The organism is Bacteroides sp. B1-V-101, assembly GCF_023656585.1.
In the GTDB taxonomy this organism is placed as follows: domain Bacteria; phylum Bacteroidota; class Bacteroidia; order Bacteroidales; family Bacteroidaceae; genus Bacteroides; species Bacteroides thetaiotaomicron.
The window spans coordinates 1-57,671 of the sequence record NZ_JAMOKH010000019.1 but is presented as its reverse complement, the minus strand read 5'-3'; the positions used below and the strand labels follow the sequence as shown (position 1 = coordinate 57,671).

Sequence of the window (57,671 nt, the reverse complement as noted above, 5' to 3'; positions counted from 1 at the left end):
CCCCCTTCACAAAGTGCGATCGTGTAGAAGACTACCGTCGCGCCTGGGCTCATTTTGAAAAACAATTCAATCCTCAACCGTTATGATATTACAGCAAGAAATACCTTACGGCTACGCCCACTGTTTTGCGGGCAAAGACAACTGCCCAAAAGCAGACAGTTGCCTGAGAGCCATAGCGGCCAAATTACTCACAGAGAGCACGGAACCGCAATCAGAAACTGTCAACACAGTGAATGCTATGTATATAGAGCAACTGACCGACCAAGCCTCCTGCCCTCTCTACCGTTCGAGTAAACCCTTGCGTTATGCCAAAGGCATGACCCATCTCTTCGACGAATTGCCTATGAAGCAAGCTCACGCTGTGCGTTCCAGAGTCATCGGCTGTTTCTCATGCGAACGATATTTCTATCACAGTCGCAAGGGTGACCGGCTGATTTCGCCCGAAGAACAACGAAGGATAGTTAATGTATTTCGGGGCACAAACCTCAACATCACTCCAAAGTTTGATAGCTATGAATATGTAATAGTATGGTAAACACAATGGCCATCCTTACACGTTATGTAGGGAGACCTTATGCAGCCATTCCGTATATATGATGCAGTTGCGCAACACACCTTATACAGCAATACTGCAAAAGTCATGCAGCAACTTTGCAAAGGTTATACAGCATCGCTGCAAAAGCTATACACCACCACTGCAAAGGCTATGCAGTAACAGCGTAAATAACGAATAGCAACCAAAGATATAACAAATAAGATAAAAGAGCCCAATGTATATACCTCCATTCACTATTTCCGTTAATGCCATCAACCTGATTGCGGAGATTTCCGCACAGATTGAACGGTACGCCATTCGCTTAGAACAGAGCGATGGACTCAAGCTTCGCAAAGCCAATCGCATCAAAACGATTCACAGTTCACTGGCCATAGAAGGCAACACGCTATCGGAAGATGAAGTCAAAGAAATTATTGAAGGCAAAACAATAGTGGCTCCACTCCGTCAAATCCAAGAAGTAAAAAATGCCATCAGGACGTATGAACTCTATCCAAGCCTCCATCCATTCGAAGTAAAAGATTTATTGAGAGCACACGAAACCATGATGATGGCATTAATAGATGATGCCGGCAAGTTCCGCCGTGGAGATGTCGGAGTGTATTCCGAAAGAGGTCTGATTCACATGGCACCTCCTGCAGAGCGGGTACCCGAACTGATAGACAGTTTGTTTGAATGGATAAAGACAGCAAAAGACCATTTACTCATTCGTAGCTGCGTATTCCATTACGAGTTTGAATTTATCCATCCTTTCAGTGATGGAAACGGACGTACAGGACGATTGTGGCAATCGCTCATTTTAGGGCAGTTGCATCCACTCTTCGAACATCTGCCTGTAGAAAATATGGTTTATGCCAACCAAGAGGCTTATTACAATGCCATACAAACAAGCACAAAAGCTGCAGACTCCGGACCTTTCATCGATTTCATGCTACAGGAAATTCTTAATACGCTGAAAGAACATCAAGGGAAACCTATTACGAATATAGAAACTGAAAGCAGTTCGGTTCGGGATAAAGTTCGGGATAAGTTCGGGATAAGTTCGGGACAAATCATCGACTTGATCTATCAGAATCCAAGCATCACGTTGGACGAAATAGCCGCCCATCTCTCAGTAACACGTCGTTCGATAGAGAAGAAAATCAAAGAACTTCGGGATGCCGGCATTATAAAGAGAGTAGGCAGCAATAAATCAGGCCTTTGGTCCATCATTGAATAAGAGTATTACCATTATTTAAACTCATAATATGTTACCGTTACAACAAGCACGCGAAGTACGAGACTCAGTTATTGAGTATATCAAAGCTACATTCCGCTTCAAGGAAAAGGATGTAAGCGATGCCTTCTATCGTCTTATAGAAAGCAGAGAGAACGGTCTTTTCAAGGGTCCATTCATCTCATTGAAAACTCCTTTTATCTCTGCCACAGAAGAAGAAGTCAGGAATGTGCCACTCGACATTGCACCCAACTTTCCTCCATATAAACACCAGTTGCATGCCTTTCAGCAACTGACAATGAAAGACGGACACCAACCCGTACCTACACTACTGACCACCGGAACCGGTTCGGGCAAGACGGAATGCTTTCTTTACCCTATACTCGATTACTGCTATCATCAAAACCGCTTCGAACATCGCACAGGTGTAAAAGTCATCATCATGTATCCGATGAACGCACTGGCAAGCGATCAAGCCAAACGTCTTGCCGAAACCATCTGGAATGATGAACGCCTAAAAGGAAAAGTAACGGCAGGTCTCTTCGTGGGTGAAGGAGTGGATGCAAAGGAATATCCACGGGATATGGGCCCCGAGCATATCATTGAAAATCGAGATGCGATACTGGATACCGTGCCCGACATCCTGCTCACCAACTTTAAAATGTTGGATTACGGATTGATGCGGCAACATTTCATGTCGTTATGGAAAGGAAATATCGACAGCGAAGATAAAGCTCTTCGCTTTATCGTGCTCGATGAGCTACATACATACGACGGAGCGCAGGGAACTGATGTTGCCAATCTTATCCGTCGTCTAAAATTAAAACTGGGCCTACCCAAAGGATGGCTTTGCCCCATCGGCACATCCGCCACTATCGGCAATGGAGAAGATAGCAAACAACGCTTATGTAAGTATGCTACTGATGTTTTTGGAGAAACATTCGCAGAAAACAATATCATAGTAGAACACCGCATACCTGTTGCAGAATATGTAACAGCCTCTCACTCGGCAATTCCCGAAGCAAAACTAATAAAAGACTGTGACTTCAAAAGCACAGACAAAGTAGATAGCTACATAAAGCGTTTGTGCAAAATATGGCTAAAGAAGTCGGAATGCTCCCCAGTGGAAGCCGGCGAATATCTAAGAACAATGACTGTAGTGCGCGATCTGCTAACTGTGCTGGAACATCATGTCAAAACAATAGATCAGCTACAAAAAGAATTGGCTGAATTAAACACCGACATACGCCGACTGTTATTGCAAAATGGAGAAAAGACATGCCAAACAGCCATTGAAAGTTTGCTGGCACTGATAGCTTATGCAAAACGCCCACTTGGCGAAAAGAAAACAATACCAATGCTCTACTTGCAGGTACAACTATGGCAACGGGAACTCAGCGGCATTCTGCGTTATGTACAAAAAGAACCTGGATTCACGTGGCGCTATAGCCTGAAAGAAGAGGAAGACCGCATCGCACTACCGATGTATTTCTGCCGTGAATGTGGTGCCAGCGGATGGATTTCACGCCGATTGGCTACTGATGACCACTACTGTTCGGATATATCAACCATCAATAAAGCCTTCATGGGAAAAGAGAAAGAGGTAGTGCTGCTGAATACGGAGTCGAATAAGCATAAGGCCATTGATGAGTACGTGAATGAAAATACTCTCGACGTGACCCACTACGTCTACATGAAAGATTTGAAAGAAGCCAGCCAAAGTGACAATGATACCATTCGTCTGCGTGTATGTGGCAAGACAACATCCAACAGGAACGGTAACCAACGTTTTGCCCGCTTCTGCCCAGAATGCAACAGTGACTCTATTTGTGAGATTGGCGGTAGGACATCTACACTGTCTAGTGTAGCTATCAGCCAAGTACTCTCAAGCGACTTTGACTCTGCCAATGCCAAAGACCGCAAAATATTGACCTTCACCAATAGCGTTCAGGATGCCGCTTATCAAGCAGGATTCTATGAAGCTCGCACTTTCCGTTTCCTATTCCGTCAAAGTATGCAGAAATACCTGAAGACATTGGATAGCCCCATCAACCTCGTGCAACTACAACAAGGATTTAAGGAATACTGGAAAACGAAATTGAGTGAAGAAGATTATTATAACCGTTTCCTGCCTTCCGATTTGGCATCTCATATCGATCTACGCCATAACTATCGCGAAGGGCAAGGATTCATGCAACGTTTCAAAGATGAGTTCGACTTGCGTGTAGATTGGGAAATCACAAGTGAGTTCGGCCTCACAGCCCAACTGGGACGAACGCTAGAGAAAACTGGTTCTTCCGCCTCTTTCTTCCAAACTAAAGACATATATCAAACATTTCAACGGATGAAAGATTGGCTGATTGAGAACCATCTGGAATACGTAGCCAATGATGACAATAAATTCTGCCATTACGTGGAAGGCATCCTGCAACGGATGAGAATGCATGGAGCGGTGGATCATCCTTATCTGAATATGTATCGAAATGAAAAGTTGAACAGCTATGCCCTTAACTGGGTCTACGACCAACGACACTTTCTGAACAAACGTTTTGGAGGTGGTGTACAGTTTCCGAAACTGGTGGGAACTTACTACCTCGAACGAAACGGAGAACTACTTGATATGGCCGTCATCCGCAGAGAAGGAAAGCAGAACTGGTATAGCAATTATTTTCAGAACGTGTATAATGTGGCACTGTTCATGAATACTTCCCTGTTCAACGACCTGATGCGTAAATTGTTCGATACAATGGAAGATATCGGCATCGTGAATAAAGGTTCGCAAGGTGGTGGAAACTATGCCATTAATCCCGAACACATCTGGATAAGCAACCGTGTGAAGCACATCCGTTGTGATTCCTGCCAGTCACAGTTATGCGTAGCCGAAATGGACGAATTGGCAGAAGGGACCAGTTGCCTTGACTATAAATGCCATGGTACATATTCTGACGAGGTGCGTCCGGAATTGAACTATTATCAACAGGTTTACAACCGGGAGATCTCCCCCCGCGTACATGCTCGTGAGCATACCGGACTATTGGAACGAACAGAACGTGAAAAGCTGGAATATGACTTCAAGGAGCATCCGCATGCCAACTCTATTAATGCGCTGTCGGCCACTTCTACCCTTGAGATGGGTATTGATATAGGCGATTTAAATGTGACGGGCAATACTAACATCCCTCCCAAGCCAAGCAACTTCCTCCAACGTGTAGGACGTGCCGGGCGAAAAGAAGGTGCGGCACTTGTTCTGAATTATGCACATGCAGGCGAGCCACACGATATGTATTACTTTACTTATCCAACAGAAATGATGGAAGGTGAAGTAACAACTCCCGGCTGTTTCCTTGAGGCAAAAGACATTCTACGCCGCCATTTCTTAGCTTTCTGTATCGACACATGGACCAGTGAGAATACCGGCAATACACTACCAACTCATTTAAGGGATTTAAGACTAACGGAAAATACACTTTCGACTGATGGATTTGTTATTAACCAAATCATCTCTTTCATAAAAGCTCATAAACAAACTCTCCAAGTACAGTTTACTGAACAATATGAGGTGCAAGTGCAACCCACCCTTGACAAACTATTTGCCTCACTTGATGATGACTCTTTCTATCAGTTGATTCTGAAGGAGTTTCATTCTTTGACCGAACGCCTCTATCAGTTGAATGAAGAACTCCAACTATTTAAAGAACAACAAAACCAATTGCAGCCCAACGACCCTGCACACGAGAATCTGAAAGAACTCATCAAGGCATCCAAGATGCAATATGCGCAATTGATGCAAGAAAGCATGATAGAGTATATGACTAATGTGGGATTATTACCAAACTATGCTTTCCCCGAAACGGGAGTAAAACTTCAAGCCAATGTCTATTCATCTCGTGAAAAGGAAGACCATACGACCAATATAGCCGCACCTCGTTCCTTCGAACTGATTCGTTCCGCATCGCAAGGTATCAAAGAACTTGCTCCGGGTAATAAGTTTTACACGCAAAAGTTTAAGCTGGAGGTAAGTGGTATTTCAACATTCGATTGGAATGACACTCTTTCCACAATGCGTTTCTGTTCCAAATGCGATTGCCTAGCTATGAAAGGGACACCAAATTATAACACAGCTGCCTGTCCGAAATGCGGCGATCCGTCGTGGAGTGTAAATACACACCCTGTTGTGAAGTTTACTAACGCACGAAGTATTATGAAAAAGACAGAGGCGGCACTTGACGATTCGGCAGAAGAACGTGACAAGGAGAACTATATTGTCAAAAAGCATTTTCTGTTTCATCATAATGGAATCATCTCATCATACGTCATGCGAGGAGTAGGATTTGGTATTGAATTCTGCAACAATATGGATTTATATGAGATAAACTATGGCATGCAGATGCAGTCGGGAGGAAAAACGGAAGTTAACGGTGATCCAACAGTACCTCAATACGGTTTTGTCACTTGTCGCTATTGTGGTAAAGCCACTCCCCTGCTCGCACGGAATGAAGAAGAACAGCATTACAGGTTCTGTAACCATGCTAATATCTCCTTTGGTGAGGATATAGAGGGAGAAGTATTCAAGCCACTCTACCTTTATCGCCACATTCAGACAGAAGCTATCAAGATATTGCTCCCCATCCAAATAATGGATGCTAAAGCTTCGATTGAGATGTTCAAGGCAGGTATCGTACTTGGAATGAAAGCCTACTATCGCTCCTCACCCGAACATATCCGTATCGACACATACAGCGAAATGAACCAGGCTACGCAGAGAAAGGATTATTATTTGGTAATGTACGATACAATCCCCGGTGGCACAGGGTATCTGTCAAAGCTCTACAATACAGAACAATTTACCGACTTACTGATAAAAGCTCATAAACTGATTGACAATTGCGAATGCCAGTACGAAGGGAAAGATGGGTGTTATCACTGCATCCTGACGTATGGTAATCAATATAGCCGAGAGGAATTTAGTCGTGAGCGAGCTGAAGCATTGTTCAAAAATCTAATTGAGCATAAAAATTCATGGGAGACTTTAGCCGGCTCTGTCGGTACAATTGTACAAAGTGGCGTTATCGAAGACAGTGAATTGGAACTTAAATTCATTCGGGCCCTGAAGACAATAGCGAAAACCAAGAAGTGGAACTTTGAGAAAGTGCCGGATATAGATAGCTATAAATATGTATTGAATATAAAAGACGTAGAGCAAAACACAGATGTTATTTACCACATACACCCACAGTTCGCACTGGGAAATCCTTACGGAGTTCGGCACTACACTGTGCCCGACTTTCAATTCATTTGTGTATCAGCATGCATAGAAGGAAAAATAATTCCGAACGTATCCATCTTACCTCAATGGTCTATCTATCTTGATGGTTATGCTTACCATGCCAAAGAGCCCAACATACGTTTTTACAAAGACTTGGAAAAACGAGAAGGTATCAAAGACTCGAAAACCCACCTAATGTATTCATGGACATTAACCTGGGAAGATATCATGCTTTTTGAAAGCGAAAAAGAAGATTCTTTAGGGCTAGATTCGGTCAGCCGCCTGATACAAATGATTGAAAAGCCACTGAAAGGAAGCCTAAAAGAAAAAGCATTTCTAAGTATTATAGATGTGGAAGGATTCATGGCACACGGAGGTTCTCTCTATGAGGGGGAAATAACCTTCGATAATGAATGTGATGCCGAACTTACAGACGACTCCACAGATGAAGAAGTCGAAGCTGCTTTTGACAAAGGTATTCATTATGATTGGCACATTCAACAAAGTCTTTCATCTATAGAACAGGAAGAATGGATAGGTTTCTGGCGCCGTTATAACTTGCTGCAATTCTTTAGTAATGTTAGTACCAAAACGATCATTAAAGATACACCTTCACCTATTAACAGAAAAGAGGTGAAAATCTATTATCCGGGATTAGAAGATATCATTGATATACTGATTGACAACAATATTTCCTTCAATACAGAAGGAGAAGGTGATCTGACTAATGAAGATGACGAAGTTATCGCTTCAGCCCGTATGATACTAAAAGAACTGAAAATTGCTATAGACCCTGACTCTAATACATATGCAGAAGTCTTTGCAATGAACGGTTATAAAGTAATAAGTTCAAATGAATTTACTGTAGAATTAATAAAACAAAAATAAAGATATGAGACTATTTCTTTCAGATACATTCTTTGATGCAATGTTTGATTTGCCAAAGAAGATACAAGATAAGGTGATTGCCTTTCAAAAAAAGTTTCGTGAAAACACGACAACATTAGGAATACATCTGGAACCCATCTCGCAATTTAAGAACTCTGCTTTACGTACTGCACGTGTGGATGACAATTACCGTGTAATTGTAGGAGTACTCGATGGTAACAATTACTCCTTACTCTATGTTGGTGACCATGAAGAAGCGTATCGATGGGGAATGAACAAACATTTTGTTTGGAATGAGCATACACAAGCTTGCCAATTAATCACTATTCAGGAAACAGAAGAGACAATGACCATTCCAGCCCATATCCCTACGGAGTCAGCGTTTTTTGCAGGAGTTCCGGAAGATAAGTTGCTTAAAGTGGGGATTCCTTTAGAAATAATTCCACAGGTTATGACTATTCGTAGTCTTGATGATTTAGATGAGCTGGAATCTATCCTACCATCGGATGCCTATGAGAATTTGTTCAATCTAATGGATGGTGAGAATATAGATGAATTGGTAGCAATCACAGAAGAAGGGCAAGCAAAAGCTGATGAAGACCAGTTACTAAGTAGTAATAACCGTCGTCGCTTTATTGAACTGACTGATGACGATGCCTTGCAACATATCATTGAACAAGGTATGGATAAGTGGCAAATTTTCCTTCACCCATCTCAACGAAAACTTGTGGATGCAGATTACAAAGGAACGATGAAAGTTAGTGGTGGTGCGGGAACAGGAAAGACAGTAGCCGCATTACATAGATTGAAATATCTGTGTAAAGAACCTGATTCAAAAATATTGTTCACCACTTATACACGTACCCTACGTGAGAATTTGGAAGATTCTATCCAAAAACTGGACATACCTCGTCAACGATATACGCTGAGCAATATTGACCAAGTTTTACTAGATACAGCCCATCAATACAAAATCAAAGATAGTTTTAAAGTTCTTGATTACAGCGGCGATGAAGAATCATTAAAATTATGGCGTGAAGTATTAGAAACTGAGGTCACTGAATTTGATGAGCAGTTCTTGTATGATGAATATATCGATGTCATCGTTTATTATGGAAACACTGATGCACATCAGTATATGATGCAACAACGTGTAGGACGCACAAAAGCATTAAGCCGGAAACAACGCATGGACATTTGGAAGCTTGTAGAAAAATACGTGGCTTTAAAACAGGAACGTAAAGTTGTTGACCGCCTTGAACTCTTCAATGAAACTACCCATTATTTAAAAGAGAATAATATACATCCTTTTACGCACGTAATAGCAGATGAATTTCAAGACTTCTCAAATCCTGAACTGAAGTTTCTACGTGCCCTTGTGCAAGAAGGTCGCAATGATTTGTTCCTCACCGGTGACCCTATTCAACGTATTTATAGTGGACGAAAGATTAACTTCGGAGCAGCCGGCATCAATGTGAGAGGAGTAAGAAGTCGCAGACTTAAAATCAATTACAGAACAACAGAACCCATTAAACGCGTAGCTGTAAGTGTAGTCAAAGGACAAACCTTTGACGATATGGATGGTGGAACGGAATCAATAAAAGGATATGTCTCACTAATTCACGGTGGCGAGAATCCTCAATATAAGGTAGTTAGTGGAGTCTCAGAAGAGGTGGAACAAGTGATAAATTGGATTACAGAATGCACCCGGAACAATATAGCCCTGAAAGACATATGTATAGCAGCTCCCAATATGAATCTAATGCGCGAATTACAAAATCGATTGCATACTGATGGAACTCACTATCGAATTCTCAAAGGCGCAAGTAAACAAGGAACCACTGACGGACTGTCACTTTGCACATTCCATTCACTGAAAGGATTAGAATTTAAAGTAATTATCCTAATAGGAGTCAATGAACGCTATGTGCCATCACAAGTAACCAAAACTCATCCATTTACCGGAATGGACAAATTATCGCAGAAGGAATATCTATCTTCCAAACGTTCATTGTTATATGTAGCTATTACCCGTGCACGTCAACTCGTTTTCATGGTAGGCTACGGAGAACCTTGTGGTTTATTAGCTTCCATGGTTGAAAAATAGACATATTATACTCAAAGAAGTATCAAAAGAAAATGAGGATAAGTCACCTGGACCTATCCTCATTTTCTTTTGATGTATTATTCGTTTATTTATCGAGATTACTTCACTTCCTCAAAATCAACAGTATCTCTGTATGAGCAACTTGCGTACACGTGTTGCAATTATATCGCAAATCCGAAAATAAGCATCCATAAGCAACCACAGCTCTTGACTGCAAAAATATAAAATTTTCCAATAAATATCGTGATATAAACGCATAATAATCAAAAGTATGGCACGAATTTAACAGAATCTCCACTTTTATCCTTACCTTTGTACATGATATTGGGGAACTATACCCTAACAATTATAAGGAAACGATGCAAATTCAAAACAATACATTGATAGCGGAATGCTCAGCTTACGATTTCAAGGAAATGTTGGAACGTAAGAAAGTGAAGTCATGGCTCAAATCCGTGTCGGCTTTTGCCAATACAGAAGGTGGCAGTCTGTTCTATGGAGTGAACGATGATGGAGTGATTGTAGGTTTGGAGAATCCACAATCCGATGCTGATTTTATCAGTGAAATGATGAAGGCACGACTTGACCCTGTGCCGGAAGTTCAGCTTATTCCGATAGAACACGAAGGGCATACCCTGCTTGAAGTGAAAGTAAAGGCAGGAACGCTTACACCTTATTACTATTATCAGGATGGGACACGTACCGCATATGTACGAGTTGGCAATGAAAGTGTAGAATGCAACTCCCAACAATTACTTTCGTTGGTATTAAAAGGCACGCACATGACATGGGATTCTCTTCCTACCCAAGTGGATGCCGGCAAACATTCTTTCATCATCCTTGCCAATACTTTCCGTGAGCAAACCCATCAAGAATGGAACGACAAGTATCTGGAATCATTCGGACTAGTAACTCCTGACGGCAAACTGACCAATGCAGGATTGCTGTTTGTGGATAATTGCACGGTATTTCAATCGCGTATTTTCTGCACCCGTTGGACTGGACTCTATAAGGATGATGCCATCAGTTCCGTAGAACATCGGGCTAACCTTGTGCTGCTCTTAAAATATGGTATGGATTTCATCAAAAACTATACCATGAGCGGCTGGGTGAAGATGCCAAACTATCGCCTTAACCTCCCCGACTATTCCGACCGTGCCATCTTTGAAGGACTGGTAAACCACCTTATCCATAGAGATTATACTATAATGGGCGGTGAAGTACATATCGACATTTATGATGACCGCGTAGAACTGGTATCACCTGGTGCTATGCTTGACGGTACACAAATTCAAGACCGTGACATATACAAAGTGCCGTCCATGCGTCGTAATCCTGTCATTGCAGATGTGTTCACACAGTTGGATTATATGGAGAAACGTGGTTCCGGTTTACGCAAAATGCGAGAGCTTACAGAGAAATTACCTAATTTCTTGCAAGGCAAAGAACCGCAATATCAAACGGAAGCGACCTCTTTCTACACCACGTTCTATAATTTGAACTGGAACGAAAGCGGAAGAATACCTGTAGAGGAAGTAGCCAACAGGGTAAATAGTACCCTCGAAAAGTACCCTGTAAACGAAGAAAGTTCGGTCGAAAAGTTCGGTGTAAACACAAAAGAGTTCGGTGTAAATGAAGAAAGTTCGGTCGAAAAGTTCGGTGTAAATGCGGATAAGTTCGGAGATACATCGGAAACACAGAAGAAAGTCAGTAAAACTGCACAAAAGATAATCGACCTCGTTATTTCAGATCCTTCAATCACAGCTGATAATATGGCCAACAAGATTGGTGTAACTAAACGCGCTATAGAGAAAAATATCAAGAGCCTTAGGGGTATGGGAATTTTGGTTCACGAAGGTTCAGACAAGGCTGGTTATTGGCGCATTATTGTTAAACCATAAACAGAACAACAAACCTATGGAGACCTCTTTCATACCACTCTTTGCAATCATAGCCGTTTTGATTATCGCCTTTTTGTTTGCCTCTTTGCCACAGGTAAACCATAAAACGCGATACCGAGTGCTTTATGCAATAGCCATTATCATGCTATTAGCTGTTATCCCTATTAGTGAATATATGGCTGGTGGCATACAAAACTCAAGTAACAATTATCTGCTTGTCCTAATATTCGATATTGCAGTAGGATATTTCTGTATGTACATTGCTGCTTTGCTAAAATTCAACGTTCTTAAACGAAAGAACCAAGCATTAGAAAACGCCTTGACAGAAAAGCAACAAGAAAATGTAGCAATCCTATTGGAGCATCAAAACGAAAAACAACAAGCACTCCGGCAAAGAGAGCTTGAATGGTTAGCTGGGAAAATAAAGATGTTTACCGAAGAAGAACAGGAAGCTATTCTTGCCAGTGCTCTATCATTTGCTGAACATGACTTGATAGTTGCTCCCTCAATAAGCATACAACCTAAAGAAACATGTAGTCAGCAAGAACTAATGTACTTTGTCTGCTCTGCTTTTTACAATATGGATAAAAGTCGTAGTGAAGTTGTGGGTTTCTTATATAAAGTTTTTCCTCTCTATTTTCCAGCAGGAGAAAGTGCATTGGCTAAAAAGATGCCGGGATTGGAAAAAGTAAAAGAGAGGAGAGAGAAAGAATGTAATTAGCGCATATTTTCAAACCATAGAATAGAATTAAAATGAATAATACACTTATAGATAATTCCATAGAAGCACTTTCAATGACAACAACATTGAGAAAATGCTTAGCCATTGATGGTATTAAAACAGTTAGTATTGCCACAGGCTATTGGGATATTCCCGGTTTAGCTATACTACAAGAAAATTTGAGGTCTTTCATTGAAAAAGAAGGAACAACGCTTCGTTTACTTATAGGAAAAGACCCTTATATATACGTAAATCAATTAAAGTCACCTAAATATAAAGATGCAAATTATCCGCTGGACTTCATAAAAACTGATATCCACGAACTTAATGTTACTGAGGAATATAAAGATGCTATACGTCTGCTTCTTGATTATTGTACGGAAAACAATGATTCAAAGATTCAGATTCGTGTATTTCGAAAAAATGAAAATGACGAAACTCAATTTTTACATTCTAAGTGTTACATCTTTGACGGAAAGTCAAACGGCATTGGTATTGGTATCGTGGGTAGTACAAATTTTACACAAAAAGGATTACAAGGTAACGCTGAATTAAACTATATTGAAACAGCTCCAAATCAAGTGTTATCGCTTGATGAAATACCTGGTAATAAATCTCATTTGATATGGTTTAATGAAAAATGGGAAATATCTGAACCTTGGAACAAACAATTCTTAGAACAAATCCTTAAATCTGCACCTATAACAGATGACGTGGAAAAAGAACGCAAAAGTGAACAACAATCATTCACTCCATACGAACTATATATCAAATTGCTACAAATTAAGTTTGGTGACATTGTAGACAAATCACTCGGACAACAGATAGAAACTTATCTGCCAGCGAACATCCACAAACTGGAATATCAAATAGAAGCTGTTAAGAGGTGTATCGGCATTATGCACGAACATGGTGGCTTTATGTTGGCAGATGTGGTGGGACTTGGCAAGACGATTATTGGTACGCTCATCATCAAGCGTTTCTTGTCCGTACCAGAAGACGATGGACGAGAACGTAAAGTATTGGTCATTACTCCTCCTGCCATTCAATCGGGTTGGAAGAAGACTATAGCCATGTTCGACAAAAATTCTGACGAGAAGATTGCGCCATACATTGACTTCATTACAACTGGACGCATCGGAAATGTTGCCGAAGATGAGAGCTGCGAAGATGACGATGACGACAGCCGCGATTCTGGCGATTTTGGTGGAACACTCCAAGAAAAGAATTATGGCTTTATTGTCATTGACGAAAGCCATAAGTTCCGCAACAGTGCCACATTGATGTACCAGTCTCTTGATGAACTGATACAGAAGATTTGTTCTAATACAGGGGTATATCCATACGTGGGTCTTCTTTCTGCCACACCGCAGAACAACCGACCAAACGACTTGAAGAATCAGATTTACCTTTTTGAGAGAAACCACAATGACAGTACATTGAAGAAGGCTGAAAGTGGTAATATCGAAAGGTTCTTTGCAGATGTCAACCGAGAATATGAATTGCTGATAGATAGAAGCAACGACATACCAGCAGATGAGCGCCGCCAACGCTTGGATGCCGTGTCAAAGAGACTGCGTGATTGCGTGTTAAGTGATATTCTAGAACGCCGAACAAGGACTGACGTTGAGAAATATTACAAGGATGATATGGAATCACAAGGCTTGATATTTCCAAAAATTGTTGGACCTAACAATCTTGAATACATCATGGATGACGAGTTGGCTCAACTGTTCTCTGATACTATGACAATCATTGCTCCAACGGAGGCAGAAAAGTTGCAGACTGACGAGTGGCTAAAATATTTCCGCTATCGTGCCATTGAATATTTTACTGACCCTGCCAACGAAAGAAAACATACAGGTCGAGGCAATCGTGGTGTCAACGACGTTGCCAAGCAGCTTGCAACCATCATGCAGATTCTTCTTGTGAAGCGTCTTGAAAGTTCGTTCACTGCTTTCACCCAATCCCTGTTGAACCTGCGACGTTACACAGAGAACATGATTAAGATGTGGGAGAACGACACAATTTTCGTTTGTCCGCAAATTGACGTGAACAAAGAACTTGACTATGAAGCCAAAACATTGAAACGTGGTAAACGTGTTTCGTTTAATGATTGTGTAGAAGACATCAGAGCCAAGATAACAAAATTGACGGAACAAGGGCGTAACGAGAAGGGACAGAATGCAGAATATAACCGCAAAGACTTCAAGGAGGAATACTATATCCAACTGAAAGAAGACTTCCGACTCATTTCTAATCTCTATGATCGATGGGCGAAAAACCCACAAGACCCGAAATTTGATGCTTTCAAAGAGAACATCAAGCCAGAATTGTTTAATCCACAAAAGAATACCTCTGGAAAATTGGTTATCTTCTCGGAAGCTATAAACACGGTACAATCGCTTGCGAGAGCGGTAAAGGCAAAGGGCTATAAGGCACTTGTCATTACTGCTGCCAATCGTGATGAGATGGAACATACGATTGAGGAAAATTTCGATGCCAATTACGAAGGTGTCTGGAAGGATGACTACAATGTTATCATTACAACAGAGGTCTTGGCTGAAGGTGTGAACCTCCACCGTGCCAATGTTATTCTGAACTATGATACTCCTTGGAACTCCACTCGCCTGATGCAGCGCATAGGTCGTGTAAACCGTATCGGCAGTAAAGAGCCTTTTGTCTATGTCTATAACTTCATGCCAAGTGCAGAAGGCGATGCGCAGATTCAGTTGGTTCGCAAGGCACATACCAAGTTACAATCCTTCCATGTCCTGTTTGGTGAAGACAGTAAGATTTTCTCGGAAGAGGAAAGTGTGGTACATTACGATATTGCCAAAGCTGTTGACGGTGAAGAATCACCTTTGCAGAAGTATGTATATGAACTGAAACAATACAAGGATACTCACCCTGAACGTTATCTGCAAATAGAACAAGCTGATAAAGACTGGCAGATAGCACAGGCTGCAAGTGGAACGGCATATTTCATAGTAAAAGCACCACACTCTGCAAGGCTTGCAATTAGAATACGTACAGAAGCCGAGGGTCTGTATAACGCCAAAATAATTTCTTTGCTTGAACTGCTTGAAAATATGCGTGTGAAAGAAAATGCCAAACGTGTTCCATTACCAGATAACTGGCGACAGCTTTCGGCAGAAGCCATAAAGACTTATAACCAATACTTTGTCCGCATCAACAAGTCAAGGGCTGGTGACAAGGCTACGGCTGCAAAAGAAATGTTGGTGAAAATTAACAACACACCTAGTTTATCACTACAATCCAAGATTTTGCTGAAAAATGCTCGTAAGTTTATTGACCGAGGAAGTTTTGATATTATCAAAAAAGTATTGGCTATTGGTCAAGAATTAGAAGAGCGGGGGTTACGTCTCTTTGCCATAGAGCAACAAGATATAGACGAGATTCTGGAGCGAGAAATCGGCAAACTCGTAGCCCATGTGGAAAGTAAACAAGGCGAAGCATCTATTGTATTAGGAACCATCAAGTAAACAAATACCCCCATGAATAAGGAGTCATTAAAAGAATATTTAAGCAGCCGATATCAAGGCTGGAGTTCGTTCCTCAACAATGTTATTTTTCCCATTTTCGGTGAAGATGACTTTGAGGATGGTTTTGAAACAGAGCTTTTGGAGAGTCAGCCCGAACGAAGACAACTGGCAGAAGCGACGGGAATACGCAGCATCAAGCAAGTTGGAATGATGTATGTTGGCGTTGAACCTTTACAGATTTTCGATGTGACAGTCAGCGACCGGGTTATGATGGAGCATAACCGTGTGAACATCCAGCGGCTCATCCGTGCTGTCATGGATCAATTCTCTTGTGCCTTCATGCTGTTCCATTACGAGGATGATACTCGTTGGGATTGGCGTTTCACCTATTGCCGAAAGAGTGGCAACAAAGAAGAATCCACCGACAGCAAACGCTATACGTTCCTGCTGGGGCCTGGTCAGTCATGCCGCACGGCAACTGACAACTTCATAGCTCTATACGACAAAAGGAATTCTCTTGAAATTAAAGACATCGAAAATGCATTCAACGTTGAAGCTCTTTCTAAAGAGTTCTTTGGGAAGTACAAGGCTCAATACGAAGCTTTTGTCAATTACATGGTTGACCCTACAAACGGAATGCGTCAACACTTCATTGATACAGGCTTTGACCATACGGGTATGGCTGCTGACAAAATTCGTGACCGTGAGGAAAAACCCATTCGTGACTATGTGAAGAAACTTCTTGGACGCATTGTGTTCCTGCACTTCCTCCAAAAGAAAGGCTGGCTTGGCGTTCCTGCAAGCAAGGAATGGGGCGAAGGCGATCGTGATTTCATGCTGAATATTTTCAAGAATGCAAATGAACGTCAAAAGGAAAACTTTCTTGATGACATATTAGAAGACTTGTTTACAGAAGGTTTAGACCGTAACCGTTCAGATCAGGGCGACCTTTACGACACAAAAGTAGAAGGCTTCCGCAACTGTCGTATTCCATATTTGAACGGCGGTCTGTTTGAACGTGACATTCTTGACAAGAAGCCCAGTCATTTTCCTGCCAGCTATTTTAATGGCCTGCTGACAATGCTCTCGCAGTACAACTTTACCATCGATGAAAATGACCCAAACGATGCAGAAGTGGGCGTTGACCCAGAAATGCTTGGACGCATCTTTGAAAACCTGCTGGAGGACAACAAGGATAAGGGTGCATTCTATACGCCGAAAGAGATTGTGCAGTACATGTGCCGAGAAAGCTTGATAGCATATCTGCAAACAGACATGAGGGAAGAAGACAAGGAGTGTATACGTCAGTTTGTGACAACTCACGATGCATCCCAGCTGGGCGAATTAAAGGAATACATTGATCAGAAACTGTACGATGTGAAGATATGCGACCCTGCAATTGGCTCTGGTGCTTTTCCAATGGGATTGCTGCGCGAACTGTTCTTCTGCCGTTCTGCTATTGAGCCAAACATTGTAGAGAATGCAGCTAACATTAAACGTCACATTATCCAAAACAACATTTATGGTGTTGACATTGAACGTGGAGCAGTGGATATAGCCCGACTTCGTTTCTGGCTCTCACTGATTGTTGACGAAAAGTCACCAGAGGCTCTGCCTAACCTTGATTTCAAGATTATGCAGGGGAATTCCCTTCTGGAGCAATATAAGGGTGTTGACCTTTCAACGATGACAGAAAAGAAAATAGGAGCTGGTGAAAGTCTAACTTTCTTTGATAGCATGTTAGATGTTTATCGCAAAAATCTACGCGACAAACTTACTGAATATTACGCTTGCCCTGAACATGACAAGAAAATGCAGCTGAGAAAGGACATTGCAGATATTGTAAAGCAGGAACTCGTTGAGCAAGGTATTCATATTGATTTTGAAGATATGGACTTGTCTGCAAACAGTCAGTTCTTCCTCTGGCATACCTGGTTCCATGATGTTTTCTCACGACCCTCAAAAAAGGGCTTCGATATTGTCATTGGCAATCCACCGTACGGAGCGAAATACGACAACCAAACAAAGAGGTATTATAAGAATACCTATGTGACGGCAAATAGCATCCGAGGATTACAGAAGGGGTCTCTTGATACATATACACTATTCATAGAATTGGGATACAATCTGCTTAGGAAGAATGGGAGTTTTGCCTATATCGTTCCAATATCCTTGACATCAAGTGATTCCCTAACAGGCGTACACCGTCTTTTGATGGGAAACTGTGATACCATATACATATCATCGTATGCAGTACGTCCTAAGCCTGTTTTTGAGAACGCTGTAGTAAACACTTCGATACTTCTTTTTAAGAAGACTGAAACGCCATGTCAGTATCTTTTCTCAACCAAGATGCACAGAAGAGGGAATGAGTTTGAATTACAAAGGCTCATTGATAATTTGCAATTTGTTGATGTGAAAGGGCAAACACTTTATGGTCGTATTCCAAAGATAGGTTCTGAAATAGAGAAAACCATCTTAAACAAACTCTTCAACTATACAAAGTTAGGATCTCTTATCAAGACTTCAGGGAGTCCAATCATATATAGGTTTGCAGGAGGGCGATATTTCAAAGTCGTAACAAATTATAGTACCGGTTCATCAGCAGAGAGAACTATCTATTTCGCTAATTCCAAAATCGCAGATGCTGTTGGCTGCATACTCAGTAGCAGTTTGTCATTTTGGTTCTATCAGATCTTTTCTGATAATTTAAATTGGAAGACATACGAGATAGAGAATTTCACAGTTCCACAGCTCTCAGCTGAGGATATTGACTATCTTGACAAGTTGTATTCTCGTTATCTTTCTGACATAGAGGCAAAAGCTAATATCAGAATAACTTCTGGAGAGTCCACCTATAATGTTGATTCATTCAAGGAATACAAAATTGTACGCTCCAAAGCCATCATTGATGAGATAGATGACTACATCTGTCCGCTATACGGATTGACGCAGGAGGAAACCGATTTTATCAAAAATTACGAATTAGAATTTAGGTTGGCTGGAGAATGAATGATAATTGGAGGATAATCCCTCCAATTATCATAATCTTTCCTTTCAGAATTAATGCTTATTCAGCATTTCGATATTGATAGTCATAATTGATTAAAAATTTTATTTCAATCTCAGATAAACCATATTTTTCTCCAATAAATTTATCAATTGCATCAATATGCATTTTAGATTGTCTTGCAAAAAAACATTTCAGTCCCGTTTTAGTTGTCTGGCTCTTTGAATATAAATCATTAAGATAAGTATCATATAAAGTATTTATTTTATCAAGTTCTTCATCTGAAAATGATTCGAATGGGATAGGAAACATTTCTAATTCGGATGATCGTAGGTTATGCCAATCTGAGTGTATCAGCCAAAACCAATAGAAAAGGTTACTTGACAAGGCTGCTCCTACAAGACTTTGATATTTTTCTCTGACTTTCAATTCCCCTTCTGCAGAAGAATGAGTAGGAATCTTAGTTATTATTTTATAGTACCTACCACCTGCCTTCCGGTAATAAATAGGTAAACCTTCTCGTTTATACACATCTTTTATTGTTGTGACACAACGCTCTAATTTGCATAATATTCCTAATTCTATTTCATTGCCTATCTTTGGAATTCTCCCATTGCGAATATGATGAAGGGCATTTACAAACTTTAGGTCATCTAAGAGTAACCACAGAGATTCATCAGAATAGCGTTTGTTGATATGCGTAGTCATAATTCTTGTGGCCTTGTTGCTGGATTTTTTAAAACTAATAATGGATACTTGTTGTTCTGCACTTTCAAATATACGGCGTGGTCTGTCTCCATATGAACTGACATAGATTTCGTCACAGTGATTTATTAGTAGTCTATGAAGTCCTGACATTGCATCGGAAGCAGTAACACTTAGTGGAACAATAAAGATTGCATTTCCTTTAGTGTGTAATATTTGGTAACCTAAATCAATGAAAAGCGAAAAAGTATCTAAAGATCCTTTTTGTATATTAGGTATAGTTTGAGCAGATGTAAATATATGTTTGAAGCATGCTTTGTCTATAGATGAAATTTTAGCACCGTACGGTGGATTGCCAATGACAATATCGAAGCCCTCTTTTGAGGGTCGCTTCTGTAGTACATAGAAATCAATGATAGATACCATACTCTTCCCATCCTTCTTGTTGACAGTTTATAGGCAAATGAAGCCCCGTATAAACGAGATAACGATATAATGTAGTTTTTGATACTTTCAATCTTTTAGATATAACTGTTTTTTCTGTTCCTTTAGCCAATTCTTTTACAATATAATCGTGCTTGTTGGCACATTTGGGATTAAGTCTACAACGAAAGCCACGACAATGTCCGAGCATTGCCCCTTCTGCTTTTTTTCTCGCTAACGCCTCTTTTGTACGTTGACTGATAAGATTGCGTTCAATCTCAGCTGACAATCCGAAAGCAAAGGCAAGGACTTTACTTTGTATATCTTCCCCAAGTCTATAGTTATCTTTAATTGTCCATACCTTACATTCTTTTGTCATACAGATATTCAAGATTTCCATAATCATAAAAAGATTGCGTCCAAGACGTGAAAGCTCACTACAGATGATAATATCATCTTTGCGTACTTTACGCAGTAAACGTCCAAGCTGTCGTTTTGTGTAATTTTTCGTTCCACTAATAGTTTCTTCAATCCAATCGCCAATTGTCAACTCATTATTATTACAGAAATTACTTATCTCAAAACGTTGGTTTTCTACAGTTTGTTTGTCACTGCTTACTCTAATGTATCCGTAAATCATAACTCTTAAAATTATATTAATATACACCAATATAAAAAATTCCTTCACAATTGATTAAAATGTAAAGGGATAAATTGGAGCAAACAGTATATACGTAGAAGCATATACTAATTTTCCCCTTTTATTGCTATCTGCTTTTCTATCAAGTTCTGATTCTGTTCCTTCACTGCCCTATACATAGAATAATACGCAAAGCTCTCTTCCTTATACTTCATACTACTAACAGAAACAGCAACGGCCCATATCATAATAACGACAATGAAGACCATGACATATCGTAGCTTAATATGATAGCCATATATAAACAACCCACTGATATTAGGTGGAATAACGGTTACAGGGCTTTTCAATTCATTGATTTTTGCTAATATCTCATCCTGCCGTTTCAATATACATCGGGTATTAGTTTCGATAGTTATACGATTCTGATTGTAATCGCAAACGTGCCGATAAAGATATTCAAGAAGTTTGGACTTCTGCTTGAATAAATCAATGAGTTTCGGAAACCATAGCGAAAACGGCAATGTGTTAGGCTGCTGTTGCCAGATATGTTTCTTGATCACAGACAAGGCTTCATTCCAGCAAGTACAGAAACTTTTGGCAATTCCAGTATAAATGGTCTTTTCATCAAATTCCACTTTTACAGATTGTTCCGATTTAGAAACAGTGACATTCTGTTTTTCAATACACTCTTTCAGTTCACTGATACTTTGGCGCAAATTTGCAAGATTTGCAGCTATTACATCTTCTTTCATTATCTTCTACGTTTTGAAGGTTTATAAAAAGGTTCGCTTCTTTGGTTATCCTTGTCTTTATCATCCCGCCCGCCTTGTTCATTGTTGGTTCCTCCACCTCCACCGGGAGTTATGACTTGATGGGGTTGAATAATCAGTTCCGCAGCTACATCACCCAACATAGTGCAAAGGTTGTTGAAGCTCAAATCACGGTCAAGTTTAGAACCAGCAATGCTAAATTCATCCATACAAAAGGATATACCACGAATTTTATCAGAGTTCTCAGCATGATTAAAACGCATATCTATGCCCTGACCTTTGAGCGTACTAATAAAGTCATTCCAAGAACGAGAATTTACCTGCGCATCAAGAACTGAAGAACGAAGATTATACTTCCGTAATTGGTGAGGACGCAAACGACTTTTATTTCTGGCTTTACTATTTTTAGGGGCAAAGTAAAATCCATACTCTTTAGTCAAAGCACGACAAACTTTTGCATTGCATATTCTTTCATTGCTGTCAGAAATAAGATTGCCTTCATTGTCTATCCGATTGAATACCAAATGGCAATGAGGATGTTTCGTGTCGTGATGCCGGGCTATGATATATTGAGTATTACGAATCCCCATTTGTTCCATCCATTTCTTGGCAATCTCCACCATCAGCGCATCTCCTTCTTCATTATCGGGAAAACGGCTAATGTCTTGCGAAGAAAAAGCAAGTGATACGTGTTTCACCGGACTTTTTACTTTCGGGCGCATGGATGCTTGTATCTGAAAAAAATCAGCGATGGCTTTATTACTAATGGTGCAGACTCCTTCGTGTGCCAAAAGTGTGGCACTCTTTTTCTTGTTCTTTTGGTCATTGGCGTAATTCACTATTCCTCCAAAATCGGTTCTTGTTTTAATCTTTGCTATCATGGCAGTTGTTCTTCACTTGGGTGATGATTCTATTGACTTCTGATATGATTGAGAAGCATTGTTGCTTGACAGCTTCCAAACCATAAGTGTGCATCTGGTGGGCAATCTGATTGACATTATTGGCGATACCGGAAAGGTCACGAATAGCCGATACCATTTCAGGACTGATGCGTTGACAGACTTGACAATCCATTGCAGCCTGATGGCAAAATTCATTGACAGACAATCCAGCCTGCTCCGCTTTGGATTGGATATAAATGTAGTCGTTCTCGGTAAACATTACCCGAAAACATTTCGTGCGTTTCTGATAACTCGCCAACTTAGGGCGACCACCAAGTTTCTTATCCTTCATACTTATCTAAACTTTTATGTTCATAAATTGATTTTTTGAGAGTGGCTGTTCTATCCGCTTGCCGCATAGGTTTTAGTGACACTAAAACACAAACTTGCCACTCAAAAAATCTTCCTATATTTCCCTTGTTCTATTCGGCTTAGTTTGCCATCTTTGATAAAGGCTTCTATCCACTTGTTTGCCGTACTTCCATTCTCGCCCAAAGTTAAAACCGCCGCATCATAATCTTTCTTTGTGAAAGTGTCAGGCAACATATTATAAAGGGTGTTCCTTCGTGCATAAACGCCTGTCTCTTGCGAAACGGTATTGAATCGTTTAGACTGATTTCCTGACAAATTCTGATAAATGAATACGGCATGATAAAGCAGGGTGTCGCAAATACTCATGGCTACGGAATAGTCAAACTCATGGCAAACCAATTGTACAGTCTCGTCAGAAGAAGATTTGTGAATCACATTATCCAAATGTCGGACAACGGTCAACACCATCATTATACGATAAGCAATCAGTCCCATCCGTCTGACTACTCCTTGCATCTTGTTATCCACTTCGTCACAACATTCCTCATTCACCCGACTGAGATATTCAATAAAGTGTTCCTGTAAATCAGAGGGAAGAGAAAAGGAATAATTACCCTGCCGTACAAAATTCTCATGTAAATGGCAGAATTTATCTCCCAACAGTTTGAACATGGCATTCTTGGATTGGGAAATGTCGCTTGTGGCAAACACATTTCTTATACCTCGTTTGAAGCGGATAATATAGAAACAAAAGCGACTCATCAATCCGTTCTCTGCATCAGGTATCAATCTTCTTACCTGTTCTGGAGTTCCAGCCAAAGCTACCGATACTCTCGGATTGGCTACTTCACAATACTCTCTATCCTTACGCCTACTCAAACTTACCAATTCATGATGGAATGCCTTTCGCAACACATCGGAGTAATTGCCGTAGTCCGATTTCAAAGTCTGACTTAACGTGTCGCCCTCCGATTCAAACAGCAGCCCGATTCCGTCATTATCTCCTAATATCTTCAAGAAAGAGCTTGCGCTACTATTGGCTGGAATCACGAGCATACGCATGGGCGGTTCAGTTGGCATAGCCATTCCATCGGTTTTCTTACCTTTAATATATGTGTTCATTGCTTCTTTATATTCCTGTTCCAATCGTTTGGAAAGTTCATGCAAATGGCGGTTGATGGGGGCTACCAATTCACGGCATAGAGTCAATGCTCCTTTTCCCATACCGGCATCCGCTACAACAAACAGATAGAGGTTGGGATAAACAATGCGTTCATCGTACACGCCACAAACATTATGAAAGCATACCGACAAACACACAATAGCCCCGATTAATATCGTATCACGGTCATCTACCGAAATGGAATTATTGACAACCTCATTTAGAAAAGGAGGAAGATGCTCAAACACACATTCAGGAAATGTAGGAAGTTCTTCTTCTGATTTTATCCATTTACCCGTTTTACCATTTTGGATATTTGGCAAAATGGATAAATGCTCTTTGAAGAACGGAGCCAATGAGATTCCAGCTTGATTTGCCAAATGGAAGAAAGAACGGATAGTAATGCCTTGCCCTTTGGAGTGCAGACAATGCGTGTATTGTTTATCCGTTTCTTCCTTTTGATAGGTAGGGTAAAACCTGCTGATGCGGTGGTAATACTCCCGCCCGTTCTCTCCCAATCCATCCACAAGCGCAAAGCCCAACTCCACCCAATCTTTATAATGAGGGGCTATATCAATGGCACACTGTTCTATCTCCCGAACAACACTTTCCACATCATCCTCCACCTTATTATATATAGGGGCAATACTTGGTGTATGTGCCTGTTGTATTTCAGAAGGGACATTCTCCCAATCTTGGGCGGAAAATATTTTCTTCGACATCATCTTTGTATTTAGGGTTAATATATGCTTGTGGGTCGTAGGGTAAGAAGCATGAACGAGCCACATCACTGCCGGACATATCCACCAATGGCAAACCTGTCGCTTTGATACAGTTGGTAACAGCCTTGAAGTACCGGGAATGTTCCCAGCCTTTCAAATCAACAGGTATTATCCACTTCAATCCATTACCGGATGGACTGACAAATAACAGTTCTGTATCAAAATACTCATGGTTAAGTAATTGTTGCTTTAACCTCCCTATGTTATCCACATGATCGAAATCCAAACACATCAATCCTGAGTGCATAATCAGTTCCTTTTCATTCCGTTTTCGGAATAATCCCGAAAAAGTACAATAGTCAAAATGGGTGGCTTTGTACCTTTTGGCTTCGGGAGAGGACTGCATCTGCCGCAGGTTCTCGGTTTGTGGTTGGGCATAATGTCCGATGACATAACGATACACATCCACAATACCTATAGCCCTCATCGGTTCGATGTTTTGAATGGGCTTGCGAAAGAATGAAAAGCAATAGTCGGTCGTTTCCATCATCTGATAATCTTTTTAGATTCGACAAATCGTCTGGCTTCTTCCATTAAGTCATCTTGGGTCTTGTGCGATTTGTTCTTCAGCCAATCGTCAATCTCTGATTGCAGGAAAGCCAAAGCCTTGTTTATTTTATGTACGGGAATCTGTTTGGTTGACACCCATCCATAAACCGTTTGTTTGGCAGGATGTGATGGCAGATAAGCGCAAAGCTCATCTATATCCATCCACTTGGGTGAGTTACTTGCCTGTTTATGCTGCAAGGCATTCACTTTAGATTGCAGTACTTCTACGGACTCAATCAGGTAGGACAACGCATTCGGCATTTCCTCCAATGAATTTACTTTATAGGCCATTTTTTCTTCGTATTAAAATTTATGCCACAAAAGTATAGGGATGCTTATAGGTGCTAAATAGGTGCTTGACCGCCACCAATCAACCGCTCATTTACCACTGACAGATTTAAGTTTCATTAATACGAAAATTTATTGGGCAACATAATAAAAGGGGAATAAACGACTGTTTGGACTAACACATTCTTTACTGAACACCTCTATACTACAAAATACCCCTCAAAAAGTTGATGCTTCATGAGGGGTAAACGGTGGTAAGTATATGATTGGTATTACATAAGTCGTTGGTGCTCAATGGTGGATATAACCACCACAACCTATAAATCCAAATTTTCTATATGCAGTGTATTGGCGGCTTTCTCTTTTTGTTCGTTTACAATATGCGTATAAATCTGCGTGGTTTTGACGTTAGTATGTCCCATCAAAGACTTGATGGTGTATATGTCAACGCCATTTTCCAGCAACAGCGAAGCATAGCTATGCCGCCCACAATGGAAGGTGATGTGCTTCTTGATACCGGATGCTTCTATCCAGACTTTCAACGGGCGAGAAATCCAAGAGGCATCAGTCAATCCTTCAAAAACAAGTGCTTCATCATCGTCTGGACGTATGCCGCATAGTTGAAGTGCCTGTTGAATGACTGGCTTGTAATCGGGCCTTTTTGTCTTTTGCTGAATTACTACTGCTTGCCATGTACCTTTGCTTGTTTGCTGAATTTGTTTCCATTTCAAAGTTTGAATATCACTATGCCGCAATCCAGTGAGAATAGAGAACAAGAACGCACGTTTCAAAACATCATCCTTGCAAGGAGTATCAACCAACATTTGCACTTCATTCATGGTAAGCGCAACACGAGGCTTCTCTATGTTTGTTATTCCCTTTACTTTCGCGCTTATATCAACGGTCAGATATTCATCAATGAACGCCTGTTTCAGTCCGGCTTTAAGTATGGAAAAATAGGTTGATGCCGTGTTTTGTGAGATAGTACCTTTCTTATTCCCTCCCATTGGAGCACGGAGAAGGAACATCTTTATATCTTCAAGCAGTTTAACGGAAATCGCCTTGAATGGAATTGGTTGCCCTTGTGAATACATTTTCAATAATTCACCTACACGCCTCCAGTTGACTATAATCGAATCGGAACTATTGGGATGACGTGTGCTTATAATACGATTGAAATACTTGATAAAATCCTGTTCGCTCCGCTCATTCTGTGCAGCGATTTCGTTTTCCTTATCAGTGTATAGGATGGCACTATCGTATTCATGCTGCCGTAACTTCCGCACATTGTCGGCATAGATGCAAGCCTCTTGGTCTATCGTTGAACGGCATTGGATAATTCCATTCAAATCACGTTTAGGCTTATAGTTGAATGTTCCATCCGGCAAGATTCGTGCTATGGATGACTTATCCCAAATGGGTGTGGATATAGTTCTGTTGATAGATTCCACCACACGGCTTGCCCGTTTAGAACCTCGCTTATACACTGGGTATGACTCTATAATCAGATACCACTCTTCTTTATAATTCGACCTTCTGAGTTTGACGGTCACTTTGGTATTGGGTAATGCTTTCTTCATAACGACTTATACAATTTATCAATTTCAGATTTGGGAACATAAACATAGTTACCGATTTGGCGTGTAGGAATAGAATGACGGCGCATGTGCTTAAACACACTGCTGTCATTGATATGGAACTTCTTTGCGATCTCTCCGATGGTGTAACAATCTTTGGGTTCAAAGGACAATGCCTCCTTTTTTCTCTTTCTACTCCCTGCCTTTGTTTTGAAGTGTTCATCCATATACTGCCGACTAAGGCGTATCAGACGCTGACCAAAATTGTATGACGGTATCAAGCCTTGCCGTATCATACGATAAAGAACGTCTTTACTAATTCCGTAAATCAGCATAGCTTCCTTTACGGTTAGATACCCCTTACTGGATGGTATTCGTCTAATCAGTGCTTGGCGTATCGCTTCTTTCTCTTTTGCGATTTGTCTTTTCTTATACGCCCTCTTGGAACAAGCAGGGCAACAATACTTCGACACTAATGTCGGAGGAGTAAAGATTTTACCGCACTCCTCGCAACTTCTTTGAATGATGTAATTTCCTCTTGGCATATTCTTCTCGTTTTAAATGGTTTATATCAATTTAAGTTGTACCTTATCGCCAAATAAGACGTGTCGCAAACATGTCGCAAATAAGAGATAAAAAAGCCCATAGAAAACACATAGCAACCATGACCCCCATAAACGCAAAAAGCGTGCAACTCATTGAGCTGCACGCTTTTGCTTATTGTTTATTATCTGTATCCTTATCGGAATCATTTGACTTCCTCGAAGTCAGCATCCTGTACATTATCGCCACCATGCTTGCTATTATCCTGACCTGCATTCATATCAGGACCAGCCTGTGCACCGCCCTGAGCTCCGCCTTGAGCGTACATCTCAGCACTTGCAGCCTGGAAAACAGTATTGATTTCTGCCATAGCAGTATCAATAGCAGCTAAATCCTGAGATTTGTGAGCATCTTTCAGTTTCTGCAAAGCAGCTTCAATCGGAGCTTTCTTATCAGCAGGCAACTTATCACCCAATTCCTTCAACTGATTTTCTGTCTGGAAAATCACGCTGTCAGCCTGATTCAGCTTATCGATCTTTTCACGTTCTTTCTTGTCTGCTTCTGCATTAGCTTCAGCTTCAGCCTTCATCTTTTCGATTTCTTCCTTGCTCAAACCGCTGGAAGCTTCGATACGGATTGCCTGTTCTTTACCTGTAGCCTTATCCTTAGCAGATACCTTCAAGATACCGTTTGCATCGATATCGAATGTAACCTCAATCTGAGGAACACCACGACGAGCCGGAGCGATACCTGACAAGTTGAACTGACCAATTGACTTATTCTGAGCAGCCATCGGACGTTCTCCCTGCAATACATGAATAGTTACTTCACTCTGATTATCGGCAGCAGTAGAGAAGGTCTCACTCTTACGAGCCGGAATTGTTGTATTAGCATCAATCAATTTCGTCATCACACCCCCCAGTGTTTCGATACCCATTGACAACGGAGTAACATCCAACAATACCACACCTTTGATTTCGTCTGTCAAAACAGCACCCTGTACAGCAGCACCAACAGCTACTACTTCATCCGGGTTCACGCCTTTAGAAGGAGTCTTTCCGAAGAAATCTTCTACCAATTTCTGTACGGCAGGGATACGGGAAGAACCACCTACAAGGATTACTTCATCAATATCGGAGTTGCTCAAACCAGCGTCGCTCATTGCTTTCTTACATGGTTCCAGACAAGCCTGAATCAATCCGTGAGCCAATGATTCGAATTTTGCACGAGTCAAAGTCTTCACCAAATGCTTGGGCACACCGTTTACCGGCATAATGTACGGCAAGTTGATTTCTGTGCTTGTTGAAGAAGAAAGTTCAATCTTAGCCTTTTCAGCAGCTTCTTTCAGACGCTGCAAAGCCATCGGGTCCTGAGTCAAGTCAGCACCTTCGTCATTTTTGAATTCCTGTACCAGCCAGTTGATGATTACCTGGTCGAAGTCATCACCACCCAAGTGAGTATCACCGTTAGTAGAAAGGACTTCGAATACACCACCACCAAATTCGAGGATAGAGATATCAAAAGTACCACCACCAAGGTCGAATACAGCAATCTTCATATCTTTGTGAGCCTTGTCCAGACCGTATGCAAGAGCTGCAGCTGTCGGTTCGTTAACAATACGTTTTACTTCCAGACCTGCAATCTGTCCGGCTTCTTTAGTAGCCTGACGTTGAGAGTCGGAGAAATATGCAGGAACGGTGATAACAGCTTCTGTAACTTCTTGTCCCAGATAATCTTCAGCAGTCTTCTTCATCTTCTGAAGAATCATTGCAGAGATTTCTTGCGGAGTGTACAGACGACCGTCAATATCTACACGCGGAGTGTTGTTGTCACCTTTCACTACTTTATAAGGAACACGTGTAACCTCTTTCTGCACCTGATCCCAGTTTTCACCCATAAAACGTTTGATAGAGAAGATCGTACGTGTCGGGTTAGTAATAGCCTGACGTTTAGCAGGATCACCTACTTTACGTTCGCCGCCATCTACAAATGCAACCACAGAAGGAGTTGTACGCTTACCTTCACTGTTTGCAATTACTACAGGTTCGTTGCCCTCAAATACGGCAACACAAGAGTTTGTTGTTCCTAAGTCAATACCAATAATTTTTCCCATGATCGTTATTCTTTTTATTTATTATTATTCAATTTCTTTTTGTCCGGTTGTTTTCTTTCTCTTTGTAAGGGCTTTCAAACGGACGCTGATTAAAAAACAAACCATGTGCCAAAAAGAAATCGGACGAATACGTGACATATTTTCTGCCAAAACGACAGTTTTAAATCGAAATGACTGCTGTCAAGTCACATAGAAGCCAGACAGCTATCGACTCATTAAACAAATGGAAACAGCTCTGGTTCAATAAAGCAAAAGAATAGATCATAAAGGAATAAAAAATATGCCTGTATCGTTATGTGCGACACAGGCATACCTATTTAATATAATACGTATATCTTACTTTTCAAGTACAATCACCAACGCATTATTTGCGTCATACAAACCGATTCCACCACCGGAAAGTTTATCGAACGACTTTACTTCATTCATTGCTTTCAGAATCTTACCTTCCACTTCCATATCAGGGCAAGCCATCATTGTGCTAGCCACCCCAGGGAAAGAGATTGATTTAGCATTAGTAGTGCTAGTTTCAAAACCACCATTAATCAAGTTACATCCGGCATTGCCATGAAGTGTTTTCTTTTTCACATCAAAAGCAATGAAAGGTTGCTTTTCCATTCCTGAAGGAATTGCTTCACCATTCACTTCCTTTATTTTCCATTCTCCGTTCAATACCGATAGTTTCACATCAGCCTCCTTTTTTTCAAGAACTACAACCGGACGATTGGACTCATTGCAAAGAAACATTTTATCCTTACCGGCTTTCTTATAACCTTTCACCTGTGCAAGCGCACCTAACACATTTCTCTCGGTAGTCATGTCCGGACACATCATTCTGGTGCTAGCCATTCCCTTAAGCTCCATGCTGCCCGGCTTGGCATTCACGTCAAAGCTACCCATCATACGGTTGCATCCACTGTTACCGGATACTCTTCCGGTCGCTGTATCAAAAGTAATAAAGGGAAGGGTTCTGCTTTCGCCCGGAGTTACTTTCGAGCCGTTAACTTCTATAATATTCCACTCACCATTGATTGAAGCCAATGGGACTGCCTTCTCAACCGAACGGCATGAAAACATTGCAAGTACTGTGCTGGCAATGCAAATTGAAACGAATACTTTCTTCATTTTGTTATAACGTTTAAGTTAAAATCGGGGGCAAAGATATCAAAAAGATTGGGAAATACCATCTAATGCGATATAAAATACATACATTTGCCATTATCTATAAAACAAACAATAAGATTACATAGTTCATCTAAAGTAAATAAATATGAGAACAATCGTCCTATTTCTAATCCTGCTTGGTTGTGGTACCTCTCATATCACAGCGCAAAATGATTATCTTGTCACTACTATTCCCAATCAGGAGGATCCTCTAAGTGAAGAAGAACAGTTCATAAAAGAGAACTTCCCACTGCAACTTTTATGTAAATGGACACCCGGAATGAAATTCATGTTTATTCCATCCGGACGTGACATGTTCCTCCCCACCCTTTCGGTGTATGAGACAGAAAAAGGAGCAGATAACAGCGTTTTGAAACACAAGATTCTTACTTTCGCCGGATATGAAGAAAAATCTCAAAAACTATCAAATGACATGAGCTATTCCACTCGACTCATCTTCGAATGTGACGGAGAAAAATATTATTATGAGATTAAAAATACACGTCCGGATGAAATTTGCGAAAAGAATCCCCGTGCCTATATCAACGGATTAGTTAATCTGAAAGATGTAGACACGGCAAAAGATTTACTGACAGGCAGAAAGATATATGTTCAGTCCGATATGGCACAGGTGGACGATGCCAATAGTTACTCCGGATATAGGGAAGTGTCTATTCCGGTCAACACCGAAGCAACCATTACCGCCATAGGAGTTGGCAGTCAGGCATATCCCGTGAAAATCATATTTCAGGATTCGCAGGGACATACCTATTATCTGGAAGTAGCTCTTTCCCGCACTAATTCCGGTATGGACGTGAGCGATTTCCAAGCTGAAAAGAAAATGAGATATTTTTCCAACGCCATCAGTTTCAGTAGCAAAAAGTCCGGAAATCTGGAAACCTTGAAAGACAAATATATTGATCTGACCGTCTATCCGAAACGGACATTGGCTGTAAAAAGAGTCTTCAACCTTGAAAACAAGCAAATGGAAAACCGCATACATTTGCCTCGCTACACTGTTTTGAAAATAAAAGAAGTAAAAATCTCCGGTCCGGGAAGTCTGGTTATCCTCTCACTGGAGGATCGGCATGGATCACTTTATGAAACAGAGGTTGACCTAAAATATGACGTTATCGTCAAAAACGAGAATTATATTGAAGACCTTTTCGGATTTGGAGACATCCATCAGAAGTATCCGGCTATCACAGATAAACGTTGGGCAATCATCGCACGGGGTGATTTGGAAGAAGGTATGAACACCGACGAATGTCGTCTGTCAATAGGTGATCCTGTAGAAATACAGTTAAAAAAAGACAGTCGTTTCGAAACTTGGTTCTACAACGGAAAAACGCTGGAATTTGAGAGTGGCATCTTGCAACGTTTCAAATAAAAAGGAGTAGCGACGCGGTGATTATCTGAAAATAATCACGTATATTTGCCAAGCTAACAATTCTAAAATCTTAATTTTTGATTTATAATTTATTAATTAAAAGAAATGGGTAGAGTTCTTATTATCGGTGCAGGCGGTGTTGGTACTGTCGTAGCACACAAAGTGGCACAAAATGCCGATGTATTCACAGACATCATGATTGCCAGCCGTACAAAGGAGAAATGCGATAATATCGTCAAAGCTATAGGCAATCCCAATATAAAAACCGCCAAAGTGGATGCGGATAATGTAGATGAACTGGTAGCTTTATTCAATGACTTTAAGCCGGAAATGGTAATCAACGTTGCTCTTCCTTATCAGGATCTTACCATTATGGAAGCCTGTCTGAAGGCGGGTGTCAACTACCTGGATACAGCCAACTATGAGCCGAAAGATGAAGCTCATTTTGAATACAGCTGGCAATGGGCTTACCACGACCGTTTCAAGGAAGCAGGTCTGACTGCCATTCTTGGTTGCGGTTTCGATCCGGGAGTCAGTGGAATCTACACAGCCTATGCAGCCAAACATTATTTCGACGAAATCCAATATCTGGATATCGTAGACTGTAATGCAGGAAATCATCATAAAGCATTTGCCACCAATTTTAATCCGGAAATCAATATCCGCGAAATTACTCAGAACGGACGTTATTACGAGAATGGTCAATGGGTGACAACCGGTCCGCTGGAAATCCACAAAGATCTGACTTATCCTAATATTGGTCCACGTGATTCCTATCTTCTTTATCATGAAGAACTGGAATCGTTGGTCAAGCATTTCCCGACTATCAAGCGTGCCCGTTTCTGGATGACTTTCGGACAAGAATATCTGACTCACTTACGCGTGATTCAGAATATCGGCATGGCCCGTATCGATGAAGTTGATTATAACGGAACTAAAATCGTACCATTACAATTCTTGAAAGCAGTATTGCCTAACCCACAGGATTTAGGTGAGAACTATGAAGGTGAAACCTCTATCGGTTGCCGTATCCGTGGCATCAAAGACGGAAAAGAACGTACTTACTATGTCTACAACAACTGCAGCCATCAGGAAGCTTACAAGGAAACAGGTATGCAGGGAGTCAGCTACACCACCGGTGTTCCGGCTATGATCGGTGCCATGATGTTCTTCAAAGGCGAATGGCAACGTCCGGGTGTAAACAATGTAGAAGAATTTAATCCGGATCCGTTCATGGAACAGCTCAATAAGCAGGGACTGCCTTGGCATGAAGTGTTTGATAAAGATCTGGAACTATAATAGAACGAGTCAGAATGAAGAATATAGGAGATAAAGCACCGGAAGTATTAGGTATCAATGAAAAAGGTGAAGAGATCCGCCTAAGTGCTTATAAAGGAAAAAAGATAGTACTGTATTTCTATCCGAAAGACAGTACATCGGGGTGCACGGCACAGGCATGCAGTCTGCGCGACAACTATTCCGAACTGCGTAAAGCCGGTTACGAAGTAATCGGTGTCAGCGTAGACAGCGAGAAGTCGCACCAAAAATTCATCGATAAGAATAATCTTCCTTTTACGCTGATAGCCGATACGGACAAAAAGTTGGTAGAAGAATTTGGTGTATGGGGAGAGAAAAAGCTGTATGGACGTGCCTATATGGGAACCTTCCGCACTACTTTCCTGATCAATGAAGAAGGAATCATAGAACGGATTATCACTCCCAAAGAAGTGAAAACCAAAGAGCATGCCTCACAGATTTTAAATCAATAAATCCATTAATTACAAGAATAAGGTATGGCAAAGAAAGACGAACTTAATTTTGAAACAGATAATAAAATGGCATCAAGCGAAAAACTGAAAGCCTTACAGGCTACCATGGAAAAGATAGAAAAGAACTTCGGTAAAGGTTCTATCATGAAAATGGGTGATGATAGTGTTGAACAAGTGGAAGTGATTCCTACCGGCTCCATTGCTTTAAACGTGGCACTTGGCGTAGGAGGATATCCTAGGGGAAGAATCATCGAAATCTATGGTCCGGAATCTTCCGGTAAAACGACTCTGGCTATTCACGCCATTGCCGAAGCACAAAAAGCCGGTGGTATCGCCGCTTTTATTGATGCCGAACATGCCTTCGACCGTTTTTATGCAGCGAAATTAGGCGTGGATGTAGACAATCTCTGGATTTCTCAACCGGACAATGGAGAGCAGGCCTTGGAAATAGCCGAACAGTTAATCCGTTCTTCCGCTATTGATATTATTGTTATTGACTCCGTAGCAGCATTAACTCCGAAAGCAGAAATTGAAGGCGACATGGGTGACAATAAGGTAGGTTTGCAGGCACGTCTGATGTCACAGGCTTTGCGTAAATTGACCGGTACAGTCAGCAAAACACGTACGACTTGTATCTTTATCAACCAGCTCCGTGAAAAGATTGGCGTCATGTTCGGTAATCCGGAAACAACGACAGGTGGTAACGCATTGAAGTTCTATGCTTCTGTACGTATAGATATCCGTGGTAGCCAGCCAATCAAAGACGGTGAAGAAGTTCTTGGTAAACTGACTAAGGTGAAAGTGGTGAAGAACAAAGTAGCACCTCCTTTCCGCAAAGCAGAATTTGATATCATGTTTGGTGAAGGTATTTCTCACTCCGGAGAAATCATCGATTTGGGCGCAGAACTGGGAATCATCAAAAAGAGCGGTTCATGGTATAGCTACAATGACACTAAACTTGGTCAAGGACGTGATGCAGCCAAGGTATGTATCAAAGATAATCCCGAACTTGCTGAAGAACTGGAAGGATTGATCTTCGAAGCCTTGAATAAAAAATAAGTTGTTTCAACCGATTCAACTAAGAATAAATAATATAAGCTGTCTCAAAATATCGGATGAGACAGCTTATTTTTAGCTTAAACATAAAAATGTCCCCTATCTGAATTTGTACTGTGAGAATTCAGATAGGGGACATTTCTTTCACTTTTTATATGAAATAGATATAGGCTAATGTACTTAAACTAATAACTACCCATAACAAAACGCCTTGGATCAAAGGTTTGACACCGACAGATCTTAGAACATCCAAAGAAAGGGAAGCGCCTATAAAAAACATGGTAATAGTTAATGTCTTGCGTGCAATTCCATTGATGGCAGCACCCAACTGTGGCACGCTATTCAGTAAATATGTATTCGCAATCATAGCCAGAATAAAGAAGAAAATAAACCAAGGAATACTTATCTTCTGTCCTTTACTTTTAAATATAAAAGAAGTGGCGAATGCCATTGGTATGATCCAAAGAGCACGGGTCAACTTGATAGTTGTAGCAACCTTCAGTGCTTCTTCACCATAAGCAGCACCTGCTCCCACCACAGAACTGGTATCATGAATAGCAATGGCAGCCCACGTGCCAAACTGATGTTCGGTCATATCCAAAGCATGTCCGATAGCCGGGAAGATAAAAAGCGCAATAGCATTCAGAATAAAGATCGTTCCCAATGCCACGGACATTTCACTGTCTTTGGCCCTCAGCACCGGCCCTACTGCCGCAATAGCACTACCACCACAGATAGCAGTTCCCGAACTAATCAGATAGGAAGTATTTCTGTCTATCTTGAATATTTTACGACCAATAAACCAGCCGATGAGCAACGTGCCCACCACAGAAATAACAGTGAACTCCATCCCTTCTTTACCGGATGCCAAAGCCGACTGAAGATTCATACCGAATCCCAATCCTACTACAGAATATTGCAGCAAATATTTAGATGTCTTTTTATTAAATTTGGGATGTGCCTGTCCGCAGGTTAATGCGAAAATAAGTCCGAGAAACAAAGCTACTGGAGGAGTCACCCATGCGGACCATGCTTGTAAACCAGGAATATAATCTAAAAATAAGAAAAAAGTTAAAGTAGAAAGTATTGCAACGTAAATTGTCTTGTTGTTGGTTTGCAACGTTTTTGTAGCGGTTGAAATCATTTTTTTATCTTTTTATAATTTTGCGGGTGCAAAGGTACGGCAAACAATCAAGACAAACCAATTGTTTCTAATTATCTATTATAACTTTTTGTTATAGTCACTTCTCTTATTGTTACATTATGCTCCTACGATGTCCTTTCCAAATGGTGATAATGCTAACGCAGCCAACTTAAAGTGCTGCAAACCAAAGGGAATACCGATAATGGTTATACACAGAACAATTCCGAAAGCCAAATGTGACAGACAAATCCAAATGCCACCCAAAAATAACCACAGGATATTCATCAGTATATAAAGACATCCACTCGAACGCCTGCCACTTCTCACCTCTTTACCGAAAGGCCATAAAGCAAGTCCGGCTAACTTTAACGTCTGTATACCAAAAGGAATACCTACGATCGTAAACATCATCAGCAGACTTGAAATAAGGTACTCCACTGCAGTAAAGATACCACCAAGCAGCAACCACAATAAGTTCATAAAACAACCCATATATATAGTATTAGTTATTTTCCACATTCGACTATACAAAGATACAGAAGAAATATGAGAATTTAAATGGCTTTTTTATAAACTTTCTCTTTTACTATTTCATTGAAGCTTTATGCAAAATGATACGTTCAATGGCTATACCTTCGTTTCCTTGCAGATCAAATACTATCCCTTTTTACTGAGAAATGATGAGAGACTAAATCTTTTTTTATTTTTTTAGTAGATAGTGAAAATCTATCTGCTCTGCCAAGAGATACAGTTTCACCACATCATGAGGTAGCCCTGCAGTTGGGATATGATTCGCATGAAAAGAAGCAACACCTACAAGTTCTTGCTATGATGCCCCGCAAAGCGCATAAAAACTTGAGATAATCCTCCCTCCTGCCCTTGTAGCTGCACAAAATTAAATTCGCGCAACATTGGCATCCCTTTTATCTCAACTACCCGTAAAGTGCCGGCCACAAGTTCTTTATGCACCGACCGGATAGAAACAATTCCCATACAATCAGTATGTTCCAAAAAGAGCTTGATACTCTCCGTACCACCAAGATACATCAGAACATTCAAAGAAGACAGCTTCAGATTGTGTTGCGACAGGGCTCGTTCAAATACATCCAACGTCCCCGAACCTCTTTCACGCAAAACCAAAGGGATATTCGGTAATTCTGCAGGTGTTATCTCCTCCTGAATATTTAGTTTACTGTTCACATGCACTACCGCAACAAGTTCATCTTGCAAAAACAAAGTATATTTCAGATTAGGTAAACGAAAAATACCTTCCACCAATCCCAATTCAATCCGGTGTTCTTGCAAAGCGACCTCCACTCCCCGAGAGTTTCCATTAAGGACGGAAAGATTGACTTGTGGAAACTTCGCAATAAAATGAGCCAATAAAGGGGGCAGAACATATTGAGCAATCGTTGTGCTAGCTCCCAGTTTCAACTCTCCAATATACTCGTTATGCAACAAATGCATTTCATATTCAAGCCGTTTGTAATCATCTAAAATCTTTTCGCTATGCTTCAGCAGTAATTCACCGGCAACAGTCAATGAGATTTTACTTCCCTGACGTTCGAACAAACGAGCCTGATAATAAGTCTCCAATTCCTGAATATGCTTAGTGATAGCAGGCTGGCTGACAAACAATTCTTGCGAAGCCTTTGTAAAACTCAGATTCTTCGCTACGCTCTGAAATACTTTTAAACGAAAATCGGACACCTTTTTATTTGAGTTATTTGAGGATTAAAATTCAAAATCAAGAATTAAACACAAGGACTATAGTTCTTCAGCTCTGATTCCTAATGCCTGCATAACAGGAAATGCCAACATATCCCACTTATACTCTACCTGCACTTCAGGCTCATTCATACGAAACTGGATAATCTCCTTGCCTTTCACTTCATGCAACGCATCGGATACTTTCTTTCCATATTCTTCATTGAAAGAAACGACAATCATCCTTTTCACATCAGCCGAATCAGCAACGATAGACAATAAATCCAAAAACAAATCTTCGCGTGAAACCATCCCTTCCGAAGGAACACTTGCAAATGAATATTCACCATAAGGACTCTGAAAAGCGACTCCATTCAACTCCTTCACCAAATCGGAAGGATGGCAATGTACAAGCTGATCGGACTCTTCATCGTAAACAAAAAGAAATTGTACTTCATTTTTCCCTTCCGTGATTCCGGCATCCAGAGTCAGATAAGTGGTCAACATAGAAAGGTCGATATCCTGTAAAGAACGTCGCAAAGTCTCTTCAAAGTAACCTTTCATATCTGTAATTACAAAATTCAAGAAAGCAGCATCAATCAACACTACTGTTTCAGACAGTTTTATTTGAGGTTTATCATTCATACCTTATTTATAATATGATTACAGCGGATAAAGATACTACAATACTTTTATTTATTCACTTCATTTCGCGGCAAATTCGTCAGTATCATTCAGATGAAAAACGTCATTTTGTCTTCTAACTCTCTTATTATCATGCTATTTTGTCATATTTTTCTACTTGGCAAATCTTTTGAGCCCTTTCAAGTGTTATTAAAATCATGAAAAAAGAAAGGAGAACAACCATATGAACTTTAACAATTTTACCATCAAATCTCAAGAAGCGGTACAGGAGGCCGTAAATCTCGTACAAAGTCGGGGACAACAGGCGATTGAACCTGCTCATATCCTACATGGAGTAATGAAGGTAGGCGAAAATGTGACTAACTTCATCTTCCAAAAATTAGGAATGAACGGGCAACAGGTAGCCCTAGTCGTTGACAAACAGATCGATTCTTTGCCTAAAGTATCCGGAGGAGAACCTTACCTAAGTAGAGAATCTAATGAAGTATTGCAGAAGGCAACCCAGTATTCTAAAGAAATGGGAGATGAATTTGTTTCATTGGAACATATTCTGCTGGCTTTGCTAACTGTGAAAAGTACCGTATCCACCATCTTGAAAGATGCCGGAATGACGGAAAAAGAATTGCGTAATGCTATCAATGAACTCAGAAAAGGAGAAAAAGTTACTTCTCAATCCAGTGAAGACAACTATCAGTCATTGGAGAAATACGCTATCAATCTGAACGAAGCCGCCCGCAGCGGCAAGCTGGATCCTGTAATCGGACGTGACGAGGAAATCCGACGGGTACTGCAAATATTAAGCCGTAGAACTAAGAACAATCCGATTCTGATTGGTGAACCGGGTACAGGTAAGACAGCTATTGTAGAAGGATTGGCACATCGTATCCTCCGGGGAGACGTACCCGAAAACCTGAAAAACAAACAGGTCTACTCTCTCGATATGGGAGCATTGGTTGCAGGAGCAAAATATAAAGGAGAATTCGAAGAACGACTAAAATCAGTTGTCAATGAGGTTAAGAAATCAGAAGGTGATATAATTTTGTTTATTGATGAGATTCATACACTGGTAGGCGCCGGCAAAGGCGAAGGAGCAATGGATGCTGCAAATATTCTGAAACCGGCATTAGCACGTGGAGAACTACGTTCGATCGGTGCAACCACTCTCGACGAATATCAGAAGTATTTCGAGAAAGATAAAGCATTGGAACGTCGTTTCCAGATTGTACAGGTAGATGAACCGGATACTCTGAGTACCATTTCCATCCTTCGTGGATTGAAAGAACGCTACGAGAACCATCATCATGTACGTATCAAAGACGATGCCATCATAGCAGCTGTAGAACTGAGCAGCCGTTACATCACTGACCGTTTCTTGCCGGACAAAGCAATCGACCTGATGGATGAAGCAGCAGCCAAACTACGTATGGAAGTAGATTCTGTTCCGGAAGAGTTGGATGAAATCTCACGTAAGATCAAACAGTTAGAAATCGAACGTGAAGCCATTAAGCGTGAAAATGATAAGCCGAAACTGGAAATTATCGGCAAAGAACTGGCCGAACTAAAAGAAGCTGAAAAGTCCTTCAAAGCTAAATGGCAAAGTGAAAAAACGCTGATGGATAAAATCCAGCAAAACAAAGTGGAAATCGAGAATCTGAAGTTCGAAGCAGAGAAAGCAGAACGTGAAGGAGACTATGGAAAAGTCGCCGAAATCCGTTACGGAAAGCTTCAGGCTCTGGACAAAGAGATAGAAGATACGCAGGAGAAACTTCGTGGTATGCAAGGCGATAAAGCCATGATCAAAGAAGAAGTGGATGCTGAAGACATCGCTGACGTTGTTTCACGCTGGACGGGCATCCCTGTCAGCAAGATGATGCAAAGTGAGAAAGATAAATTATTGCATCTGGAAGACGAACTCCATCAACGAGTGATTGGACAGGACGAAGCGATTGAAGCGGTTGCAGACGCCGTACGCCGTAGTCGTGCCGGATTACAGGATCCCAAACGCCCGATCGGTTCTTTTATCTTCCTCGGAACGACCGGTGTCGGTAAAACCGAACTGGCAAAGGCATTGGCGGAATTCCTCTTTGACGATGAATCGATGATGACACGCATAGATATGAGCGAGTATCAAGAAAAGCATAGTGTTTCTCGTCTGGTCGGAGCACCTCCGGGATACGTTGGATACGATGAAGGCGGCCAGCTGACAGAAGCCATTCGCCGGAAACCTTACTCAGTTGTTTTGTTCGATGAAATCGAAAAAGCGCATCCGGATGTTTTCAATATCCTGTTGCAAGTACTGGATGACGGACGACTCACTGACAACAAAGGAAGAGTAGTCAACTTCAAAAACACCATCATCATCATGACTTCAAATATGGGAAGTTCTTATATACAAAGTCAGATGGAGAAACTGAGCGGTTCGAATAAGGAAGAAGTTATCGAAGAAACGAAGAAGGAAGTGATGAATATGCTAAAGAAAAACATTCGTCCGGAATTCCTGAATCGTATTGATGAAACAATCATGTTCCTGCCGCTGACGGAAACTGAAATCAGACAAATTGTACTCTTACAAATCAAAGGTGTACAAAAGATGCTTGCAGAAAACGGAGTTGAACTGGAAATGACAGATGCTGCTTTGAATTTCTTATCCCAGGTAGGATATGATCCTGAATTTGGAGCCCGTCCGGTAAAAAGAGCTATCCAGCGTTATTTACTGAACGATCTGTCGAAAAAGTTATTGTCTCAGGAAGTCGACAGAAGCAAAGCAATCATTGTTGACTCAAACGGAGACGGATTAGTATTCAGAAACTAAATTATAGTTAGTTGTTATAAGGACAGCCGGTATGTTCCCAAGTGAGCATATCGGCTTTTTTATATTCCTGAATATATAATTCTTCTTACTTCCGGCTGACAATTAGGATGGCTCATGACTAAGACATAAGTACCTTTTCTGGATATCTCTAAAGTGAGCGAAGGCAAGGCAAATCTATGTTTCTCTTTCAGCTCCCCCTGCGAATCATATAAAAATACCATTGTACCTACCAACATTCCCGTTAAGCACAATGTTCCTTTTTCATTATCAAGATAAACGTTTACCTCTTTATTTGTTATTACATCCATATTTTTGCGTATATTAGCAGTTACAAAGATAGAGAAAAACTATGTTTATTTACTATATAAACAATAAAATATTCATGCAAACATAAGATTGCTTAAAGAACACTAAAGGGGACCCTTTAATTACGCAGACATATAAAAACACAAAAAAGCGTGACAACTTGTAACATTATCACGCTTTCCTTATTACATTTATGCATCTAAGCCATCAATGTTTCATGACTTATTTTTCATCAGTCGCAACCTCTTCTTCAGCTTCCGGCTCTGATTTAAATTCTGTAATTCCATTCGAAATTAAGATGTTATACCAGGAAATCAATTTCTTAATATCCGCGATGTATACTCTTTCACGATCAAAGTTAGGCAATACCTCCCCTAAATACTCGCGTAACTGCTCCGGAGTGGCTTTTTTAGGGTCAATAGAGGCAACTGCAGTATTTTCTTTTTTCTTCATAGCTTCCAGCACATCATACAAAGGTACTTCAGCATCATCTGTATACATTGCTATATCTGCCAAAGAGATAATTTTCTCATTACCATAAGCGGGGAAACGTTTTTTATCTGCACTGATTGATTCAACAATCAACATATTTTTTCCTTGCGAAATTAGTTTGTACAATCCCGGTTTACCGGAGATAGACAGGATAGTCTTCAACATAGTATATATTCTTTTATTTATTAATTATTTTTTTGCGGAGCAAAGGTAATGATTATTTTTAGATAGCAAAGAAATAAACTTCAAAACCTGCGGAATTAAAGGGGTTTCATCATCATTCACGATTACAAAATCAGCATGACTCCGCTTTACCTCATCGCTCATTTGCGCTTCGATACGTTTCATTATCAACTCCCTTGAAGAATGGTCACGCCTAATTGCTCGTTCCACTCTCACCTCCAACGGTGCATATACCATTACTACAAAGTCTACTTCCTGCTTAAAGCCTGCTTCCAGAAGGATGGCAGATTCCATACCGACCATAGCTATATCACCTTTCCCTTTCACCCATCGCCTGAAGTCTTCTTTCACCTGCGGATGAATGACAGCATTCACTTTTTTCGCATGTTCGGGGCTTCCAAATATATAAGATGCTAATAAAGGACGATTCAATTCTCCATTCAGGAAAACATCTTGTCCGACCAAGGCGCAAAGTTCCCGGCGTATCACGTCATTCGTATGAGTGATACGCTTCGCCTCAATATCGGAAATATAAACGGGGATTCCCATAATCTCCAGCAATCTGGAAACTACACTTTTTCCACTACCGATACCGCCGGTAATACCTATTTTAATAGCCATCGGAAGAAACTTGTTCTATCAGAAAATCAACTTGCTCGGGTACAATACGGATTTGATTGATTCCACGGGGAGCCGACTTCAACTTCACCGTATATTTATCCGATCCTAATTTTAGCAGTTCCTCATAAGAAACATTTATCACAAAATCACTGGCTTTAATGCTACGAAAACGCTTTAAACCCACTTGAAAAGTAATTTGAACCTTCGATGGAAAAGCACGGAGCACTTTATCTGCCGGGAAGTTAATCCCACGTAACGGCACCTCCACGGTTTTCTCAGTATAAATATCAACAGGGAAAGTCAGTTCAACCGAGGCGGGAACAAACTTCACTCCTTTTTTATTATCCAAGGCAACCCGTTGCCGAATCGTATCCGATATATTTTCAAGATTTACCTCTTGAGTATAAGCGGTTGTTATAGTATCCAAAATTCCGGCCGGAGCATATACCAATACGGAATCCGGACTGCAAATGGTATCAGAAACATAATATTGAAGCCCTGCAGTCACTTTTCCTTGAAAATGAACGGGTACTAATTTGGACTTGCCTGTCGAATAGATATAATCTAACGTATCAGGTTTTATTGAAAGTATCTTAGAAGAAGCATTCAATTGACTGAGTATCTTCTTTTCAAACTCAGAGGCAAAGATTTTCACGTGATTATTTTGCCCTTTATAGTCAGGGAAACTCAGATTTACCGGAAAGAAACTCTTCCCCAACATATAATTGAGAAGCACTGTTCCTTTATCTTTTACCCGGACGCGAAGTTCGGAAGGAGGTTCCGAAGTGAGCACAATATTATTAGGGACATCCTTCATCCTCACCGGGATAGAGAATTCCGCTTCATAGTCATTATTAAGAGTCTGAATCAGCCAGAATCCACTGGCTATCAGGAAAAAAAATAAAAAAATTAAGAACTCCCTGCTTTTATCACTAAGCAGGAAATCCTTAATTCTCTTGGATAGTCTTAAATATGTATATCTTAATTTCCTACGATCAAGCATAGGGTATTTGTTTACTAAAGATTATTTAGACTGATTGCCGGCAGCCGAAGCATCAGCAAAAATAGAATTCTTATCTATTTTAATCTTCACGTTAGAAGCGATTTCAAGTACTATATAATCATCAGTAATCTCTTTGATTGTACCATGGATACCACCTGCAGTAATTACCGACTGGTTTACCTGAAGAGATTTACGGAAATTAGCAATTTCTTTCTGCTTCTTATTTTGAGGGCGAATCATAAAGAAATACATGATAACAAACATAGCTATCAGCATGATCCACATCATACTTCCACCTCCCGCTGCGGGAGCTTGCAATAATACAGTCAATAAGTTCATAAATAATCAAGTTTTAGTTTCTACTATATGGACAAAGGTATCAGTTTTTAGTCAACTTACCTTCTTTTTTCAATTGATTAACTATTCCATCCAGCGTTCCGTTGATAAAGCTACCGCTCTTGGCAGTGCTATACAACTTCGCAATTTCTACATATTCATTTAACGAAACACTTACCGGAATGTTCGGGAAACTTAAAATTTCAGCTAAAGCAGTCTGCATAATGATAATATCCATAAATGCGATACGATCCAAATCCCAGTTCTTCGTATTCTCGCTCACAAGATGACGGTAATAGTCAGCATTCAGAATTGTACGACGGAACAAGCGGCGTGCAAATTCCTGATCTTCGTCATCCTTGAATTCGGGAAGTAATTCCTGATTTGCTCCGTTCTTTTCTTCAAAACGCTTAATCGTTTTCAAGACAAAGGTATCTACAATCTCTTTATCGTCATTCCAATACAGACTCTGGTCTTCCAGCACCTGATCAAGAGAATCATTATTAAAGATATATGTTTTATAGAGTTTTCTCCACAATTCGCGGTCAGCTTCATATGAATTGTCACCGGAAGCCATATAATCTTTATAAATATCGCTTTCTACTATTTTCTCATAAAGCTCTTTGACGAAATCCTGATCATTTGCCCAAGTTCTCTTCTGATTAGATATAAACTCGGTCAGTTGCTTGTTCACCTCCAACTGTGCAACAAACTTATTATCCACAAACTTTGTGTTGGGATACAACTCTTCTTTAGTAGGAGCCAGTTTTGCTTTTGCCGCATCAATGCGTTTTTGTGCATACTCTGTTAATGCCATCATCAGCATTAACAAATAATTATAAAGGTCATACGCCTTTGAAAGGCTGAAGAATAACTCTTTCTCCGCTGAGTCTAGATTTTTGCTGCCATTTTGGTAATAGGCATACACTATTTGTATAATCTTAAGACGAATAAGAACTCTGTTGATCATAATTCAAATTAATACTGTTATTATCGAACTGCAAAAGTAGATATTTTTAATGAGTTTCCACAAATAAATCACATTTTTTAATGCAGTATTTGATTCTCTGCGCTTTTTCTTTTGACAGTTTAAAAAAAATATCCAATTTTGAGGCCGATTATTAACGGACCCAATGATATGGAAGATTTTAAAAAGAAAATGAACGCAGACATGAATGATAAGGAGATCGTTTTCTCCAAGTCCATCAAAGCAGGTAAACGCATCTATTACCTCGATGTGAAGAAGAACCGTAAAGATGAAATGTTTTTAGCTATTACGGAGAGTAAGAAAGTGGTGATGGGAGAAGGAGATGACTCTCAAGTTAGCTTCGAAAAGCATAAAATCTTCTTATATAAGGAGGATTTTCAGAAATTTATGGCAGGATTGACAGAAGCCATCAGTTTTATTAACCACAGTGACATGAACGATTATATCAGCCGCCTGAACGAAGAAGCTGATATAAAAAGAGAACAGGAAGCTCTTGCCGAAGAAGCACAAGAGGACAAGCTGGAAAACGAAATTAAGATTGATATTGACTTTTAAAGAGGTTACTCTTTGATATTTCAAAAAAAAACAGTACTTTTGCACCGCTTTTTTGCAACATCATGTGATAATCCACATCGTGTAATGGTGAATTAAGCAAAATAACTTAATTTAGAGTAACACAATTTTTTAAGAAATGAAATCAATTGAAGTAAAAGGAACTGCAAGAACTATTGCAGAACGCTCTTCGGAACAAGCAAGAGCTTTGAAAGAAATTCGTAAGAACGGTGGTGTACCTTGTGTACTTTACGGAGCCGGTGAAGTTGTTCACTTTACAGTGACTAACGAAGGTCTTCGTAACTTGGTTTATACTCCGCACATTTACGTAGTAGATCTGGATATCGATGGCAAAAAAGTAAACGCTATCTTGAAAGATATTCAATTCCACCCGGTAAAAGACAACATTCTTCATGTTGACTTCTATCAGATTGACGAAGCTAAACCTATCGTTATGGAAGTTCCGGTACAGTTGGAAGGTCTTGCAGAAGGTGTGAAAGCCGGTGGTAAGCTTGCATTGCAGATGCGTAAGATCAAAGTGAAAGCTCTGTACAATGTAATTCCTGAAAAACTGATTGTTAACGTATCTCACCTGGGATTGGGTAAGACTGTTAAAGTTGGCGAACTGAGCTTCGAAGGTCTTGAACTGATCAGCGCTAAAGAAGCAGTTGTATGTGCTGTTAAGTTGACTCGTGCAGCAAGAGGTGCAGCAGCAGCCGCTGGAAAGTAATTTGAGATTATCCCTGTAAAGAGATATAGCAAAACGCAGATTAATGCAGATTAAAGCAGATGTTCAGTCTGCATTAGTTTGCGTTAATTTGCGTTTCTCTTTTTATATTCACGAACTGTTTTTTACGAAAAAACAATGATTAAATATCTAATTGTCGGACTAGGAAACATTGGACCCGAATATCATGAAACCCGGCATAATATTGGTTTCATGACAGTAGAGGCATTGGCAAGAATCAACAATGCTCCTCCCTTTATTGACGGACGCTACGGATTTACCACTAGTTTTTCGATCAAAGGACGCCAGTTAATCCTGCTCAAACCGTCAACTTTCATGAACCTGAGCGGACTGGCCGTTCGCTACTGGATGCAAAAAGAAAACATCCCTTTGGAAAATGTGTTAATAGTAGTAGACGATCTGGCTCTCCCCTTCGGCACTCTGCGTCTGAAAGGAAAAGGAAGTGATGCCGGACATAATGGTCTGAAGCACATAGCAGCCATTTTAGGAACTCAGAACTATGCCCGTTTACGCTTTGGTATCGGAAATGACTTCCCCAAAGGCGGACAGATTGATTATGTACTCGGACACTTTACTGACGAAGATCGCAAGACAATGGATGAAAGACTGGAAACAGCCGGAGAAATCATTAAAAGTTTCTGTCTGGCAGGTATTGATATTACCATGAACCAGTTCAATAAGAAATAGGAGTATGTACAATTGACTATTTCACAGCGTATATATGCAAACGGTCATTAAGTACTCCACCATGACACATGGTACACTGTTAATTAATAAATTATCAATATATGGCAGAAGCAAGAATAGATAAATGGATGTGGGCTGTTCGTATTTTCAAGACACGCACAATTGCCGCCGAAGCCTGCAAGATGAACCGTGTCACTATCAACGGAGCATACGTAAAGGCATCTCGCATGATAAAGCCGGGTGATGTAGTTCAAGTTAAGAAGCCGCCTATTACCTATTCATTCAAAGTGTTGCAAGCTATTGAGAAGCGAGTAGGCGCAAAGCTTGTACCCGATGTAATGGAAAACGTTACCACTCCCGACCAATACGAACTATTGGAAATGAGTAAAATCAGCGGATTCATTGATCGCGCACGGGGAACCGGACGTCCAACCAAAAAAGACCGCAGAAGTCTGGAGGAATTCACAGCTCCGGAATTTATGGATGATTTTGATTTCGACTTTGATTTCGACGAAGATAAGTAAATAATGAACGGTGAATAAACTTATAGCATGAAGTTACAAGTTTATTCACCGTTTATTATTTTACCAACTGTTGATTACAGATTTGCTTTCACAGCATCAATTAGCTCCTGATATTCAGCATCGGTCAAATAAACTTTTCCCGGATTCATCTGAAATACACCGCCATAATCAGGTCCGTCTACATATTTCGGAGCCAGATGGAAATGCAAATGAGATAATTTATCTGAGTAAGCACCATAGTTGATCTTTTCCGGCTGGAAAGCTTTCTGCATTGCACGGGTAACACGTGCCACATCAGCCATAAATGCATTACGGTCTTCATCGCTCAATTCGTTCAAATCATTTACGTGATCCTTGTAAGCAACGAGGCAACGCCCCCGATAAGTTTGCTCTTTAAACAAAAACACACGTGATACACTAAGCTGCGCAACCTCAATCATCAGATTATGCAACGTTTCATTGTTCTGGCAATACAGACATTCTTTTGGATCACTCTTCATGATATTCTTATTTTTATGTTTTGACAAAGCAAAAATAGTCGTTCTGCTTTTATTTCACCTGTATTTTTTCGTTTTTTTGATCGACTAATTGGTACACGTTCTCTTTTTCACCAACAACCCACACTACATCCCCCTCTTCGAACGGTGCATTTACATCCGGCACCATCAGAGTGCCATCTTCCCGTTCCACACCGGCTATCATACAATGATACTTATCCCGTATACCCGATTCACGGATTGTTTTACCCAGAAAAACGGAGTCTGCATCAATAATGAACTGCTTCAAAGTCATCTCTCCCTTCTCATACATCTCCCAGTCTATCTTCGCACCACTTTGCATGGCACTGCTAAATACATTCAATTGTTCGTCCGTTCCTATTACCTGTATCTTGTCCATAGGAAAAAGACGCACCGAGCCACCGGGAATATTAATCCTTCTCTTCCCTCGCAGGATAGAAGCGATATGAATGCCATATTTCTTTCCCAGATTTAGTTCCATCAACGTTTTTCCCGCCCAAGTGGATTCCCCCGGAATCTCCAAATCCGCCAAATGCAGATCATGCGATAACAGACGTCCGGCATATTCGGGTTTCTTCTCTCCCAAATATTCCGCACGCACCTCCCTGGAACGCAGATTTTGAAAGAAACGCCGTTCTATCAATATAGATTGCTTTTTCAAACGACGCGACCATACCATCAACAGGACTGCAAGCACAGCTACTCCAATAATCAATCCAATAGATGCCTTAAACAATCCCGATATCACAAAAATAACAAATAACGCCGCAATCATAATACGTATGACAATAGTAGACACCAATGGTGCACGATTGGCACGGTTATCATGCCACAGGGTCATAAATTCCACCGAATGGTTTTTCTTCACCATGATAGCACGCAGGAAAGGCGAAATGCAAAGGATAATAAAGACAGCCCCCAATAATGACGCCCAGAAATGAGGCAGGTTCTCCTTAAAGAATGGGACGACAAAACGGAAAGACAGTGCAATAATGGATATACTGACTATTGAATATACCACAGTTATGCGTACCATTGCCAGCAACAGCTTCTTCCACAAATTCTCATGATTAAGTGCTGTTTGCGAGCCCGAAGAATAACGCATTAAGAACTTTCGCCAGGAAGCGGGTAAATGAGCATCCACAAAAGAAGAAGCCGGTTCAGCCAGACGAATCATATAAGGAGTCAGGAAAGTGGTTATCACAGAAACTGCTACCACTATCGGATATAAGAAATCGCTCGTCACGTGCAGAGATACACCCAATGAAGCTATAATAAACGCAAATTCACCAATCTGAGTCAAACTGAAACCACACTGCATAGCCGTCTTCAAGGGTTTGCCGGAAAGAATCACGCCGAATGTTCCGAAGGTAGCCTGCCCCAAAATAACTGCTATCGTAATCACAATGATAGGTATTGCATATTCAATAATCATCGCAGGATCGACCATCATCCCCACCGATACAAAGAAAATTGCGCCAAAAAGATCTTTCACCGGCTTCACCAACCGGTCGATAGATTCCGCTTCGATTGTTTCTGCCAGAATAGATCCCATGATAAACGCACCGAATGCAGCAGAGAACCCTGTATTGGCTGCCATCACTACCATACCGAAACACAGTGCCAATGATACGATAAGCAGAGTTTCCTCTCCCATCAGTTTCCTGCAACGCTTCAAAAACTCCGGAATCAGATAGATACCTACTACAAACCACAAAATAAGAAAGAACAGCAGTTTCCCAATACTCTCCAGCATCTCGGTACCTTCAAAGTTATGACTTACCGCCATCGTAGAAAGCATTACCATCAATACAATAGCCAGTATATCCTCCAAAATCAGAATACTCAGTACAAGCCCGGTGAACTGCTTCTTCCTCAGTCCCAAGTCATCGAACGCCTTATAAATAATAGTGGTAGAAGACATCGCAATCATACCACCTAGAAACAGACTGTCCATCCGATGCCAGCCGAATCCCATACCGACACCTATCCCCAGCAATATCATACAAAAGATGATGGTGCAGGCAGCGATGATAGCAGAACCTCCGACTTTTACGATTTTCTTAAAACTGAACTCCAGACCAAGAGCAAACAACAAGAAGATAACACCAATATCCGCCCATGTCTTAATGTTGGCGGTATCCATTACTGATGGTGTATAAGGCATGTGTGGACTTGCCAGAAAACCGGCAACCACATATCCCAACACCAAAGGTTGCTTTAACTTCTTAAACAACAAAGTCATAACGCCGGCACAGATCAATATCAGCGCAAGATCGGCAATGAGTGTAGGTAATTGAGACATTGTTTCATCGTATTTGGTGACAAAATTAAAATAAATCTATCGTATAAACAACAGATTCACGGATATGTTTCACATCAACCATCATAAAATAATTTAGCCCCGGATAGTATCAAAACCTATCCGGGGCTAAAAATTTTATAAACTCAAGATTTATTTTCTAAAAGGTGGCTTCACCACTATTGCCTTCAATTTACGTCCACGCATATCAATACAAATTTCCGTGCCAACTTTGGCATATTCCGGTTTCACATATCCCATACCAATACCAATCTTGCGAGTGGGAGACATTGTTCCGGAAGTCACCACGCCTATACCTTCCCCTTCCTCATTCACGAGTTCATAGCCATGACGAGGAATGCCTCGGTCAATCATTTCAAACCCAACTAGTTTGCGGGTAGTTCCTTCTGCCTTCTGCTTTTCCAGCATCGGACGGTTAATGAACTCCTTACCCTCCACAAACTTAGTGATCCATCCCAATCCAGCTTCGATCGGTGAAGTCTTATCATCCAGATCATTGCCATACAGACAGAAGCCCATTTCCAAACGAAGCGTATCACGGGCACCCAGTCCCACCGGCTTGATACCGAATTCTTCCCCCGCCTCAAATACAGCTTTCCATACCGCCTCGGCAGCATCCGGATAGAAATAAAGTTCAAAACCTCCGGCACCGGTGTATCCGGTATTGGAGATAATCACATTCTCTTTTCCCGCAAACCGGCCAACGGTAAATGTATAATAAGGAATAGCCGACAGATCGATATCCGTCAACTTCTGCAAAGCAAGAATAGCCTTCGGACCCTGAACAGCAAGCTGCGCCATATTATCGGAAGAATTCTCCAGTTCCGCCCCCTCCGTATTATGAGAAACACACCAGTCCCAATCCTTTTCTATATTGGCCGCATTCACTACCAGCAGATATTTTTCCGGCTCATAGCAATATACCAGCAAGTCATCTACAATTCCCCCTTCTTCATTAGGGAAGCAGGTATATTGTATCTTACCGGGAACAAGTGCCGCCACATTATTGGAAGTCACCTTCTGAAGAAAGGCTAACGCTTGCGGCCCTTTCACCCAGAATTCTCCCATATGGGATACATCAAATACCCCGACTGCATTACAAACAGTCAGATGTTCATCAATAATTCCAGAGTACTCGATAGGCATATTATAGCCTGCAAATTCGTGCATTTTAGCACCTAATGCAATGTGTTTCTCTGTAAACGGAGTGGTTTTCATTTTTTGTGTATTAAGTTTTAAGTAATAAATTGATATTCGTGGAATGTAATCACTTAGAAGCTACTAGTTCGGCAATCTTCACAATGACGTTCATTGCCTTCTCCATATTCTGAATAGGAACAAACTCATAACGTCCGTGGAAATTAAGACCGCCGGCAAAAATATTCGGGCAGGGTAAACCTTTGAATGATAGCTGCGCTCCATCCGTACCGCCACGAATCGGCTTCACATTCGGCTTCACTCCTACCGCCTCCATGGCTGCAAAAGCTGTGTCGATGATATGCATCACCGGTTCTATTTTCTCACGCATATTATAGTATTGGTCACGTAACTCTAGTGACGCCGTACCTTCTCCATATTCGGTGTTGATCTCCGCAACCAGACGTTTTATTTCTTCCTTACGTTTCTCAAACTTAGCACGGTCATGGTCGCGAATGATATAAGACACTGTACTTTGCTCCACATCTCCCTGAATACTGATCAGATGATAGAATCCTTCATACCCTTCAGTCTGCTCCGGTGTTTCCATCGATGGCAACATTGCGATAAACTGATTAGCGACACGAATCGAGTTTATCATCTTATTCTTTGCATATCCGGGGTGTACATTACGTCCTTTAAAAGTAATCTTTGCAGCGGCAGCATTGAAATTTTCAAACTCCAGTTCCCCTACTTCACCACCATCCATCGTATACGCCCATTCGCAGCCAAACTTCCCGACATCGAACTTATGCGCACCTTCACCGATTTCCTCATCCGGATTGAAACCGATACGAATCTTTCCATGTTTGATTTCGGGATGTTCTTTCAGATAAACGATTGCTGATACGATCTCGGCAATTCCCGCTTTATCATCCGCACCAAGCAGCGTCTTGCCGTTTGTTACAATCAAATCCTCTCCTTTATGATCGAGCAGTTCCGGAAATTGTGCAGGAGAAAGAATGATATTTTCTTCGGCACAAAGCACTATATCCGTCCCATCGTAGCCTTTTACAATACGTGGAGTTACATCTTTTCCTGTCATATCGGGACTTGTATCCATATGAGCGATAAACCCGATAGTGGGTACTTTTTTATCTATATTAGCAGGAAGCGTGGCAAAAAGATAGCCATGTTCATCCAAAGTAATATCTTCCAACCCCAAAGATTCCAGTTCAGTCTTCAGATATTCAGCGAATACCATCTGTTTCGGAGTACTGGGAGTAAGCCCTGTTGATTCATCCGACTGTGTATCAAAGCTCACATACTTCAAAAATCTGTCTACTAAAGTCATATCTATTTTACGATTTAATGATTTGCAATTTACATTTTGATAGTTTATAGTGCCGTAAAGGTAAAAAAAGAGCCGTGAATTGACAAACAATTCACGGCTCTTTTTTCTCAGTATATTACTTAAAAGTGACTGCTACCATCAAAACAATGCGTACACACTTTACATTTCGGCAGCCCGATAGCTTCAATCAAAGTCTCAAGCGTGTTGAATTTCAATGAAGTCAGTCCGAAACGCTCGGCTATGATACTAACCATTTTCTCGTATTCGGGAGACCCCGTAGTGGCGTATTTCTCCAGATTCTTATTCTCATCGCCTTCCAGTTCTTTAATAATACGACGAGTAATCAACTCCAAAGCATTCTTAGAAGCCGAGAAACCCACAAACGGACAGGCATAGATCAACGGAGGGCAAGCGATACGCATATGTACCTCTTTCGCTCCATAATCATATAGAATCTTCACATTATCACGCAACTGTGTTCCACGCACAATCGAATCATCACAAAACAGCAGACGCTTTCCCTGAAGCATGGCACGATTCGGAATTAGCTTCATCTTTGCAACCAGCGAACGCATTTCCTGATTGCTGGGTGTGAAGCTACGAGGCCATGTCGGTGTATATTTTGAAATGGCACGATGATAAGGAACTCCTTTACCTTCCGCATAACCCAACGCCATACCTACTCCCGAATCAGGGATACCACAGGCACAATCCACTTCCGATTCGTCCTTCTGTCCCATCTTCATTCCACTGGTGAAACGGACTTCCTCTACATTTTTGCCCTCATAACAAGAGGTCGGGAAACCATAATACACCCAAAGGAAAGAACAAATCTGCATTCCTTCATTCGGTTGGCGAAGCTGCTCGATATGATCGGGATACATGCGTACTATTTCCCCCGGTCCCAGATACTTTTCGATTTCATAATCCAGATTCGGGAAACTGGATGACTCGCTGGTAGCGGCATACGCACCATCTTTCTTGCCGATCACCACCGGAGTACGTCCCCATTGGTCACGAGCCGCGATAATACTGCCATCCTCTGTCAGAATCAGCAGAGAACAAGAACCCTTGATATGTTTGAATACGTTCTCGATACCTTCGGTGAAGGTTCTTCCTTGTATGATAAGCAGTGCGATGAGTTCCGTTTGATTGGTGTTGCTCGAACTAAGTTCGGCGAAGTGCATATTTTGGTTGAGAAGGTCTTCTTCCAGTTCCTGGATATTCGATATTTTAGCGACTGTGACGATGGCGAAGCGGCCGAGGTGGGAATTGATGATAATGGGTTGTGCATCTGTGTCGCTGATAATGCCTATGCCGGCATTGCCTTTAAATTTATCAAGCTCTCCTTCAAACTTGGATCGGAAATATGTACTTTCCAGATTGTGAATGGAGCGAATAAATCCTTTCTCCTGACTATAAGTCGCGAGTCCGCCCCGCTTTGTACCCAGATGTGAGTTATAATCTGTACCATAGAATAAATCAGTCACGCAACTCGATTTCGAGACTGTTCCGAAAAAACCTCCCATGTTGTTCTCTTTATTGATAATGTTTAAAAAAAGATGGCGCAAAAGTACAAAAAAGAATCCATCCGATAAAAAAAGCACTCCGCAAAGTTTTAATTTTCTTTGCGGAGTACTTCTAAATTTTATTAAAAATACAAAGAAGATTGAACAATCGTTTTAGTCGCGTCTCATTTCCATTTCTTAATTGATTTCCGGTCGGATGGAGCTGCTTCGATAAGACTCAATGCAAAACCACCGCTGCGTGCCAGCTTGACGGACATCTTTGTTTTATTCGTAACGATCCCTTTCTTTATCTGATAGGAAGTCGGATTCTTTTCGTAGTCAGCCTCTTTTCCGTCGGCATACAGGGTAGCCACATACTCTTTATCCGGTTCCAGAAAATCAAGAGTAAACGCGGCAGTACGGGAGTTTTCGTCAGTAATACCGCCAACAAACCAATGATTGGTTCCTTTTGCTTTGCGGGCTACTGTAATATAATCCCCCGGTTCGGCTTCCAGATATTTGCTGTCATCCCAGTCCAAGGCTACATCTTTAATAAACTGGAAAGCATCCGGATAACGCTCATAACTTTCCGGCAAATCGGCAGCCATCTGCAAAGGACTGTACATTGTTACGTAAAGAGCCAGTTGTTTCGCCAGAGTAGTACGTACAACGCTATGCTTCCCATCCAGAAAAGAAATTCTCGTGTCGAAGATACCCGGTGTATAATCCATCGGGCCGCCGATCTGCCGAGTGAATGGAAGCAAAGTAGTATGAAAAGGTTTATTACCGGCAAAAGCTTCATATTCCGTCCCCCGTGCCGATTCATTGCCGATCAGGTTGGGATAAGTACGGCATAATCCAGTAGGACGTACAGCTTCGTGCGCATTCACACAGATTTTATAATCGGCGGCTTTCGTCACGGCATATAGATAATGGTTGTTCATCCATTGTCCATAGTGATGTTCGCCCCGAGGAATGATATTGCCAACATAACCACTTTTCACGGCATTATATCCGTTGTCAACCATAAATTGGTAGGCTGTATCCAGATGGCGTTCGTAGTTACGCACGGAGGCAGATGTTTCATGATGCATCATCAGCTTCACCCCTTTCTCTTTGGCATATGCGTTCAGCATCTTCACGTCGAAATCCGGATAGGGAGTGACGAAATCAAACACATAATCTTTTGATTTGCCGAACCAATCTTCCCAGCCTTCATTCCAGCCTTCTACCAATACCTGATCGAAACCATGCTGTGCTGCAAAGTCGATATAACGTTTTACTTTGTCATTGTTGGCAGCATGACGTCCGTTAGGGCTTGTCTTTGAGTAATCCGTCTGTCCGAGTTTGACGGAATAAACATCATCTGTATATGCCCAACTGCTTTTTCCGGTAATCATCTCCCACCACACACCGATATACTTCACCGGTTTAATCCAAGAAACATCTTGATAAGCACATGGTTCGTTCAGATTCAAGGTCAGTTTGGAAGCAAGGATATCGCGTGCATCATCGCTCACAATCACCGTACGCCACGGAGACTGACAGGGTGTCTGCATATAACCTTTATCTCCCATTGCATCCGGTGTCAGCCATGATTCAAAAATCAGTTTTTTGTCATCAAGATTGAGATGCATGCAGGAATAATCTACCAAAGCGGCTTCGTGCAGGTTAATATACAGACCGTCGGCTGTTTTCATTTGCAGAGATGTCTGCACGCCTGTTGGTGAAAAAGACGTTTGAGAAGCATTGTCGGTAATAGCCCCTTTCATCAGTCCACGGATTTCTGTTAGTCTGGATTCTGTGTAATCATATTCCTGGGTATCATAATCTCCCGGAATCCAAAAGGCAGTATGGTCACCCGTCATGGCAAACTGCGAATGTTCTTCCTTAATAACAAAATAATTCAGATTCTTCTGCTGCGGAAATTCATAGCGGAAACCTAATCCATCATTGTAAAGCCGGAAACGGATGATCATATTCCGGTCCTGCGCCTTCTGATTCAGTGTGACAGCCATTTCATTATAATGATTGCGAATGGATTTCACTTCTCCCCACACCGGCTCCCAAGTTTCGTCGAAGGTGGAAGTTTTTGTATCGATGCACGCAAACCCATTCATCAGTCCCGGATCATTCTTCAACTCAAGTCCCAACTTTGATGGTTTAATCACTCCCTTTCCTTTATAAGTAAGTTCGTATACCGGTTCTCCCTGAACATTGACCGAAAAATCCAGTTTTAATTGTCCGTCAGGAGAAGTGATACTTTCTGCCATTGCCGTTGCACCCATAGAAAAAGAGAGTAACAGACAGAGTACTGCCGTAGTTAATATTTTCATGTTCTTCATGATATAAATGAATTAGTTAATAATCATATGGCAAATGTAGTGAGGAATAGCAAGCGCCACTTCGGATTATAATTAAAATATAGCGTTTCCGAATGTTTCAACACTGATAAATACCTATCAATAAAGCATATACCAAAGTACTTCAACAGAAAAAATATAGTGCTTACATGGAGCAATATAGCACCTTTTCACATCCGACAAACGGGATTTTTCTTTATTTCCCCGCCTCTCTTCAGAAATAAAAAAAATATTTTAATCTCATACTGTCTTACCCTGGATTTGGTTGACTACTATAAGTATCAACTAAAATGAATAAAAGATGAAAAAGAGTGACATGACCTTTAGTCCTTATCAGCTTGAACTTCTTGGCGATTTCTATCGTT

Annotated in this window: 46 protein-coding genes (1 of these 46 running past the window's edge); 18 read left to right on the top strand and 28 right to left on the bottom strand. The window is 40.9% G+C overall.

Features of this window, described 5'->3' with window-relative positions:
* The 9 genes from NBH01_RS15230 to NBH01_RS15190 all read left to right on the top strand — a co-directional run.
* Window positions 1-86 carry the final stretch of an Eco57I restriction-modification methylase domain-containing protein gene (locus NBH01_RS15230; RefSeq protein ID WP_250700168.1) on the top strand. The gene continues 4,786 nt to the left of window position 1, outside the view, so 86 of the gene's 4,872 nt are visible here — the last part of the coding sequence; the start codon falls outside the window, past its left edge; the stop codon is at window positions 84-86.
* Complete coding sequence (locus NBH01_RS15225; protein ID WP_055217155.1) at window positions 83-535, top strand: DUF6078 family protein; 453 nt, start codon at window positions 83-85, stop codon at window positions 533-535. Before NBH01_RS15230 ends, NBH01_RS15225 begins: the two co-directional genes overlap by 4 nt.
* 235 nt (window positions 536-770) lie before the next feature.
* Complete coding sequence (locus tag NBH01_RS15220; protein ID WP_055217154.1) at window positions 771-1,772, top strand: Fic family protein; 1,002 nt, start codon at window positions 771-773, stop codon at window positions 1,770-1,772.
* A gap of 28 nt (window positions 1,773-1,800) precedes the next feature.
* Complete coding sequence (locus NBH01_RS15215; protein WP_055217153.1) at window positions 1,801-7,923, top strand: DEAD/DEAH box helicase family protein; 6,123 nt, start codon at window positions 1,801-1,803, stop codon at window positions 7,921-7,923.
* A gap of 4 nt (window positions 7,924-7,927) precedes the next feature.
* Window positions 7,928-10,030, top strand: a complete 2,103-nt coding sequence (locus NBH01_RS15210; protein WP_055217152.1) for a UvrD-helicase domain-containing protein — start codon at window positions 7,928-7,930, stop codon at window positions 10,028-10,030.
* 359 nt (window positions 10,031-10,389) lie between these two features.
* Entirely contained in the window at window positions 10,390-11,931 is a 1,542-nt protein-coding gene (locus NBH01_RS15205) for an RNA-binding domain-containing protein (protein ID WP_005818839.1), read from the top strand.
* 16 nt (window positions 11,932-11,947) lie between these two features.
* Window positions 11,948-12,652 carry a hypothetical protein gene (locus NBH01_RS15200; protein ID WP_005818837.1) on the top strand — a complete coding sequence of 235 codons (705 nt, stop codon included), beginning with the start codon at window positions 11,948-11,950 and terminating at the stop codon, window positions 12,650-12,652.
* Between the two features lie 32 nt (window positions 12,653-12,684).
* The gene (locus NBH01_RS15195; RefSeq protein WP_259007307.1) at window positions 12,685-16,158 is read left to right on the top strand and encodes a helicase-related protein; all 3,474 of its coding nucleotides are present in this window, start codon (window positions 12,685-12,687) and stop codon (window positions 16,156-16,158) included.
* A 12-nt stretch (window positions 16,159-16,170) separates the two neighbouring features.
* Window positions 16,171-19,170 (top strand): Eco57I restriction-modification methylase domain-containing protein, encoded by a 3,000-nt coding sequence (locus NBH01_RS15190; protein WP_005818833.1) that lies wholly within the window; start codon window positions 16,171-16,173, stop codon window positions 19,168-19,170.
* A 58-nt stretch (window positions 19,171-19,228) separates the two neighbouring features.
* Here the strand turns inward: NBH01_RS15190 and NBH01_RS15185 are convergent, their stop codons facing one another.
* From NBH01_RS15185 to NBH01_RS15130, 12 genes are all read right to left on the bottom strand, one after another.
* The gene (locus NBH01_RS15185; protein ID WP_005818831.1) at window positions 19,229-20,299 is read right to left on the bottom strand and encodes an Eco57I restriction-modification methylase domain-containing protein; all 1,071 of its coding nucleotides are present in this window, start codon (window positions 20,297-20,299) and stop codon (window positions 19,229-19,231) included.
* Window positions 20,283-20,936 carry a master DNA invertase Mpi family serine-type recombinase gene (locus NBH01_RS15180; RefSeq protein WP_005818830.1) on the bottom strand — a complete coding sequence of 218 codons (654 nt, stop codon included), beginning with the start codon at window positions 20,934-20,936 and terminating at the stop codon, window positions 20,283-20,285. The genes NBH01_RS15185 and NBH01_RS15180 overlap by 17 nt, the downstream gene beginning before the upstream one ends.
* Before the next feature lie 107 nt (window positions 20,937-21,043).
* Window positions 21,044-21,691 carry a hypothetical protein gene (locus NBH01_RS15175; protein WP_004313932.1) on the bottom strand — a complete coding sequence of 216 codons (648 nt, stop codon included), beginning with the start codon at window positions 21,689-21,691 and terminating at the stop codon, window positions 21,044-21,046.
* A complete protein-coding gene (locus NBH01_RS15170; protein WP_061448680.1) occupies window positions 21,691-22,590 on the bottom strand; it encodes a relaxase/mobilization nuclease domain-containing protein in 900 nt (299 codons plus the stop codon). The genes NBH01_RS15175 and NBH01_RS15170 overlap by 1 nt, the downstream gene beginning before the upstream one ends.
* Complete coding sequence (locus NBH01_RS15165) at window positions 22,574-22,942, bottom strand: MobC family plasmid mobilization relaxosome protein (protein ID WP_004313937.1); 369 nt, start codon at window positions 22,940-22,942, stop codon at window positions 22,574-22,576. The genes NBH01_RS15170 and NBH01_RS15165 overlap by 17 nt, the downstream gene beginning before the upstream one ends.
* A 101-nt stretch (window positions 22,943-23,043) precedes the next feature.
* Window positions 23,044-24,846 (bottom strand): DUF3987 domain-containing protein, encoded by a 1,803-nt coding sequence (locus NBH01_RS15160; protein WP_004313939.1) that lies wholly within the window; start codon window positions 24,844-24,846, stop codon window positions 23,044-23,046.
* Entirely contained in the window at window positions 24,797-25,396 is a 600-nt protein-coding gene (locus NBH01_RS15155) for a BT4734/BF3469 family protein (protein ID WP_004313940.1), read from the bottom strand. Before NBH01_RS15155 ends, NBH01_RS15160 begins: the two co-directional genes overlap by 50 nt.
* Window positions 25,393-25,746, bottom strand: a complete 354-nt coding sequence (gene mads1 / locus NBH01_RS15150; protein WP_004313943.1) for a methylation-associated defense system helix-turn-helix domain-containing protein MAD1 — start codon at window positions 25,744-25,746, stop codon at window positions 25,393-25,395. The genes NBH01_RS15155 and mads1 overlap by 4 nt, the downstream gene beginning before the upstream one ends.
* A gap of 314 nt (window positions 25,747-26,060) precedes the next feature.
* Window positions 26,061-27,323: a site-specific integrase gene (locus NBH01_RS15145; RefSeq protein ID WP_005818825.1), complete on the bottom strand. Its 1,263-nt coding sequence runs from the start codon at window positions 27,321-27,323 to the stop codon at window positions 26,061-26,063.
* Window positions 27,320-27,865 (bottom strand): helix-turn-helix domain-containing protein, encoded by a 546-nt coding sequence (locus NBH01_RS15140; protein ID WP_005818824.1) that lies wholly within the window; start codon window positions 27,863-27,865, stop codon window positions 27,320-27,322. Before NBH01_RS15140 ends, NBH01_RS15145 begins: the two co-directional genes overlap by 4 nt.
* A gap of 203 nt (window positions 27,866-28,068) precedes the next feature.
* Window positions 28,069-29,976, bottom strand: coding sequence for a molecular chaperone DnaK (gene dnaK, locus NBH01_RS15135; RefSeq protein ID WP_055217151.1), 1,908 nt, complete (start codon window positions 29,974-29,976; stop codon window positions 28,069-28,071).
* 336 nt (window positions 29,977-30,312) lie between these two features.
* A complete protein-coding gene (locus tag NBH01_RS15130; RefSeq protein ID WP_008760351.1) occupies window positions 30,313-31,101 on the bottom strand; it encodes an META domain-containing protein in 789 nt (262 codons plus the stop codon).
* Window positions 31,102-31,246: 145 nt separating this feature from the next.
* On the opposite strand from NBH01_RS15130, the gene NBH01_RS15125 reads away from it, so the two are divergent.
* From NBH01_RS15125 to recA, 4 genes are all read left to right on the top strand, one after another.
* A complete protein-coding gene (locus tag NBH01_RS15125) occupies window positions 31,247-32,530 on the top strand; it encodes a hypothetical protein (RefSeq protein ID WP_090611697.1) in 1,284 nt (427 codons plus the stop codon).
* A gap of 105 nt (window positions 32,531-32,635) precedes the next feature.
* Window positions 32,636-33,829 carry a saccharopine dehydrogenase family protein gene (locus NBH01_RS15120; protein ID WP_008764762.1) on the top strand — a complete coding sequence of 398 codons (1,194 nt, stop codon included), beginning with the start codon at window positions 32,636-32,638 and terminating at the stop codon, window positions 33,827-33,829.
* A 14-nt stretch (window positions 33,830-33,843) separates the two neighbouring features.
* Window positions 33,844-34,299, top strand: a complete 456-nt coding sequence (bcp, locus tag NBH01_RS15115; RefSeq protein WP_008760349.1) for a thioredoxin-dependent thiol peroxidase — start codon at window positions 33,844-33,846, stop codon at window positions 34,297-34,299.
* 24 nt (window positions 34,300-34,323) lie between these two features.
* Window positions 34,324-35,358 carry a recombinase RecA gene (gene recA, locus NBH01_RS15110; RefSeq protein WP_008760348.1) on the top strand — a complete coding sequence of 345 codons (1,035 nt, stop codon included), beginning with the start codon at window positions 34,324-34,326 and terminating at the stop codon, window positions 35,356-35,358.
* A 148-nt stretch (window positions 35,359-35,506) separates the two neighbouring features.
* Here recA and NBH01_RS15105 read toward each other — a convergent pair whose 3' ends face one another.
* From NBH01_RS15105 to NBH01_RS15090, 4 genes are all read right to left on the bottom strand, one after another.
* The gene (locus NBH01_RS15105) at window positions 35,507-36,499 is read right to left on the bottom strand and encodes a YeiH family protein (protein WP_225679307.1); all 993 of its coding nucleotides are present in this window, start codon (window positions 36,497-36,499) and stop codon (window positions 35,507-35,509) included.
* Window positions 36,500-36,616: 117 nt separating this feature from the next.
* Window positions 36,617-36,991: a YccF domain-containing protein gene (locus tag NBH01_RS15100; RefSeq protein WP_008760346.1), complete on the bottom strand. Its 375-nt coding sequence runs from the start codon at window positions 36,989-36,991 to the stop codon at window positions 36,617-36,619.
* A 321-nt stretch (window positions 36,992-37,312) separates the two neighbouring features.
* Window positions 37,313-38,209: a LysR substrate-binding domain-containing protein gene (locus NBH01_RS15095; RefSeq protein WP_008760345.1), complete on the bottom strand. Its 897-nt coding sequence runs from the start codon at window positions 38,207-38,209 to the stop codon at window positions 37,313-37,315.
* 57 nt (window positions 38,210-38,266) lie between these two features.
* Window positions 38,267-38,851, bottom strand: a complete 585-nt coding sequence (locus tag NBH01_RS15090; RefSeq protein WP_016268208.1) for a DUF6621 family protein — start codon at window positions 38,849-38,851, stop codon at window positions 38,267-38,269.
* A 223-nt stretch (window positions 38,852-39,074) separates the two neighbouring features.
* Between NBH01_RS15090 and clpB the strand changes: the two genes are divergently transcribed.
* The gene (gene clpB / locus NBH01_RS15085) at window positions 39,075-41,663 is read left to right on the top strand and encodes an ATP-dependent chaperone ClpB (RefSeq protein ID WP_225679305.1); all 2,589 of its coding nucleotides are present in this window, start codon (window positions 39,075-39,077) and stop codon (window positions 41,661-41,663) included.
* A gap of 59 nt (window positions 41,664-41,722) precedes the next feature.
* On the opposite strand, the gene NBH01_RS15080 is transcribed toward clpB, so the two are convergent.
* From NBH01_RS15080 to nusB, 6 genes are all read right to left on the bottom strand, one after another.
* Entirely contained in the window at window positions 41,723-41,971 is a 249-nt protein-coding gene (locus NBH01_RS15080) for a hypothetical protein (protein ID WP_008760342.1), read from the bottom strand.
* 220 nt (window positions 41,972-42,191) lie between these two features.
* On the bottom strand, window positions 42,192-42,626 hold the full coding sequence (locus NBH01_RS15075) for a DUF5606 family protein (RefSeq protein WP_055217143.1): 435 nt from the start codon (window positions 42,624-42,626) through the stop codon (window positions 42,192-42,194).
* Window positions 42,627-42,650: 24 nt separating this feature from the next.
* Entirely contained in the window at window positions 42,651-43,265 is a 615-nt protein-coding gene (gene coaE, locus NBH01_RS15070) for a dephospho-CoA kinase (RefSeq protein WP_225679303.1), read from the bottom strand.
* Entirely contained in the window at window positions 43,255-44,268 is a 1,014-nt protein-coding gene (locus NBH01_RS15065) for a CdaR family protein (RefSeq protein WP_011109340.1), read from the bottom strand. Before NBH01_RS15065 ends, coaE begins: the two co-directional genes overlap by 11 nt.
* A 21-nt stretch (window positions 44,269-44,289) precedes the next feature.
* A complete protein-coding gene (gene yajC / locus NBH01_RS15060; protein WP_008764747.1) occupies window positions 44,290-44,607 on the bottom strand; it encodes a preprotein translocase subunit YajC in 318 nt (105 codons plus the stop codon).
* Between the two features lie 40 nt (window positions 44,608-44,647).
* Window positions 44,648-45,574, bottom strand: coding sequence for a transcription antitermination factor NusB (nusB, locus tag NBH01_RS15055; RefSeq protein WP_008760339.1), 927 nt, complete (start codon window positions 45,572-45,574; stop codon window positions 44,648-44,650).
* A gap of 168 nt (window positions 45,575-45,742) precedes the next feature.
* Here nusB and NBH01_RS15050 point away from each other — a divergent pair, with 168 nt between their 5' ends.
* From NBH01_RS15050 to NBH01_RS15035, 4 genes are all read left to right on the top strand, one after another.
* Window positions 45,743-46,147, top strand: coding sequence for a PUR family DNA/RNA-binding protein (locus NBH01_RS15050; protein WP_008760338.1), 405 nt, complete (start codon window positions 45,743-45,745; stop codon window positions 46,145-46,147).
* Between the two features lie 136 nt (window positions 46,148-46,283).
* A complete protein-coding gene (locus tag NBH01_RS15045) occupies window positions 46,284-46,874 on the top strand; it encodes a 50S ribosomal protein L25/general stress protein Ctc (protein WP_055217140.1) in 591 nt (196 codons plus the stop codon).
* A 138-nt stretch (window positions 46,875-47,012) separates the two neighbouring features.
* Window positions 47,013-47,579, top strand: a complete 567-nt coding sequence (gene pth, locus NBH01_RS15040) for an aminoacyl-tRNA hydrolase (RefSeq protein WP_032813877.1) — start codon at window positions 47,013-47,015, stop codon at window positions 47,577-47,579.
* A gap of 101 nt (window positions 47,580-47,680) precedes the next feature.
* The gene (locus NBH01_RS15035) at window positions 47,681-48,103 is read left to right on the top strand and encodes an RNA-binding S4 domain-containing protein (RefSeq protein ID WP_008760336.1); all 423 of its coding nucleotides are present in this window, start codon (window positions 47,681-47,683) and stop codon (window positions 48,101-48,103) included.
* Window positions 48,104-48,177: 74 nt separating this feature from the next.
* On the opposite strand, the gene NBH01_RS15030 is transcribed toward NBH01_RS15035, so the two are convergent.
* From NBH01_RS15030 to NBH01_RS15005, 6 genes are all read right to left on the bottom strand, one after another.
* A complete protein-coding gene (locus NBH01_RS15030) occupies window positions 48,178-48,603 on the bottom strand; it encodes an HIT family protein (protein WP_022471162.1) in 426 nt (141 codons plus the stop codon).
* A 49-nt stretch (window positions 48,604-48,652) separates the two neighbouring features.
* Window positions 48,653-50,926: a monovalent cation:proton antiporter family protein gene (locus tag NBH01_RS15025; protein ID WP_113748682.1), complete on the bottom strand. Its 2,274-nt coding sequence runs from the start codon at window positions 50,924-50,926 to the stop codon at window positions 48,653-48,655.
* A 150-nt stretch (window positions 50,927-51,076) separates the two neighbouring features.
* Window positions 51,077-52,162 (bottom strand): glycine cleavage system aminomethyltransferase GcvT, encoded by a 1,086-nt coding sequence (gene gcvT / locus NBH01_RS15020; RefSeq protein WP_225657920.1) that lies wholly within the window; start codon window positions 52,160-52,162, stop codon window positions 51,077-51,079.
* Between the two features lie 49 nt (window positions 52,163-52,211).
* Complete coding sequence (pepT, locus tag NBH01_RS15015; protein WP_195583955.1) at window positions 52,212-53,435, bottom strand: peptidase T; 1,224 nt, start codon at window positions 53,433-53,435, stop codon at window positions 52,212-52,214.
* A 119-nt stretch (window positions 53,436-53,554) separates the two neighbouring features.
* Window positions 53,555-54,964 (bottom strand): amidophosphoribosyltransferase, encoded by a 1,410-nt coding sequence (locus tag NBH01_RS15010; RefSeq protein ID WP_008764741.1) that lies wholly within the window; start codon window positions 54,962-54,964, stop codon window positions 53,555-53,557.
* Window positions 54,965-55,128: 164 nt separating this feature from the next.
* On the bottom strand, window positions 55,129-57,288 hold the full coding sequence (locus NBH01_RS15005; protein ID WP_008764740.1) for a glycoside hydrolase family 97 protein: 2,160 nt from the start codon (window positions 57,286-57,288) through the stop codon (window positions 55,129-55,131).
* Between the last annotated feature and the right edge of the window lie 383 nt (window positions 57,289-57,671).

Bases quoted from the DNA above. Each gene is read 5' to 3' on its own strand.
- NBH01_RS15200 (WP_005818837.1), top strand. From the start codon at position 11,948: ATGGAGACCTCTTTCATACCACTCTTTGCAATCATAGCCGTTTTGATT.
- NBH01_RS15120 (WP_008764762.1), top strand. From the start codon at position 32,636: ATGGGTAGAGTTCTTATTATCGGTGCAGGCGGTGTTGGTACTGTCGTA.
- recA (WP_008760348.1), top strand. From the start codon at position 34,324: ATGGCAAAGAAAGACGAACTTAATTTTGAAACAGATAATAAAATGGCA.
- NBH01_RS15145 (WP_005818825.1), bottom strand. From the start codon at position 27,323: ATGAAGAAAGCATTACCCAATACCAAAGTGACCGTCAAACTCAGAAGG.
- NBH01_RS15080 (WP_008760342.1), bottom strand. From the start codon at position 41,971: ATGGATGTAATAACAAATAAAGAGGTAAACGTTTATCTTGATAATGAA.
- NBH01_RS15210 (WP_055217152.1), top strand. From the start codon at position 7,928: ATGAGACTATTTCTTTCAGATACATTCTTTGATGCAATGTTTGATTTG.
- NBH01_RS15075 (WP_055217143.1), bottom strand. From the start codon at position 42,626: ATGTTGAAGACTATCCTGTCTATCTCCGGTAAACCGGGATTGTACAAA.
- NBH01_RS15205 (WP_005818839.1), top strand. From the start codon at position 10,390: ATGCAAATTCAAAACAATACATTGATAGCGGAATGCTCAGCTTACGAT.
- NBH01_RS15100 (WP_008760346.1), bottom strand. From the start codon at position 36,991: ATGGGTTGTTTTATGAACTTATTGTGGTTGCTGCTTGGTGGTATCTTT.
- bcp (WP_008760349.1), top strand. From the start codon at position 33,844: ATGAAGAATATAGGAGATAAAGCACCGGAAGTATTAGGTATCAATGAA.
- NBH01_RS15125 (WP_090611697.1), top strand. From the start codon at position 31,247: ATGAGAACAATCGTCCTATTTCTAATCCTGCTTGGTTGTGGTACCTCT.
- NBH01_RS15160 (WP_004313939.1), bottom strand. From the start codon at position 24,846: ATGTCGAAGAAAATATTTTCCGCCCAAGATTGGGAGAATGTCCCTTCT.
- coaE (WP_225679303.1), bottom strand. From the start codon at position 43,265: ATGGCTATTAAAATAGGTATTACCGGCGGTATCGGTAGTGGAAAAAGT.
- NBH01_RS15190 (WP_005818833.1), top strand. From the start codon at position 16,171: ATGAATAAGGAGTCATTAAAAGAATATTTAAGCAGCCGATATCAAGGC.
- NBH01_RS15065 (WP_011109340.1), bottom strand. From the start codon at position 44,268: ATGCTTGATCGTAGGAAATTAAGATATACATATTTAAGACTATCCAAG.
- NBH01_RS15050 (WP_008760338.1), top strand. From the start codon at position 45,743: ATGGAAGATTTTAAAAAGAAAATGAACGCAGACATGAATGATAAGGAG.
- clpB (WP_225679305.1), top strand. From the start codon at position 39,075: ATGAACTTTAACAATTTTACCATCAAATCTCAAGAAGCGGTACAGGAG.
- NBH01_RS15005 (WP_008764740.1), bottom strand. From the start codon at position 57,288: ATGAAGAACATGAAAATATTAACTACGGCAGTACTCTGTCTGTTACTC.
- NBH01_RS15180 (WP_005818830.1), bottom strand. From the start codon at position 20,936: ATGATTTACGGATACATTAGAGTAAGCAGTGACAAACAAACTGTAGAA.
- NBH01_RS15090 (WP_016268208.1), bottom strand. From the start codon at position 38,851: ATGAATGATAAACCTCAAATAAAACTGTCTGAAACAGTAGTGTTGATT.
- nusB (WP_008760339.1), bottom strand. From the start codon at position 45,574: ATGATCAACAGAGTTCTTATTCGTCTTAAGATTATACAAATAGTGTAT.
- NBH01_RS15035 (WP_008760336.1), top strand. From the start codon at position 47,681: ATGGCAGAAGCAAGAATAGATAAATGGATGTGGGCTGTTCGTATTTTC.
- pepT (WP_195583955.1), bottom strand. From the start codon at position 53,435: ATGACTTTAGTAGACAGATTTTTGAAGTATGTGAGCTTTGATACACAG.
- NBH01_RS15025 (WP_113748682.1), bottom strand. From the start codon at position 50,926: ATGTCTCAATTACCTACACTCATTGCCGATCTTGCGCTGATATTGATC.
- NBH01_RS15175 (WP_004313932.1), bottom strand. From the start codon at position 21,691: ATGAAAGAAGATGTAATAGCTGCAAATCTTGCAAATTTGCGCCAAAGT.
- NBH01_RS15185 (WP_005818831.1), bottom strand. From the start codon at position 20,299: ATGGTATCTATCATTGATTTCTATGTACTACAGAAGCGACCCTCAAAA.
- NBH01_RS15130 (WP_008760351.1), bottom strand. From the start codon at position 31,101: ATGAAGAAAGTATTCGTTTCAATTTGCATTGCCAGCACAGTACTTGCA.
- NBH01_RS15010 (WP_008764741.1), bottom strand. From the start codon at position 54,964: ATGGGAGGTTTTTTCGGAACAGTCTCGAAATCGAGTTGCGTGACTGAT.
- dnaK (WP_055217151.1), bottom strand. From the start codon at position 29,976: ATGGGAAAAATTATTGGTATTGACTTAGGAACAACAAACTCTTGTGTT.
- yajC (WP_008764747.1), bottom strand. From the start codon at position 44,607: ATGAACTTATTGACTGTATTATTGCAAGCTCCCGCAGCGGGAGGTGGA.
- mads1 (WP_004313943.1), bottom strand. From the start codon at position 25,746: ATGGCCTATAAAGTAAATTCATTGGAGGAAATGCCGAATGCGTTGTCC.
- NBH01_RS15030 (WP_022471162.1), bottom strand. From the start codon at position 48,603: ATGAAGAGTGATCCAAAAGAATGTCTGTATTGCCAGAACAATGAAACG.
- NBH01_RS15195 (WP_259007307.1), top strand. From the start codon at position 12,685: ATGAATAATACACTTATAGATAATTCCATAGAAGCACTTTCAATGACA.
- NBH01_RS15045 (WP_055217140.1), top strand. From the start codon at position 46,284: ATGAAATCAATTGAAGTAAAAGGAACTGCAAGAACTATTGCAGAACGC.
- gcvT (WP_225657920.1), bottom strand. From the start codon at position 52,162: ATGAAAACCACTCCGTTTACAGAGAAACACATTGCATTAGGTGCTAAA.
- NBH01_RS15170 (WP_061448680.1), bottom strand. From the start codon at position 22,590: ATGATAGCAAAGATTAAAACAAGAACCGATTTTGGAGGAATAGTGAAT.
- NBH01_RS15140 (WP_005818824.1), bottom strand. From the start codon at position 27,865: ATGCCAAGAGGAAATTACATCATTCAAAGAAGTTGCGAGGAGTGCGGT.
- NBH01_RS15225 (WP_055217155.1), top strand. From the start codon at position 83: ATGATATTACAGCAAGAAATACCTTACGGCTACGCCCACTGTTTTGCG.
- NBH01_RS15215 (WP_055217153.1), top strand. From the start codon at position 1,801: ATGTTACCGTTACAACAAGCACGCGAAGTACGAGACTCAGTTATTGAG.
- NBH01_RS15165 (WP_004313937.1), bottom strand. From the start codon at position 22,942: ATGAAGGATAAGAAACTTGGTGGTCGCCCTAAGTTGGCGAGTTATCAG.
- NBH01_RS15155 (WP_004313940.1), bottom strand. From the start codon at position 25,396: ATGATGGAAACGACCGACTATTGCTTTTCATTCTTTCGCAAGCCCATT.
- NBH01_RS15105 (WP_225679307.1), bottom strand. From the start codon at position 36,499: ATGATTTCAACCGCTACAAAAACGTTGCAAACCAACAACAAGACAATT.
- NBH01_RS15220 (WP_055217154.1), top strand. From the start codon at position 771: ATGTATATACCTCCATTCACTATTTCCGTTAATGCCATCAACCTGATT.